Genomic DNA, 57,671 nt, shown 5'->3' on the forward strand with positions numbered 1-57,671 from the left:
CACCTATCAGTTCTTTAAGTTCTTCCAGACGGTGCAGAATTTCTGTGTGGTGGATCTCTCCAACTTCTATCTGGATATTGCTAAGGATCGTCTCTACATCAGTGATGCGGCATCTCTCCGAAGACGTAGCTGTCAAACGGTACTGGCAGTTGCCCTGGAGAATTTAGCCAAGTCCATTGCCCCTGTGCTGTGCCACATGGCAGAGGATATCTGGCAGTTTATGCCCTATGAGACCAGTACAAAGTCTGTATTTGAGGCGGGGTGGTTAAAGATTGATCCGCAGTGGAAAAAGCCTGAACTGGCGGATACCTGGAACCAGCTGAGGGAACTACGGGACGAGGTGAACAAGGTGCTGGAACAGGCGCGTTCTGCAAAAGATATTGGTTCGTCGTTGCAGGCGAAAGCGCTGATCTACATTGCTGATGATCAACTGAGAGAACAGTTAACGGCGATGAATCCCAGTGATGCGATCGCACCCAATTCTAGCCATGTGGATGAGGCTCGATATTTGTTCTTGGTGTCTCAGGTAGAGGTCTTAGACAGTGCTGATAGGCTGAAGGACATTAAGTATCGCAGTGAGTCGGATGCCTTTGGCATTGGCATTGTGGATGCCGATGGGAAAAAGTGCGATCGCTGTTGGAATTATTCCACCCATGTGGGCGAGTCGGCGGAGCATGAGACCATCTGCGAACGTTGCGTAGAGGCATTGGATGGCAAGTTCTAACCCTGAGCGATGATCAAGGTATAGTCCGGTTAGCTTGACTACAGATGCCGTATAGCAAATTTAGCTTACAGCAAGTACAGTAAGAGTTTGGCCTCAATGTTCATGAAGCCATGCGTTTCTTACCACAGTCGGAAAAAACAATCTATGGCTGTGTTACTAACGGTGAACTCTGGAAATTTCTCAAGCTTCAGGCGACTGATTTGACCATTGATTTAGAAGCCTACTGCCTGGAACCACTAGAACGTTTGCTAGGTATTCTGATCTATTTGGCCTGTGAGGGATAGGAACATCAATATCTCCTTACCAGACCTTAGCCATCGGTAACGTAAATCCAGGTAATTCTGGATCGCCACTGACCGCATCAGGGTTTTCAAGTATTTGAGGAGTTTGACCAGGTTGATAAATATGAACGGTACGGTGCTTGCGGTCAATCAACCAGCCCAGGGATACACCATTATCGATGTATTCCTGCATCTTACTTTGTAGACCACTCAAGGTATCGCTGGCTGACCGTAGCTCGATGACAAAGTCTGGCGCAATCGGGGCGAAGGAGGCTTTTTCGTCGTCGGTTAAGGTGTTCCAACGGTCGGCGTTGATCCAGGCGGCATCGGGTGAGCGGGTGGCTCCGTTGGGTAGGGTGAAGCCTGAACTGGAGTCAAAACCGAGGCCGGTGCCATCCTGCTCTGCCCATATGCCTAATCGAACGGCTAGGTTAAAGTTACGATTTCCCGTATCTGAAAAGGCGGGAGGCATAATCACGACATCCCCTGTGGCGGTGCGTTCGATGCGTAAGTCGCGGTTGGCTTGGCAAAAGGCGTAGAATTCTTCGCGGCTCATGGGGGCAACCGTAGGTAGTGATACGGTTAAGGGATGGGTTTCGGTTTGGATGAGTAGGGTGGTGGTCATGATTATGAGCCCTCATGCCAAGCAATTATGTTTAGATTTTAGCTTGCCAATAGGTTGGGGTTGTTGGTTGTTGGTTTTCAGTAGTTTCTCAATTTTTTAGATTATTGGGTGGATGGCTGGGCGATAGCATTGCGGAGGAGGGTAATCATTTCTGTACGTATTGGCCAGATTGTTGTGCGCCGTGGCATAGGACGGATCGAGGTCAAAAGGTATATCTCCCCTGTAGTGCTTTTAACCGTCCTTCCAGACCCGTTTGCACATTCACCATCGCCCCCAACAAATCCATCTGCGACCGCCGCAACATTGCCAGGACAAAGGTAAGCTGCTTATCTGGCAAGGGTCTTCGGGGTATCCAAACAATGTTTTAGAAACCGTTCACAAGTCTCTTTAATCACCCGATCTCGCTCGCTAGTTTCTCCATCTTTTCTCGGCACCGGAGCCCCAATTTTAGTGATGGGCTTCCCCTTTGCACACATCGCCGCCACCAGATCCATCACAAAGGGAATCCCTAAACTAAACTCTGCAATGGATTTCGCTTCACTTTCGGCTAAAGATGTCTTACGATATCACTCTTCGCCATCTGGCTCACCGCTGGCAGGCTGCACTTCTTCTTTGGTGACTTCCTGCACCTCGCTGACCTCAAAAATTAATCGAAACGGTCGGTTCATGCGATCAGCTACATATTGCTCAAGTAATCCCACCTGGGTAGGCGTTACCGGCTCTACGCTATACACCGTCAACCGCACCTCCGGTGGGCTGGGCAACCAATCAATATCAAGGTCGATCAGCTCTAACCGTTGAAACGTGACTGTGCCATTCACCAATGCATCGCGAACACTATCTTCGGCTCGGTTCTGGCGCACTAACTCCACCAAACTCAGGGCCAGTGGAATCACTAATGCCCCTGTGATGATTAACACATATCGCAACGACTTACGCGCTTTTTGAAACGGTGCATACCCCGTTAGCCAAAAGGCCAACATACAGGCCAGGGTAATACCGATCAGATTGGTCACATACAGTAAGGTCGCACCCTGACTCAGGGCCATTTTTCCCTGGGCTAACCCTAACCCAATCACACAGACTGGCGGCATTAAGGCCACTGCGATCGCAGTTCCCGCCAACGTACTCGATATCTTCGGCTGCACCTTGGCAAATCCGCTAATTCCACCTGCCGTAATTGCAATGCCCAGATCCAGTAGCGTTGGTTCTGATCGCGCCCACACTTCCGAACCATATTCCGAGAGACCTAGCATGAAGCCTAGAGCCGTGGAGAGTGCGATCGCAAGTATCGTACCCACTCCCAGCGCCTTGGCACCTTCCGTAATCAGCTCAATATCACCTTCCAAAAAACCAAAGGCCATGCCCCGAATCGGTAACATCAGCGGTGCCACCAGCATTGCCCCTATGATTACCGCCGCACTATTTGAAAGGAGACCCAGCGTCGCAATGATACAGGCACCAATGGTCATGACCACATAGTCACGATTTAGCTCTGAATCATCCATGAGGCTATCGCGCATGTGCTTTAGCGCCATGGGGGATACTCGTCGCCCACCAAAATAGCGATTCGTTACCGTTTTCAGCCCGTCTCGTACCATGGTTCGCTTCGGCGAAAACATCTATGCAACCGTGTTCAGACTATAGCAAGTTCCTTAGCAAGTTCCTTCAAGGTTCATCGTGACGATTACGTACTGTAGAAATTGCATACCCTAGAAAATCTGCCATCCGGCGCAGAAAAATACGCGATTAGACGTCATTAAGGTTATTTGTTTCTGAAAATGTCGATGGGATCAGAAGTCGACCGGTACCCTGATCAATGTGAGGCATTTGTTCTACTCACTTGTGGTATTCACGTAGGAAATTTTCATGGGTTTTCTAAAACGTATCTTTAAGCAGGACAAGCCTGCAGGCGCTAGTATTACCGCTGGTCGTCGCCCTGGTGCCAAAAAAGCTTCCACCCCTAAAAAGACTGCTGCTGCTCCCACTGCCGCTGCTGCCAATAACGCACCTTCATCTTCACCCGCAGCAGAGAACGAAATTCCACTGTGCAAAATTGGCCTCACAGGTGAATTTGATGAAAGTGGTCTAGCTAAGCGGGTCACCCTGGCCTTTGATGAAGATTCTCAGCTGGATGATGTCGAAACTCTATGGGTAGCGCAGCTCAGCAGCAAAGTAGTGCTCAAGGGCAAAGTTCCCAGCCAGGCTATCCTCGACAAAATGATTGCTGTTGCTAAAGACGTTGATGGTGCCACTGCCGTTGACACTAGCCAGGTAGACATTGGCTAATTTGAGCCTTTAAAAATTTTCAATTCAACAGAGAAGGGTGTGAACCTGGGTTCACACCCTTCTTTTCATTTTTATCTAGGTGTTAATCTTAAAAGCTTTAGTGAGCTCCAGATTTTTTGCTAAACAAAACCAGAACCGTTTTGACAATTAGCTTAATGTCATAGAAGAAGCTCCAGTTTTCCTGATAGCGCAGGTCTAACTTAATCACATCCTCAAACTTAGTGATGCTAGAGCGACCGTTAACCTGCCATTCTCCAGTCATTCCTGGCTTGACATTTAGACGTTGCCACTGGCCAACTTCATATTGCTCAATCTCATCAGGTGTGGGGGGTCTTGTACCCACAAGGCTCATATCCCCCTTGAGCACATTCCAAAATTGAGGAAACTCATCTAAGCTGGTTTTGCGAAGGAAACGCCCAATCTTAGTGATTCGGGGATCGTTTTCATTCTTAAATAGTGGGCCTTCCACCTGGTTAGAGACCTCGCTCTTACGAGATTCGGCATCCGTTACCATCGAGCGGAATTTCCAAATCTTAAACCGCTTACCTAGCCAAGAGCAGCGGGTCTGAGCAAAGAAAATAGGACCTCCATCATCCAGCTTAATAATGATTGCAACTGGTACACAAACCAGAGCAGTCAAGAATAATCCTACAAAGGCTCCTACGATGTCTAGCGTGCGTTTTGCTTTGGAATTTACTGAAGGATGAGTTTCAGGTAAAACCTGATCTTCAGGATTGGAATCTTCCTCAGCAGCAAGGGTAATGTCAAATACCTTATCTAGTTCAGTTAATGACAGCACCATCATGACCTGGGCGGGTACATTGACCAATCGCAACCTGGCACCTTTAGCCGCACATAGGCGATGGCAAATCACCAAAGCGCCAATGCCACTACTGTCAATAAATCGGGTTGCCGAAAAATCCAGTACCAACTCAGATAAATCAGGCTGCTCGGCAAAAAGCGTCTGACACTGCTGCTTAAATGCTGTTGCTTCAGCTACTGCCATACTGATGGGCAGCTGAATAGTTTGAAACTCCGATTGGACCAACGCTGACATAGGAGAGGATGTCTTAACACTATCGACCATAATCTAATAGCAATATTTACAACAGACTAGTAGAACAATCGGCAACCCTAGATTGCCCAAAAGTTCCATCAGACGGGTTATCTATATACTGTTCGCCTTGTTTAGCCTAACGAATAAACATCGAGTGATTACTCACGCAATTCGGCATTTACTCGGTAGCCACCCTCTGCTCTATCCAATTTTAAGTAGTAACAACAAAACCCGACTTGATAAAAGGTAGTGTCTACAAAATCAATATAAACTTGCCCTTAGATTCGGTAGTTTTCTTCACAATGGGAGTTACTTTTGCATCACAGTGGAGGACGTGTCATTACTCAGAACGTTAATAGGCCGATGTCGATACCTATCAATACATGGTGAATCGTTAACTTTCCAGATTAAATCTACTGCCATCTCTGCAATGTTCTTGTAAAGCAGGTATTCTTGATGCTAGATACAGAGGTATGATTGCTTTCTAGAGGCATGATTACGCCATATATAGCGTCGAGCTTGGAGTAATTCCATGGGCAATCGTAACCAACCCTCCCTACTGAATGACGAGGTTCAGCGGGCCGTTAGTCAGTCTCGATTCCAAAACTTACAGTCTCAAACTACCTTGAGCCATAGCGAGCTCGTTGCTTGGAAATGTAAAGTTGCTACATTTCAGACGTCCGTACAAGCGACACCCATAATGGAGCAAGCTTGTTTGTTTGAAGCAGCTCGTGATCCTGGCGAGGATATCGATCCGTTTACTTTACCTCAGCAAAATACGGAATTTTGGCGCTGGCAGTTTAGTGATGTGGGGGTGGCAGCCCTCTATTTTGTCATTGATTACAAAAGTGAGTTGCTGTTGTATGTGGGCGAAACCGTCAAATCAAATCAGCGTTGGAAAGGGGAACATGACTGTAAACGCTATTTAATGAACTATCGCCATGCGCATTATCATCATGGTCTTGACAGCCAGTTAGGTATAGCGTTTTGGCGTCATGCTCCTGCTGAACGCCGCCCTCGCCAGGCGATTGAATTAGCTCTCATATATAAGTGGCGCTCGCCATTTAATAAGGAAAATTGGAAATTTTGGGGAACTCCTTTTATTGGTGAAGGTGGCTAATCTTCAGGTAAGGGGGGAACTCCCTTTATCGGTGAGGGTGGCTAATCTTCAGGTAAGGGGGAGAGTTTTGACGGTCATGTTTTTAGTTGCGAACAATCTCAAGCCCAATATCAAATACTCGCCCGATGACATCTTCTATGGGGGGATCGGTAACGGTTAAATCATGGACTGGCAATTGGGCTAACACTTGGGATACGGTTTTGGTCAGGTCTTCTCTACGCACTAAAAGAACAACTTTGCAACCATCGATAGACTGAATTTCACCATAGGGTTCTAAAGAGGCAGCGGGAATTTCTTGGGCAAGCTCAGCAGTCACTTCACGATAGGGGGCAAACTGCTCAATCAGACTGTTCAAAGACCCATCATAAATGAGTTGTCCTTGATAGATGAGTAAGACGCGATCGCAAAGCGCCGTAATATCAGCCATATAATGACTCGTTAGAACAATGGTTGCCTGGTAACGCCGGTTATAAGCCTGCAAAAAATTTCGCACCGCCATTTGGGCATTGACATCCAGTCCCAATGTGGGCTCATCTAAAAACAACACCTGAGGATGATGTAATAGAGCTGCTAACATTTCAGCCTTCATCCGTTCTCCCAAAGATAACTTACGGACAGGCTGTGTAAGTTTATCGGTCAGGTCAAGCATCTTAGACAGTTCATGGATGCGATCGCGTAGCTCTTGGTGGGATAGCCCATAGATCGCCCCATTAATCCGCAGTGAATCTAGGGTCGGTAAATCCCAAATTAGTTGCTGCTTTTGTCCCATGACCAGAGTGATGTGCTCCAAAAAAGAACGCTGACGCTGAAAGGGGATCTGCCCAGCCACGCTTACCTGGCCAGACGATGGATAAATTAATCCGGTCAGCATTTTTAACGTTGTGGTTTTACCGGCTCCATTGGGTCCCAAAAAACCAACCACTTCCCCTGGTTCTATGGAGAACGATACATTATTGACAGCCTTGACCTGACGATATTGACGCTGGAAAAAGTGACGTAATGTTCCAGCTAGGCCAGGTTGCTTAATGGCCACTGGATAGACCTTGGTTAGGTTTTTCACTTCTATAGCAGGCATAGGTTCTGTAACATAGTTAGTAGCAGGTTAGTAGCAATGAGTCTCTAGCCAATGAATTCTGGTGTGGACTCTTTATATGATGCAGCTTATATGATGCAGCAACAATCTGATTTAAGCTGGCGTATTGCAGGCTGCTAAATATTTTCCGTCAGCATCGAAAGTCGATGTCGGTGTGAATACTAAGCACGACAACAGTCAACTGCATAGAAGAAAACCGATAAATCATCGGATAGAATACCTCAAAGCATTGAGCACCTCTTCTAACTTACGGTCAGGCGCAGTAGTGTCTATTTTTGATTTTTTTCAAACCCCCTAGTCACTGATAGGACAATTGAACTACAATACATTTGTCCTATACGATGTTGACCCATGGCTGTCCGCAAACCCCACGGAACTGTACTCAGCTTCATCGAAGCGTACTGGCGCAAACATCAGAACAGCCCTACGGTGAGAGAAATTACCACCGGTACAGCTCGCTCCCATGGCAGCATTCAAAACAGTCTGAAATGGTTAGAGCGAAACCAATATATTACTCGTCGCAAACGTACATCACGGGGTATTAAGGTCGTTAACTTCGAAGCCTACGACATTCCTCCCACTGAACTATCAGAGTTAGAAGGAATACCCATTCGCGGTGAAATTGCAGCCGGTTATTGCCACGAGCCTGCTACAGAAGACCATGGGTATCTCAACATTGAGTACAACGGGCGTAAGCCCAACGATTATGTCCTGAAAATTTCAGGAGATAGTATGGTGGGTGCCGGTATTCCTGATGGAGCCTATGTCGGCATTCGACCTGTAGCTGATGATTACCAACCTGGGCCTGGTGAGATTGTTGCAGTTTATGTGGAAGGCCAAGGTGCTACCCTAAAACATTTTTTTCAAAAAGAGTCAGTGGTTGTTTTAGAGGCTGCCAATCCTAAGTATGAGCCGCTGATCTTTGATCTGGATGATTGTGAGTTACGGGTGCAAGGGACTCACATTTTTACCCACTGGCAGTCAACAGCGCTTAGTTAAAAGACAGATAGGTTCACCCTAAACGCTGTCTCTTTTCTAGAACTGATCGATCAATTTTGTATCAGAAAGAACTTTGTATGCTGTAATTTTTTGAAGTTATCTACCGACAGGTGACTACTCTGTCCATAAGTTCATCCATGGGGTCCTTAATGGTGTAGATATGCATTGGTAATGCTGCAAGCCATGGCTGGAATGACCGTATAGGTGGGTTTTAACTGACTATCAGGTAGCCACAATAGACATGTTGCATTGTTATGAACTCCATAAGATGTGAGCAGGTTTAATCAAAAATTCTGGATTTGGTAAATTGCATGGGAATTCTATAGGTATAAGTTTCTTCGTCACTGATGCAGACTTCCCCCGGTCTGTATCCCTTTAGAACCATGCATCCAATCTTGAAAGACTGGTTACAGAACCTTGGCTGCCTTGTCCCCCTTGGATTTTTGGGCCTTTGCATGGCCTTCATTACGCATTGGGTATCTACAGAAACAGGCCCAGCCAGGATAGTGATTGTATGGCAAGCCAGAATTCTAGAAGGTCAGTATTTCGATAAGGTCACGATGGCGGCTTTCATTTTGCCCGCACTCATCGGCGCATGGCTAGTATATGTTAGCTTCCGTCGATTTTTGACAAGACTCGGCGTCTATGATCGGCCAACAAATGCAGGCTTTAAACGTCCCAATGAGAAAATATATCGCTGATTCGATTGCACACAATTGCTGATTTAGGAGATGTACCGATCTAGAGCTATGGCTATTTACCGGTGTTTCATACCTAAAGTCATCCTAAGGATCAGCAATGTCGACTGAACTAGTGGAGGGTGGCTACCCTACCTTTATCATTCTTAATATTATCCGTTAGCCAATGATGGGACCAAACAGGCTGAGTGAATAGCTTAGCCATGGTTGTACTGTCGACCGGCTTAGAGAAGAGATAACCCTGGCCTAATTGGCAGCCAAATGTTCTCAACTGCTGTAGCTGTAGATCTGTTTCAATGCCTTCGGCAACAATATCCATTCCTAGGGTATTTGCCAGGGTGACAATCGCTTGGAAGATACCGACATGTTTGGGATCTTGGCCCAGCTGATTCACAAAAGCTCGGTCGATTTTAAGGGTATCGACGGGAAACTGAGTGAGATAACTCAAAGAGGAATAGCCTGTACCAAAGTCATCGATGGCCAGTTGGATGTTTTGCGATCGCAATCTTTCCAGAATAGATGCAGCTGATTTACTACTCTCCATAATGGCACTTTCGGTAATCTCAAGTTGTAAGTTCTCAGGTTGCAGATCTGTGTCTGCTAACATCTGTTGAATGCGTTCTACCAGATCTGGTTGGGCGAACTGGCGTACCGAAAGGTTGACGCTTACCTTTAATTGCTCTAAAGACGGATGCTGCTGTTGCCACTGACGGAACTGTTCGCAAGCCTGACGCATCACAATTGCGCCTAAAGGAACAATTAATCCAGATGATTCAGCTGCTGGGATAAACTGGCTCGGTGGAATAAATCCCTGTTCAGGATGTTGCCAACGAACAAGCGCCTCCATGCCTCGGATTTCTCCAGTAGCAAGAGAGACAATGGGTTGATAATGAACAATAAACTCCTGGCGGTCAATAGCCTGTCTGAGATTACTCTCCAACTGCACCTTTTCCAATGCCTGATCGTGCATGTGGGCATTAAACACACAATACGCTGCTATATTCCCCTCCGTCCTCCCTGGCAAAGTTAAACCTAGAGAATAAGCCTGAGAACAGGCAATGCTAGCATCTCGCAGAATGTGATCCGCTCTAGAATACTGGGGTTGTCCTAGGGTTATCCCCCATTTTGTTTGCAAAAAGATCTGATGGTGCTCAATAATAAACACCTTTGATAACTCTCCCTGAGCTTGTTTAGCCATGGCTAAACAAGTTTTCTGAGCAATCTCTTGGTTAGCCGCAAGGCCCTGTAGCAACACCACAAATCGATCACTCCCAATTCTAGCGATTACTGCCTGATCAGAAAAACAATGGTTAAGACGATGTGCCACCTGTAACAGTAGATCGTCCCCTACCAAGTGGCCAAATGCATTGGTAATACGTTGAAAGCGTTCACACGTTAAGCTCAAAACAGCATAGGTTTCCGATAAAAAATGGGTTTGTTCCATCGCCTGTTCTAAAACTTTGACGAATCCAGGTAAATTGAAGCAATCCGTAAGCCGATCGTGGGTGGTTTGATAAATCAGCTTTTCTTGCACTCGCTGACGTTCGGCCATCTCTTCCTGGAGTTGCAGAGTGCGTTCCATAACCCGCTGCTCAAGTTGTTCATTGAGCACTTTTATCTCAGCCTGGGTCTGTTTAAGCGTTAAATGGGTAGAGATGCGGGCTAATACTTCCTCAAGTTGGAATGGTTTTGTGACATAGTCAACACCGCCAGATTCAAATGCTTTTACCTTATCGAGGGTCTCTCCCATAGCGCTGACAAAGATAACCGGAATCTCTTGAGTATTTTGACAACTTTTCAGTTGACGACAGATGGTATAGCCGTCCATATCTGGCATATTAATATCCAGCAAAATAAGATCAGGAGGGGCAGCTTCAATAGATTTCAGGGCCAATGCTCCACTAATAGCACAGCGAACCGTGTACCCTTGGCTAAGTAAAAGCTCGAACAATAGTTCAACATTTTGAAGAACATCATCAATCAACAGAATATTACCGGTCATATTTAGCTTTAAACATTACAAAAAGAGGAGCAATCAATCAAATCTTGATGTTTACAGCTTTTCAGTCACCCTTTTTAAGGTTTCTATCAGTTCTTGTAAGTGAATCGGTTTACTAATATAGCCATCCATGCCAGCGGCTAGAAATCGTTCTCGATCACCTTGCATGGCATTAGCTGTTAAGGCAATAATCTGTGGCCGTCGAATCAACGGCCATTGCTCACGAATTTTTGCTGTAGTAACTAATCCATCCATAGTGGGCATCTGCACATCCATAAAGATGACATCATAGGGATGTTGTTGCATTGCCTCAAGTACTTTACAACCATCGCTAACTATATCAGGTTGGTAACCTAACTTATTTAAGTATTGTTTGGCTAGCTGTTGATTTACCAGATTATCTTCTGCAACTAAAATCTTTAAAGGATGAGTTTGCCCAAAGGTAGGCTCTAATAATGTTGTTTTAGTTGGTTTAAAGTCTTCTTTAGGTTGTACCTTGCCAATCAGCACTTGGGTAAGCACATCGTACAAGCGAGATTGCCGAATTGGCTTATTGAGAAAAGCAGCAAAGTTAATGGCCTTAACCCTGTTTTCTGGAAGCTCTGGTCGGCCAATAGACGTCAACATAATTAATGGGACGGTTTGCCCATAGTCTCCCTGTAAACGAATATTATTGGCCACGGTTAAACCATCCATATTAGGCATTTGCATATCGAGGATAATGGCATCAAAATCAGACTGACAACTTAAAATACCTAATGCTTCATAGCCAGACTGTGCAGCGATTGGAACTATCCCCCAGGACTTAGTTTGTAAGGTTAAAATATCCCGATTAGTAGCATTATCATCCACAATGAGTACCCGCTTTCCCAATAGCTGATTATTTGGCTGTGGTGCTTGAGGCGTATCTTGTTCAGAGAATACTTGAACAGAAATCGAAAACGAAAAACATGAGCCCTCACCCACAACACTGGTTACGGACATCGCTCCCCCCATCAATTCACACAGTTTTTTACTAATCGCCAGTCCAAGACCAGTACCGCCATATTTACGAGTTGTAGACGAGTCTACTTGGCTAAAGGATTTAAAGAGACGATCCACTTTATTTGCAGGGATACCAATACCAGTATCTTGCACTAAAAAATGAATAGTTAGAAATTCGTCATTAGCTGATTGAGGATCAGATTCAGATGGCGTAGTGTGTACTTTAACAACAACCTCACCCTCATGGGTAAATTTGACAGCATTACCCACCAGATTAACTAAAATCTGCCGTAATCGAGTGACATCACCCACTAGGGTATTTGGCACATCTAAATCAACGACACAACAGAGCTCTAAATTTTTCTTTACAGCTTTGGGAGCCAATAGTTCTAGAGATTCTTCCACACAGGTGCGCAGATTGAAAGGTGCATGCTCTACATCAAGCTTGTTCGACTCAATTTTAGAGAAATCAAGAATATCGTTAATGAGTGTGAGTAGCGAACTACTACAGTTTTGAACTGTTTCAGCGAAATTACGTTGTTCAGAATCTAAATTGGTATCAAGTAGTAACTCAGTCATACCGATAATGCCATTCATCGGTGTACGAATTTCATGGCTTAATGTAGCCAAAAACTCACTCTTGGCTTTTTCTGCAGCCAGGGCCTCATCCCTGGCGATAGCAAGCTGTACCAAGTTTTCTTGTAGCTGATTCGTACGCTCTATTACACGTTGCTCGAGATTTTCATTGAGGGACTTGATTTCAGCGCGAGCTGATGTGAGAGCAAGATGATTTTTAACACGGGCTAGTACTTCTTCAATCTGAAAGGGCTTTGTTACATAATCCACACCCCCTACTTCAAAGGCCTTTACCTTATCTAAGGTTTCACCTAGAGCACTGATAAAAATAACTGGAATCTCTCGAAACCTTTCATCACACTGTAGCTGTCGGCAGACGGTGTAGCCGTCCATATCTGGCATATTGATATCCAACAAAATGAGATCAGGAGGTGCCGCCTCGATTGTCTTAAGGGCTAAGGGACCACTAATGGCACATCGTACCTTGTACTCCTGTTGGAGTAGAACCTCAAACAACAACTCTAAATTTTGAGGAGTATCATCAACCAACAGGATGTTAGTAGCCATATCTATCTATTTTGCTGTAAGAAATCAATTCATTTAACACGACAATTGATCAACCATGGTGAACTTCTAAAATGTCAGCTGTATAATCAGTAATCTTGTCAAATCTGAAACTATTCACCCAGGTTTGTAACTCATTTACTAATGCACCGTGGTCATCCACAACCTGCTGCAATAACTGGGACACAGCTTCACGATCAAGTTGTATAGAAGCTTCATGCAGTTTTATCAACCAATCTCGGGGCATTGCAGCTATTTGTTTATCAATGGGCTCATTAACTGCAACACTTGTAGAATTAACGTTCACAGATTCCTCTGATTTATCAGGCTCATCCCCTTCGTAGAGATAACGAACACCTAAATGCTGCTCAAGCTTTTCGAACAGGTTTTGTTCGCGAAAAGGCTTTCGCACATAGTCATCACAACCAGCCTCTAGAGCCATTGTGCGATGGTCCTCAAAGGCAAATGCTGTCAATGCAATAATAATTGTTGAATGTTTTTTCCCTGATGGTTGATTTTTTTCAAGGTCTCGAATATGGCGGGTGGCCTCAAGACCATCCATCACAGGCATTCGCATATCCATCCAAATCAAGTGAGGCTGCCACTCTTTCCAACATTCAACTCCTTCCATGCCATTGGTAGCGACCTGCACTTCAAAACCGACCAGTTCTAGCACTCTGGTTAACAATTGCTGATTTTCCTCAACGTCTTCCACAATTAAAAGACGGCAGGTGTCTTGATCTGGTGCTAGCCCGACAACATGCTTTACTTCTGCGGATGCTACCTTAACATCAATGGCTTCTACCATTTGCATTGGCACCGAAAATTGAAACGTTGACCCTTGCCCTAACTGGCTTGATACGGTTAGATCCCCTCCCATAAGGCGCACATAACGGCGACTAATGGCTAAACCTAAGCCAGTGCCTTGTTGACTATTGCGACCTACTTCTGTCTGCTCAAATGGCTCAAAGATTACGGTCAAATTTTCCTCCGAAATACCAAGTCCAGTGTCTTCAACTGCAAACTTAAATCGATAAGATTGAGCCTGTGAGGAATCTGGCAAAGTCTTAACTTGAAGTTTCACGCTCCCTTCTTTAGTGAATTTGACGGCATTACTCAACAAATTTAGTAACACCTGACGTAACTTGCGCTCATCCGCTTTAACGTACCGAGGAAGATCAGATGGATAATCAAAGACAAAATGTAAATTTTGGGCTTTAGCTCGTATACTGAGCATGTCGTGGAGCGTCTGCAAAAAGTGATGCAAATCAAACGCCACCGGCTCAATTAAAGTCTGTCCTGCTTCAATTTTTGCCATTTCCAGAACATCATTAATCAGCGAAAGTAAATGTTCGCCACTGCGGTTAATAGTGTCTAGTGTTCGTTTTTGATTAGGGGTTACATCTTTCTCTCGAGCCATCAGCTCACTAAAGCCTAAAATAGCATTTAGTGGTGTTCTCAACTCATGACTCATACTGGCCAAAAACTCACTTTTTGCTCTATTAGCTGCAATTGACTGATCTAAAGCTTCAGCCAACTTCACCCAATTTTCCTGTAGCTGATCCGCCATTCGATTCAGGGCATTGCCCACTTGGCCAATCTCATCTGGACAGCCAATTTCAATTCGTTGATCAAGGTTTCCCTCTTCAAACCCCTGGGCAAATTTCCTCAATGATGTCAAAGGCTTATAGACCTGACGATTAAATAGGGCAATCGTCAGCAGCGCTAGTAAGAAACTTACTAATAAGGCCCTTATAATACTTTCTAAGGCAGCTTTAACACTTTCTGAGCGCACTCGTTGGGTGGAGTACCCTAATCGAATCTGCCCCAAGGGCTTACCAAAAGACTCAATCGGTAATTGCACCTGATGCACATAGGGTAATTGATCAACCTTTACCAACAACCCTAATAAATCATCAGACTGAGTCTCAGACTCTGAAGCAACAAGTTTGATTAAAGGTTGTTCACGATTGAGATACTGGGTCAATAACTCCCCATCATGACTAATTATTACACTGTAAACAATGTCACTGTCTTCAGTTGCCTGTTGCATCATTGTTTCCAAGTATAGAAAGTCAAGGTCAAAAACTGCTTCTGGAGCAACACCACGCAAAAAGTCAGCTCTGCTTTCAACTTGAGTACGCAGATTAGTCATCTGCTGTGTTTGGTTACGAGAGATTTGTAATAGACTAAACACCAATTGCACTGCTAACACAAACGAGCTAGCAATTGTCAAATAGCGCAATGCCACACTATTCTGAAATTTAAGCACCAAAAACTTTCGAAGATTTTTCATGGCTTGCAGCTCTAAAACCAGTCCATAGGGATCTTAAAATTTCAGACAGCAGGTCTCTTAACAAAGGTATTCTTCCTTAATTTGCATCCCAGCTTTTTAGCTGTAGGGTTTCAATCAAGTTATCGAGACGGCTATAGTCGACAGCTGGCACAAATCCTTCTACTCGTAGAGATTCTAGGGCGGGATGATCGCTCGGTATACTTATGAGTGCTGACTGCACCTGTTCAACGAGTTGAGGGTCGGTATCTGGTAATTTAGCAATAGGCCATTCAGGATACAGGTCTGTGGTGTGGGAATAAAAGAAATCATCCTCTACCACGTCAATAATGCGGACTTCATCTTGGCTAGTTAGTAGGCCTTTTTTAACCATTTTCTCAAGCTGTCCTGTACGAATAAACCCTACATCGATGGTGTTATTCAGTAATGCCAAGACAATGTTATCTTGAGATTTATTTTCGACAAAACTACTGAAATCTTTGTAAGGGTCAAAGCCGTTTTGCAACAGGTGATAAATCTGAAAGGTACATCCTGCTGCTGCTGTTTGAAAATTAACACAGGCTGCTTTTCGGCCTTTCAGGTCTTGGATAGATGTAATATCACTATCAGCATTGACGACAATCAGACCGCTAAACTGAGCACCGGTTTTAGGGCGAGTGTGGGTCACCAAGAACTCAGTGTCATAAAGTCGCTGAATCTGTACGGCAGCCAAGGGATTATTCGTAGTGAAATCTAATGCTTCTTCTGCAACCTTAGTGAACTGACTTTCTTGAGATAAGATAACTAGCTCAACAGGTCGACCAATCTCAGTTGATAGATAATTGAGCAGGGGGCCGTAGCGCTCGTTTACAGAGACCGCACTGTCAATGGCTAATACTCCAAAGTATACGGGGTCTCCGGTTACAGGAGCAGCATTTTGTGTTGGTTGGGTATCCGTAATCTCCACATCTGTGGAATCAAGCACAGGCACACCGCAAGCTATTCCCAAGCTCAGTAAAACTAAAGGCACTACCTGCAAACGAATACACCTGGAGAGGGTAAAGCGCATGGGTTGGAAATGAATACGAACGACAGAGGTCGGCAACAAACTGAGTAATAAATCAAGCTGCCCTATTATTAATAGTGCCTCCGGCGTTTTGCAAACTAACAGGGAGGATGCGATTAAGGCCAGGACTTATTTTTGAACGGTAGTAGCACAGGTACAGACCCTAGGCGAGCAGGCCAGAGCCAGTTACAGAGGGGAACGAGGTAGAGATACACCGCAAACGGAATGAAGCCCGGACCAGCCATCAGTAATGTGGCGGGGACTAACCCCGCAATGTTCCAGGGAATCATGGGTGCCAGCACAACGGCTGTGTTCTCTAGATCAATGGCTACTTGCTGGGCGTTATGGCCCTGTTGTTTATATTGACGCGATACCAGCTGATGGGTAAGTAAAATAGTAATGGTTTGGGTGCAGCCAAAGGCTCCTGAAAGCAGGCTAATTAAGGTTGTGCCCGCAAAGAGAGTACGCTGTTGTTGCGCTATGCGTAACCAACGTCCTACACGGTCCAGGCTATGGGTATTGCTCAAGAGTCCTGATAGGGCGGTTGACAATAAAACAACAGCACAAACTTTTAGCATGGGCCATAAACCGCCGCCCAACAAAATAGTATCTAGTTCGGAACTAGATTCCAGTCGAAAACCCCATAGGGTAAAGCGGAGAATATCTGTAAGAGAATAGTGTTGCAGACCGATCGCTAAGATAACGGCCACGCCCCAACCTAGACTGATCGTAAGTTTTACATTCACGCGTATCGCTGCCAGTGCCAACACCAGTAACGCCGGAACAAATGTTACACCATGGAGATCAAACGTAGCTGCAATTTGTCGACTAATGTCGGACTGTTGAGAGATTTCTAATGGATAGAACCAGGAAAATATGCCATAGGTCAGTAACGTTAGTGATAGGGGCAGCAGAGACGTTAACAGCATTTGTTTCAGATTCTGGTAAATGCGTGTGTCAGTAACTGTTGCGATCAAATGGGCACTGGAGGAAAGCGGAGAACACCGATCACCCACATAAGCTCCGGCAATAATGGCCCCAGCCACCAAATTAAGCTGGGGCATACCGCTGCTGCGGGCCATGATCATCAAGGCTAAACCAATGGTGCCAGCAGCCCCAAAGGAGGTGCCAAGTAAGGTGGATACTAATGCGGTCAAGATAAAGGCCGACAGTACAAAGTAGTGGGGGGCAATCAGCTGGGTGCCGTAGTAAACAAGGGCTGGTACGGTACCCCCAGCGAGCCAACTACTCATGAGGGCACCAATGAGTAGCAAAATGCTAAACACAGGCCAGGACTGTCTAGCTCCTTGCCAACAGAAACGTAGGAGTGTCAGTAGCCCATAGCCGCGATGTAGGTGGATAAGGATGAATAGTGCGATCGCACCCGCCAATGGCCACACTAGCGCTATTCCCTGTAGTGCACTGATCAACAGCAATGCAAATGCAGCTAACAAGCCAAATACAATATCCATAGAGGCATCCAATATTGGTTGATTTACCCATCCCATCCATTATGCGTCTGACAGTTCTCAGCTTTGCCAGGCCCTAATGGATTTTTTGCGCAATCGGAGAATTTTTAGATAGATTTATTGCCTTAAATCAGCAACCGCTAAGCTTTTTCCCAGCCTATTCATAATTTCGTTGACTATAATGCCTCTGCTGGCAGCTTAGCCCGCCTAACAACATCAGTATTAAATACATGAGCCTGTCTGACATTGTCACCAATGCCTATGACTTAATCCTATGCATCATTGCCCTTTATAGCTTCCACAGGCTACTAATTATCTGGCGGTTCTACCATTATCGACATCAAGCATCGCAGCCGCAGCAGTATTACACCGACGCCACGCTACCAAAAGTCACCGTCCAACTGCCCATCTTTAATGAAATGTATGTGGTAGAGCGACTACTAAAAGCTGTTGGTGAGCTGAACTATCCGATCGACAAATTAGAAATCCAGGTGCTTGACGACTCAACGGATGAAACTCAAGAGGTCTGTCAGCAACAGATAGAGCAGCTCAGACAACAGAATCTGGATATTCATCATATCCATCGCCAGCAGCGGCAAGGCTTTAAAGCAGGAGCCCTAGCCCATGGTTTAAACCTGGCAAAGGGGGAACTTGTCGCCATTTTTGACGCTGACTTTGTTCCACCACCAGACACATTGCTCAAAATGGTGCACTATTTTTCAGCCCCCCAGGTGGGCATGGTGCAGGCTCGCTGGGGGCATCTAAACCGTGGCTATTCTCAGCTAACGGAATTACAGGCGCTGATGTTAGACGGACACTTTGTAGCCGAGCAAACCTCTCGCAGCCGCACAGGCTGTTTTTTTAACTTTAATGGCACCGCTGGCACTTGGCGGATCAATGCCATTAGAGATGCAGGCGGTTGGCAACATTCTACGGTTACCGAAGATTTAGATCTGTCTTATCGAGCTCAAATGCAAGGGTGGCGGTGTATCTACTTACCAGATATCAGGGTACCTGCAGAGTTACCCATGGAGATGAATTCATTTAAATCCCAGCAGTTTCGCTGGGCTAAGGGATCTAGCCAGGTGGCAAAGCTGCTATTGCCGTCTCTTTTACGGGCTGACTTCCCGGCCCATATTAAATGGGAGGCCTTCTTTCATTTGACCAACAACTTCAACTATCTGTTGATGTTGCTGATGCTTCTACTCTCTTTGCCATATCAGCTCTATGTTATGCCTTACCGTTGGCAGTATGCCATATTCTTCTACGTACCACTGTCTTTAGTAACCTGCATTAGCTTAGTCAGCTTTTATTTAATCTCCTTACAACAGCCCAGGAAAAAACTGTTTTCCTGGGATATATTACGGAACCTGTTTTTACTAATGGGCGTAGGCATTGGCCTTAGCATCAATCAGTCCCTGGCTGTGTGTGATGGTCTGTTGCGTAACAATAGGGATTTTATCCGCACACCCAAGCATGGTGTGATTGGCAAAAAGGAAAGCTGGATCGACAAGAAGTATCGAGCGGCTAAAAATTGGGTGCCCTATTTAGAGCTGGCGATGATCGTGTATTTGGTGCTGACGATTGCGATCGCATTCACCAATCACCACTACTTCTCACTTCCTTTCTTGGTGCTATTCCTGACAGGCTATGTCTACACATTCAGCCTGAGCGTGTTTCAAACTCGTTAGTCGCTAAGCTTAGTCACCGCCAGCCGTAGCCCTAACAAAATTAATAACGCTCCCGTTACCCGCTCTAACCAGTGAGATACATCCATTAACAGCTGTTTTACCCATCGCTGAGAAATTAATAATGCTAGTAAAGAGAACCAAACAAGGGATTGTAATGCCACGGTGCCACCATAAAGAGCCTGAGCTGCGAATGGTGTTTCTGGCTGCACAATTTGAGTGAATAGGGCTAAGAAAAACAGTGTAGCTTTGGGGTTTAGTAAATTGCCAAACAACCCCAATCGAAAAGCAGCAAATGCACTGACAATCCGTCGATTATCTTGTAGAGATTCGGTTCTGACAGGTTTGGCCTGTAGAGATTTGATGCCCAGGTAAATTAGATACCCAGCCCCCAGCAGCTTGAGCCCATTGAATAACAAAATGGATTGGGAAATCAGTGCGCCAATGCCAATTAAACAGTATGTGGCGTGAATGGTATTCCCCAAACCAATACCCACAGCCGTGTATACACCTGCCCGTCGCGAATAGGCTAGACTACTCCGCAATGTCAGCGCAAAATCGGGTCCAGGGGTGATAACAGCCACCAAACCCATAATAAATACCGTTAACCATCCAGCCCAAAATGTCATAAGTCTAGCCTAAATCTCATCAGATATAGCTTAGGCCAGAGCAACTGCGTTTGCAGAGTAAATCAACACCAACTGCCTAGTCAATAGATTGTATATCAAAGACCCCGAAGTCATTTAGGGCCTCGTACTGGGCATCTGATAAAAATATATATCCAGAGAGGGTATCGTATTGGTCTTTCAACTGATAGAACCTTCCCTCTAAATTTTCCCTAGCAGTAGTCGTTGCGACAAATAAAACGATGTCCGAAATTGACGCCCATTCATTATCTGCCTGGAAGGATTTGCTATAGCGATTACCATTCACATCAAATGAATACCGTTCAGTTTGAGACACCTCATCATAGACAAGCTCAAAATTAGAAGGCTGAAACGCTCCGCGTGAGATGTCTGCTAAGGCTAGCGTTAGTTCTTGATATAGCCCATCACCTTCACCCGACAGACTAAAAATGTTGTAAATCACATCATCAAACACACTGAGAATTTGACCACTGTGCGTAACATAGTTTTGAGCCAGACGGCCTTTACCAAGCGCGATTTGTTCATCATTCAAATGGCTTAGAACACCAGTTGTTTCTAGCGAGTCTACTATTTTGCCAACGACTTCACTACGTAAACCAGGTTGCTCACTGTATAAACTACTGTCGCTAAAGGCAATGTGGTTTCTGTCAAAGAAATTCGCTTTTTGGTCTTCGGTGAGAGCAATAAATCCTAGCCGATTGTCATTAGACTCAAGCGTTCTTACATCTGTAAATACCCTTGGGTCGAATGATGGACCAATCGTATAGAGGCGATAGGGAGAGTTTTGATCACGTAAAACCTGATTAAAGAAGGCAGACAATTCTTCAAAGTAGATATCATAGTCACCTTTTATCTCTTCGAGCAGAGCATACACACCAGCCTGTTGATAGGTACGATTGCTAAACTTAGCTGAGATCGCTAGCTCGCAGTGAAATCGGCAATCGTCGGCCCACAACGGTACCACGTCATCTAGTTCCTCTTTAATGTCTTCGCCGTCCACTGAAACCAAAGTCCCATGGGCAATAAAAGGGCCAGACCCACTAAAGTAGCTGGCTCCTTCAACTGCGTCTACTACTTGAAAGGTACCGAAATCGTTCTCTAGGATATCTACCCCGTTCAGCATTTGGGCAACATCCTCATAGACTCGCGGCAAATACAGCTGAGGATGGGCAGGGTATTCATCCATATTCAACAGAGTTGCTTGGTCGATATAGTTAAAGAACTCAATCTCACTAGTGATTTGTTCTGTTTCTAATGCAGCCAAAAGATTTGTTTGAGACTCAGGTAAAAGAATAGTTGCTTGCTGCAGTGAGTCTAATCGTTCATTGATGTAAGGTGGCCGAAGATTTTCTAGAGTAATTGTTAAGTCTAGAGCCCTCTCATACAGTTCAAATGTGGATAGAATTTCGTAGTTTGAGAGCTTATTTTGTAAATGATCATATACAGATCTATCTAGAATGCCGGTACTATCAAGTTCTGCCAAGCGCTGGCTAAGTTGTTCTTCTACGTCTCCAAGATTAGTTATCCCCACACCGTGATGCTCTCCAAAAGATTCAGTAAAAACTCCCTGAACACTCTCGACTATAAGTGCTTCAAAGTCTTCACCATTTAAGCCATGTGCCGCTTCAAGTTCTCGAAAAAAGACTTCCTTCTTTTCAGCGGACAACCCATCTGTTGTCGATACTCCATAAGTCTCTTCAAACTCAGTGATAAATTCCATCAAGAAACTTGGTAGACGAGATAGAATACTTGCTGCTAGCGCGGAATCCTCAGTTGAAAGCTCTACATCTACATACTGTTCAGGCAAATAGCTGCCACTATTTTCTTCTAATGCATGTCCAGCGACTGCTGCCAAGAGCCTGGATTTACGATCGGTCACTCCCTGCTCAATCTCAATCAGTAGCCATTGATGATATCGCTCTGAGATTAATTCTGCCTGATACAGATTATTCGTAATCTCTATCAGAGCATTGGGAGTATCTACAGCTAGTGAGCCACTATTTGCCAGCTGCTCACCGAAGATTTGAATATTAATATCCGACGGTTTATCCCAATTTTCTTCAGCCTCTGCAACACGAACAAATTCACCTTCATTGCTAAAAACCAGCATCAGATTGTCGGCACCCTGCTGGGGTGAAACTCTGTACTGAGCACTAGTAGCATGGTTGTACCATCCATGCAGATAATCTCGCTTTTCTAGCGGACGTCCCATGCCTTGTACTGAAAAGTTATAGCGTCTACCGCCTTCAACAACCCAGTTCAAATCATAAAAATCAAGCTGCCAAACAGTGATATCTCGACCAAAATTATGGTAATTCGAGCCTGTAGCATTGGGATAGGTAACTCGGCTCAGCTCAATATTGGAATTATTGATCACACTTGAACCTTTGGTTAGCTCTCCCAAAGCTAGTACTGACAAAGGTTCAGCAGCTGGCAAGCCACCCAGCAATCTCACCTCACTAAACCAGTCACCCACTTCACCGGGTTCAGCCGGGAGATCGTCTTCTCGATAGCCCAGCACTACCCATGTGCGAATATGATCAATACGATAGCATTCTCCAAGTTCACCAATGGAAAAGTCGTCACCATAAAAATTTTGATTATCAAAGCCTGCGGCCCAACGGACATTACTACGCCCTTCTCCAGCCTCATTGTTAATGTGCTTGAAAGGTAATCCTCGATCAAACAATAGCTCTGCACGGGCAGATTGAGCTATCGATAAGACAAGTAACACTATCACACTCGCAAGCTTCATAACTCTAGCTCTATTGAGAATCTACCCCAATAATGGCACATCTTCTTTGAGCTAGCGCTATCGGAAACTTCTAATATCCGCCCAAAATTCCCTTGCGTTTTGCCTGGCGCTCAGCCCAGCCAAACACCAGTAAACCAATCCCAAAATAGGCCGCACCATTAATTAGGGCAATACCAAGCAAAGATATATCCAATCCTTCTCCACGAGCCATCAGATCACGCAGTAACCCTGTGCTTGGCAACATCGGCAAGAAATTTGCAACTATCCGAGCACGACCGCTCCATTCTTCAGTGGGGGCTGCCAGGAGGAACAATAAAGCAAACTGAAAGATTGGCAAAATCTGTTGCACACGCTTAAAAACCAATGCGCAGGACCCCATAACAAAAGCAAGACCGTAGGCTGCCATCAACAGTGTGAGCAATGGAAAAACTAGTCCTAACGGAAACGATAGTTGGCTGCCGGTAATGCTCATCAGGATAAACAGGATGAGGACAATGATGGTCATTCGTAGGGCTAGACTTGCGATCGCACGTGCAAAAAAGATTGTCGGGGCCGCAAAGGGTGACAGAAAAATCTGCTCTAGAGTCCCGGTCTGAGCCTCAGCCTGAATATTAAACGCAATGTCATTGACGATATATAGCGCCAGCGTCCACAGCACATAGCCCACCACGACAGAATCTAGACGATCACCAAAGTTGATCGCCGGACCAGCCATGTATTGTGCACTCACAAACAGACCGTAAAAAACGGTGGTGATAATAATTATCCCGCCAATGATCTCACTGGGGTAACGAATGAATTGAATCCACGTTCTTTTCAGCTCGCCGATAAGTAGGTTAAACATGCAAAATCTAGATGGGACAGGTTGTCTATATTTTCCTGATAATCCCACTCGCCTCCATAATATGACGCAAAATCAATCATTGAAAGTGGCTACAAATTCAACATCTTCGTATAGAGATGCCATGGAAAACCTTATATCTACACTCATCAGTTTAACCTCATCATCCTTACCAAACGGATGCAACACCCATAATCCTGACTCATTTTTCCGAAACACTTCAACCTGTTTCTGGGCTTGACTTACCAAAACATACTCTCGCAATGTTTCCAGATGTCGGTAATGCTCAAATTTTTTACCCCGATCCTTAGCCTCAGTGCTCTCTGAAAGAACTTCAATAATTAGAGTTGGATATTTTTTAAAGTATTTAAACTCTCGATCACGCTGATCGCAGCTCACCATCACATCAGGATAATAATAGTGATTGACCGCATCGATCTGAACTTTCATATCAGATCCATAGGTACGACAGTTGCTACCTCGCAAAGCACTTCGCAGTAAGGACGTAATATTAATTCCAATGGTGACATGCTCATCGCTGGCACCCGCCATCGCATAAACATCACCATCATGGTATTCATGTTTAACCAGGCTTGATTTCTCTGCCTCAAGATAGTCTTCTGGTGACAAATAATTAGACTGCTTGATGGCTACCATGGCAATGTTGTCTCAGATAAAACCGCTCCATTGTGGCCTACGGGCAAACCAAGGGGCTAACCTTAATTTGAATCACAAGCCTGATGAAATTATAGCGATTACCGATTGAGTTCACAGTCTATTAAATCCTAACCCTTTCTCTGTTCAAAAAAACTAGCTAAACTACCGACCGGCAAACGAAAGGGAGCGTAAGCAATCATCCAACCATCTCTCATTAGGCTGTTGCGCATAACATCATTGTAGAAGTCTTTTACAGGCATATACTTATTTAAAGTCCTTATTTTGTAGGGTAAGTCGGTAATTCTGCGGGAGCGCTATCGCCAACCATCAGTAGCATTAAGACCGTGCAGCGTTTGGAATGCGTGATCATATCTGCACCATAGCACTGACATCAGGGTTAAACATGAATACTGGCGATCGCCTATGAAACCATTTTTGTTGCTCATTGGTTGTACCCTAAGCAGTTTGGTAGTTGTCCATGCTGCCTGTGCGGGTACCTTCCACCAGGGTTGGCCCTACAGCATTGATGCGGCTAATGACGGGGTTGGGGGTGATGGCTATGGCCGCTTAATTGATCACAGCAACAGCGCTCAAGATATACCCGAATCATCCCCAATGGTTAGCGTGCTCGTCATTGGTCTGTTAGCAACCCTTGTTCATCGCGATTATCGTTAGCATCACGAATCAACGACAGAAATACATCGGTCAAATCAGCCCGATCTTGCCGAATCTCTCTAATGGGTAAAGGCCGAAGAATATCTAGTAATTCATAGAGGGCCTCGCCTGGAAAATGCACCTGATTATCATGCACAGTACCGCCAAGGTGCACAATTTTCTGGGTGCGCCCAACATCAATGGGTTGGCCACAGTCAATACGATAGGTTGTTCCAGAAAATTGTTGAATTAGGGAGAGTGTGGGTTGCTCTGTAATAATTTGGCCTTGACGAATAATGGCAACCCGATGTGAAAGTTCCTCAGCCACATCTAACTGATGGGTAGTCAGTAAGATAGCGCAACCCGCTGCCGCAATGTCTCGCACTAGGGTTTTCACAGTTTCACTAGCTTCCACATCCAGTCCCAGTGTGGGTTCATCTAACAATAACAGTGTAGGCTGATGTACTAAGGCAACTGCGATCGCAAGTTTTTGTTGCATCCCTCGCGACAGTTTTTGCACAGGTGTTTTACGTTTTTCGATGAGACCAAACTGTTCCAACAGTTGTTCACCGCGCTGTCGTGCCAAACGCCGAGGTACCTGCCGTAAACCACCAAAGTACTCAATATTTTCTAAAGGTGTTAACCGCCAGTAAAGATTACGATTACCTTCTAAAACGGCCCCAACGTGTTTAAGTGCGGCTGACTGACGATGGGGATCTAAACCATCAATGCTGACCTGCCCAGCGTCAGGTCGCACCAGACCGCCAATCATCTTGATGGTCGTTGTTTTGCCAGCACCGTTGGGCCCTAAAAACGCCAGCACCTCACCGGCACAGATGCGCAGCGAGACATCCCGCACTGCCTCAAATCTTCGCTTACCGCGACCATAGGATTTCTTCAGGTGTTGAACATCTAGGGTTACGCGGCTATCTAACTCGAACTGAGGCCCCATTAAACCCATAGGCAAAGAAAGCGTCATTAAGCGTTACTCCATCCACTTGTTTGCCGTCAGCATTGCCAACCCATGAATATTTAAGATTTTTTAATCGACAACCTTATCGTAACGCGAACAGTACACCGTTGCAGCGCTTAGGAAATTAGGTCACACCTGCATTAGCCCATGCTGAACACTAATGAAAAAGCTCTGGCAGTAATACCAGAGCCCTAGAGGAGCATATCGATTCTCGATGAGCTTGACGTAATGAGCTGGGTAACAGCAACCGATTAGTTAGATCCAACCAGAAGAATAGGGGTCGCCTTCATAGGGCTGCACACCAATAGTTGGATAGGCATCATCATTTGGACCGAAAATACGAATAGCTGCGCCAAAAATATAGTCAAAACTAGTCGCTAACCAACGAAGAACATGCATGATTCCTAACCTCTCAATGAGTATTAACTGGGGTGGGAAATATGTAGATACCTCAAATCAAGTCATTAGCTTTTAGTTAATTCAGCAACCTGAAGTTTGGGGTATCACTAATTGTGGCTAAACAAGGAAACGAGAGTTGCAAAAGATCAGTTTTAAGGAATAGTAATCTAGAGCAATGGAACTCTTTTACTATAATTTCTTGACCATTTGAACTGTTTGTATTTTAGGGTTCCAGCTCCACGTTAAACAACGGTAAGCAAAGACTTGAAAGCATTGTTCATATTACTTATCAAGCATTGATAGCAAGTTCCATAGTCGGTATTGATAGAATTAACAGTTAGAAATCTTGGTGGTTACAACTCTTGAGAGCTATTTTGATGGATGCAATCTATCCTTTATGTTGATTATATTTTTATTTAATCTAAAGGATGCTATATCCTATGTTTTGCCCAAGCATTGTCGCTGTCTAAGGGCATAAACGATCTTTAAAAACTTAATATTTCTCAATTGATAGTTTTTTTAGTAACTACAGAATTTTTTAGAATCTTTGAGTAATAAGTAATCGATAATAAAGGCACGATTGTTTACCCCCACGCCGTCCGTGTATAGGAGAATAGTCGCTATGTTTCAACGAATTTTAGTAGCTTTAGAGGGCAGTACCAGTAGCCGTAACGTCCTGGAAGAAGCTATTGCTTTAGCCAAGGCCAACGCTCGACTAAACCTTGTTACGGTCATTCCACCTATGGATGTTGGCTATCCCGAACCTATCTATTTAAGTATGGAAGGCATGCAGGGTGTTTGGACCAGCGAGTTATATCAAAGTCATATAGTTAGCTGGCAACAGCGCAAACAGGAAATTGAACACTGGCTGCGATCGCAAACGGAGTTTGTCCATCGCCAGGGTCTGAAGGCAGAATACGATTGCCCGCTGGGTACCGCTGGTACGGCCCTATGCGAGGTCGCAACCCGTTGGCAGGCTGACCTGATTATCATGGGTCGCCGCGGTCGCACTGGCTTTAGTGAGTTGTTACTGGGTAGCGTCAGCAACTATGTTATGCACCATGCCCCTTGTTCAGTGCTAACGGTCCAAGGCATTGGTCAACAAGCTATGGGGCATAGTGCTAAGGGGACTCCAAGCATTGCCACGCCTAGTATTACACCAAAAAATACATAGGCATCGATGGGTAAAACGCCAGCAAGATATCTGAAAGGGGGGCTATTAAGAGAGGGCTATTAAGAGGGGGCGATCAAACGTGAGCGGCAAGGTTTATCTCTTGGGCGCAGGGCCAGGCAATATCGACTACCTGACTGTGCGGGGACAACAGGTACTGCGGCAAGCGGACTGTTTAATTTACGATGCCTTGGTGGATAGGCGACTCTTGTTGCAGCTATCTCCTGTATGCGAAACCATCCATGTGGGCAAACGCGGCGGTCAGCCTAGTACACCCCAGACTAAGATCAATCAGTTACTGGTCACCCACTGTCAACAGGGGAAACAGGTGGTGAGGCTCAAAAGTGGTGACCCGTTTATCTTTGGCCGTGCAGCTGCAGAAATTCAGGCCCTTAAAAGCGCCAGCTGCAATTTTGAGGTGATTCCTGGGGTATCATCGGCGCTAGCAGCTCCTCTGCTAAATGCCATTCCATTGACCGATCCAGCTCTCAGCCATGGGTTTGGTGTTTTTACCGCCCATGACCTGCAAGCCCTTGACTGGGCTAAGGTGGCCAATTTAGAAACCTTGGTTTTTCTAATGGGTGGGCGACATCTGGGGGAAATTTGCTATCAGCTGCAAATCCACGAACGCCATGGTGATACCCCCATCGCCATCATTCAATGGGCTAGTCAGCCGCAACAGCGATGTTGGCAGGGGACCTTGCTCAACATTACCCAGCTTACAAAGGGTGAACGGCTATCGCCCTGCATTATTGTCATCGGTGAGGTGGTACGCTTGCGAGAGTTTTTGCATCCGCCAATGACGACTAACAATCTATCCCAGGACAAGCTGTCCCTAGATGACAAGATAATTCTCGTGACTCGTGCTGTGGGACAATCCAGCGCGTTTACTCAAATGCTCAATCACCAAGGTGCCACGGTGATTGATATGCCTGCGTTAGAAATTCGACCACCATCCAACTGGACTGCATTAGATCAGGCATTGGGAAACTTACAGCGGTTTGACTGGCTAATTTTAACCTCTGCCAATGCTGTTAATTTCTTTTTAGATCGGTTGTTAGAGAACAAGTACGATCTGCGGCAATTGGCCCATCTGAAACTGGCCGTTGTGGGTAAAAAAACGGCCAAGATTTTGACTGAATGGGGGTTAAGATCTGATTTCATTCCAGCTAATTATGTGGCTGATGATCTGGTAGAGAGTTTTCCGGTGCCTGTAGATGGCTTAGAGATTCTGTTTCCAAGGGTAGAGACAGGGGGGCGAGATATTCTGGTTAAAGAATTCTCCAGTCAGGGGGCCATCGTCACAGAGGTGGCTGCCTATGAGTCGGGCTGTCCTGAAACAATGGCTGTTGAGGCCGTAACAGCTCTGCAGCAAGGTCTGGTTAATGCTGTCACGTTTGCCAGTTCTAAAACCGTGCGACATTTTAAACAGCTAATGATGGCTCAGTTTGGTGAGGGGTGGATAACATATATGGAAGGGGTTGCGATCGCATCTATTGGTCCCCAAACCACAAAAACTTGCCTGGAAGACCTGGGACGCGTAGATATTGAAGCCACGACTTACACCCTAGAGGGTCTGACCGATGCCCTAGTCGCCTGGGCTGATGCCCCATGAATGGATCGATAAACCAGCGCATCATTGGTCTGACCGGAGGCATCGCCACCGGTAAAACGACTGTTTCTGACTATCTTGCCACCACCCACCGCCTGCCTATTCTTGACGCCGATGTTTATGCCCGTGAAGCAGTGGCCATCGGCTCTCCCATCTTGTGTACCTTAGCCCAGCGCTATGGGAATGACCTTTTGCTCGCTGATGGTTCCCTCAATCGTCCACAGCTGGGCACCATTATTTTTAATCAGCCCGATGAGAAACAATGGGTTGAGCAGCAAATCCACCCCTTTGTCCGCCAGCGATTCAACCAGGTGCGTCGTGAGTATCCTGCTAATCAAACCCTGGTCTACGCTATTCCACTGTTATTTGAAGCTAAACTAACCCATCTAGTTAGCGAAGTCTGGGTAGTTGTTTGTAACCTTGAACAACAAAAACAGCGACTGATGTCCCGTAATTCACTTTCCCTAAGTGCAGCAACAGCACGCATTAACCATCAGCTTCCCCTCAGTGAGAAAGTCGCCCAGGCTGATTGGGTGCTCGATAATTCTAAGGATAGAAAATGTCTCTACCAGCAGGTTGATGTAGCGCTATTGTCTACCAAATCAACAAAACCGTAAATCAACCCTAAGAATCACAAACCAACGTCACAAATTTGCAGCACCTCATAACTGTTGCTCCACACTAGAAGTTCCCTACAACTGAACCGTGAGATGACTATGAGCGACTTTACCGATTTTCTTAAACATAAACAGGCCTACATTGCCATTGGCGAATTCCAACCCGGTCGTTTCTCTGAGGCCCGACAGCTTTATGAACAGGCTGTTGCCACCTATGGTAATGGTGATGGCTTTCAAGGAGCCTATCTTTTCCAAGAGCCAGGCACCGATAGAGGCATTGCCGTAATTTTGTGGGACAACGTCGAAGATATGGATGCCCATCAGAACCCTACCTATCAAAAAATTGTTAGGGAGCTATCCGGTCTATTTGCCGCACCACCAGACGTAAAGTTCTACGAAGTTTGCAGTGAAATTGGCTTAATGGGTCAGCTTGCCCATGCCGTTGTTGCTTAAACATAGACAACCCCAACAGGGCCCCGAAAGTTCATAATGCTAGATTGCCACTGGCGCATTTATCTGCAGTATTTGCTTAAGCCGAGCTAACTTGCGCACTACCTGTTTCAGATTATTCCAATCGCCAGTGGCCCGCAGTAAACGGGCAGCTGTTTCTAAGTCAGCAATTGCCTGCAACACCTTACCCTGTTTTTGATAAACCGCGCCCCGGTAGCAGTAGGGCAGTGCCAGCTTAGGCTGTCGCTCAATTGCTAAGCCAAATTTTCCCACCGCCTGGCGGAGCTCTCCCTGAAATTGGAAAATTCGCCCTTGATAAAAGTAAGGAATAGCACTCTGGGGGCAAAGCTCAGAAGCAGCGGCCAGGTCATCAAGGGCACCATCATAGTCCCGAATATCTATTCTCAGTACGCCTCGATTACAGCGAGCGGCAAACAATCCAGCGTTCAAGTGAATGGCATCGCCAAAGTCCTTAAGAGCTCTGGCATAGTCATTCATCTCCATCCAGGCAACACCACGACAATTATAGGCAGCTGCACTAGGGCTACTGGCAATCACGTGGGTAAAGTCGTCAATTGCTCCGGCAAAGTCACGCATATCGTAGCGAGTAATGCCGCGATTAAAGTAAGCACCGGTATCTTCAGCGTTAATGACAGGATTCTCAAAACGCTGAATCAGGGGCTGAATCACACCGAGATCAGTCGTGTGCAGTTTAAGCTTTACGGTGGGAAAGAGACTGGTTTGGGTAGATAGGGCCTGCATGCCAATCAGGGCAGAGGTGGAATCACACACCATAAAGTTCTCGGTGGTACCCAAAACCTTAAAAGAAAACAGATCTGGATAATCTTGCTTGAGGGGTAATAACTGATTAAGGGCATGTTTTAGCTGACGATGGCGAGCGTTACTTTCACTCCAACGTTGGCTAATGCTGCGTAGTAAGGGATGCTCACGATTCTCTCCTTGGTGGCACCAGCCAATATCCAAGCGACAGTTGCGATCGAGTACTTGACGTAGTTGCTGTAGCAGATCGGCATCAAGGTTAACACTGTCAGCCCAAGGCCAAACCAACACAACTCTTTTCTGAGCCTTGGCCAAAAGTTGTTCTAGGGCCCGTCGACTATTTGACTTACCTTCCACATTGTCAAAGTCGAATAGCCACTGACTCTCAGCCGCAGAGGACAGTGATGTTTGGAATGGCTCCAGGGTTTCAGCCACCGCCTGTAGCACCGTTTCGGTGATGGTGCTCATTTGCTGATCCGTAGCGTCTAAACGCTCTTGCAGTTGGGCAAAGACATCACCTGTTGGATTGTGCAAGGGACCTAATGTTTCAGCCACAGCCTCTAACACAGAGTTAGTTACTGTGCTCATTTCTTGCTCTAAGGAATCAACCCGCCGTTGTAATCGCGCTACCGGGACTGATGGCTCATTAGTAAAGCTGGGAGCTGCCTGCAGCATGGCTGATTTATCAGCCTGTATTTCCTGCAATCGAGCTGATAGTGCCAAAAACTCATCCCGAGAGACCATATCTGAAACCGTTTTAACCAGCTCCTGCACCTCGGCTTTGAGTAACGATTGGCGCTCATCAGTTGTGAGCTGTAGCACCTGCTGTTTCAAATATTGAAGCTTGTCATTTAGGCCAGAATAATTATTCTTTGTATCTGCCCCAAAGACTTCCAGATGAACTCGCAACTGCATCAACTCAGCCTTGAGCTTTGTCACCATCGACTCAGCTGTTTCAAGGCGGCTGGTGTCTGCAAGTTGCTGACAGCGAGACCTGACATCCTTGAGGTTAATCCCTAGCTTGGTGCAGTGATCCTTCAGTTTCCCAATGTCCTGGTGCAGCTCCTGTAAGTCTGGAACTTCTTGCTGTTCAATTTTTTCCAGCAACATGTTCCGCGTGTATTCAAATAACTGGGATAAACTCAGAATATCTTGCTGGTTCTGAGCAACGACTGACTGCCGCACGGCCTGAAGCTGTTCATGGGTGGGCACATCTTCCAGTTGCTCTTGCATATCGTGCAACCGGTTATCTAAGGTGCTGTTGACCGACAACATCACTGACTCGCTCTGGGAAAGCCTCGATTGTAGCTGTCTGCGGCTGATTAACCCTAAACCAGCTAGTAGTGACAAAGGGGCCGCAGCTAACAGTGCCTGTTGTGTAGCCATGGAGGCAACTGTTCCAGCACCAGAGCCTACGAGCAGTGCGTATTCAGTCCAATTAAACCAGCGATCTTTATTCACAGGGGTTGCCGAATGGGTTACGAAAAAAGCAGTCCGTCTAAGATGTTGGACTACTTATTACAGTATTCATCCTGGCCATAGACCCATCAGGAGATTAGTCAAGTCTTTAAGTGTCAACAAATGATGAAATCGTCTCAGTATTTACTCGGACACGAAAAAACATTTCAAGCTCAAGCTCTGATTTGTAAAGAGCTTGAGCAGAGATGTCTACGCTGACTTACAGAAAGCGAATAATAAATGGGTATTTAAAGGCACTATCAGGGTTACTGAAACTTCCCAAAATTGCGAGCACTGGCATAACCCACTGAAAAATTATTAGGGGAATGACAAGCAGCCAGCCAATCAGGATCCATACCAAAATACCTACGACAAAACTATAGATCCAGATATTCAGGTGGAAGTTCAAGGCTTCTTTAGAGTTTTCCTTCACAACTGGGTCATCAGAAACAATCCAAAGCGCAGCAGGAATGCCAGCTGAAAATATTAGCTGACTTAGAAAGATGGAGCCATGGGCCAGGGCTGACAAGACTTTGCGCTTATCGCTATCAAAGGTTGCATCCATGATGTTTACGTTTCTTTTTTGCTGTGACTTTATAGTAGTCGATAGTCTCAAGGTATCCGTTAGGGAAAACCGTAGTCGGTGACAGTCAATGAAGCGGACCCACTATCTCAGGGCAATTACACCTGATCAGACGGTAGGATTGCAACACATTTACATGCAGTTGCAATTATTTACAATAGGTAAGCCCTTCTAAGGTCGTGCTCCCGTTGCTACTGGCTGGTTGTCTAATCTTCTTTACGGGTGGGTAATGTCGACCCGCCCGTACACGGTCTATTGATAACGCACACCTAAATATTGGGACAATTTATCCAACAGCTCATCGCGGCGAAATGGCTTGCTGACAAAATCGTCGCAACCAGCCCCCAGGCTTTTTTCTCGATCTTGAGCCAGAGCACTGGCAGTCAGTGCCACAATAGTAGGCGAAGAGATATTGGCCTCTTGGCTTTTCTGCCGAATTTGGCGAGTGGCTTCGCAGCCATTCATCACGGGCATTTGCATATCCATCCAGATGAAGTGGGGGTGCCAACTTTCCCAGAGAGCAACGGCTTCTTGACCATTGGTGGCTTCACGGATCTGAAATCCTAACGATGTCAATAGTTTGTTGAGTAACTTACGACTAATCGGCTCATCATCAGCAATTAATATGCGTAAAGGTGCTTGATCCGCAGCCAGACTACTGACATGGTAGGCAGGGGGAGGTTGATGCTGAAGGGACGGTTCTAGGCTGGCTGGAATATCAAACTTAAATATTGTTCCTCGGTCTAAAACGGAACTAATGGTAATTTCTCCTCCCATTAAATTAACCAGCTGCTGGCTAATGGGTAAGCCCAATCCTACCCCGTCTAAAAAAGTTCGCCCTACTTTACCTTGGGTAAAAATCTCAAACAGAGTAGACACTTCCTCCTGAGCGATACCGGGACCAGTGTCTTCTACTGCAAAGTGCAACAGAAGTTGAGACTGTTTGCTCATGGTACCTGAAAGGCGCAGAATAACAGTGCCGGCCTCAGTAAATTTAATTGAGTTATCTAATAGGTTAATTAATACTTGTCGTAATTTGCCTTCATCCGCCGTCACAAACTGGGGCACATTGGGGGTTCGTTCAAAATAGAGTTTTAGCCCCTTAGCCATGGCCTTAGGCTCTAGCATGGCTTTGAGCATATCCAACAGACTGTGCAGGTCTACGCTGGTTTCATGTAATACAACCCGGTTAGCTTCAATTTTAGAAATCTCAAGAATATCGTTAATCAAATTGAGGAGATGCTCGCCGCTAAGATTAATAATGTCTAAAGACTTTTTTTGTTGTGTCGTTAATGATGGATCTTGTCCCATTAGCTGAGTAAAGCCTAAGATCGCGTTAAGCGGTGTCCGAAATTCATGGCTCATTTTGGCTAAAAACTGACTTTTGGCTTGGGATGCGGCTTCAGCTCGAATTTTGTCTTTCTCAAGTTTGAGATTTTGTTGGGCTAACTCGGTGCGATAGTGTTGCAATTTGAGGATTTCGTAGCCTGCGATCGCACTTGCAGACCCAATCAGCGCTAAAAATGGAGGCACCACCGGAATCCACCAGCCACCGAGAAATGTTAGATAGCTACTGACTGACAAAACACCCCCTGCCAATACTACAGCGGTGATCAAAATAGCCAGACGGGTAAACCTCCGGGTACTATCTCGTTTGGATTCCAATAGCCACTGGTATCCCAGGGCTCCCACCCCAGACCAGATCAAAATCCAGACTGCCTCTATGGGATCAGCCCATACCCGCAGCACTGCCCGGCCATCCAGGGCTGCACTCACTAGAGTGCTGGCCAGATTGGCATGGAGTACCATTCCTGCCGTCGCTTCTGGTGTATTGATCAGGCGACTGCTGTAGGGCGTATAAAACAAGTCATTGAGACTGGTGGCCATGCCGCCGACAAGTACGATGCGATCGCGAACCAAATCTGGCTCTAGACGATTATTCAGGGCCTCAGTTACAGATATCTGGGGAAATTGGTTTGCATGGCCGCGAAAATTAATCAGAATCTGATAACCACCAGCGTTAGTGCGAATGTAGCCACCAGCGTTACCGCGCAATGGCCTGAGGATCGCCTGTCCCAAACGATAAATTTTCTGGTCCGCATCCACCACTTCCTGGGGAACTCCCTGCATGGCTAAATAACGCACGGCCAGCTCTGCCCCCAGCCCCAGTCGGAGCTCATCGTCGGCATTGGCATGGGACAACAATCCTCGCCGAAACTTACCATCCGCATCCACCAGCAAGTCAGTCAGGGCCACCTGTCCCTGGCTCTCTAACTCAGCGGGGGGGGCCACTGTGCGGCCAATGGCTTTCTCGACACCAATCAGATTAGAGGTAGACGTCATCACCTCAACCCAGTCTTGATGCCCCGGCTCCACAGGTAGGTCGCGATATAGGTCTAAACCGATGACAGCAGGTTGATGTTGTCTGAGATTTTGAATCAGCTGGGCCAGTGTGGCGTCAGAGAGAGGCCACTGACCGAGACGACTGATATCAGACTCCTCAATGGTGACCAGCAGAATTCGTTCGTCAATGGGGTCTACTGGTCGTAGTTGAAAGTATTGGTCATAGATCGCCCACTCTAATAACTGTAGCGCGCCTGTAAAGCGTATGGCGATGACGACACCAGCCACAATTGGCGTTGTTAACAGTGCAGCAATCCATCGCATCTAAGTCATCTGAAAAGTACTGTGCATTCTCTTCTTTTTATCAGCGCGACTCTTGCATTATTGCAGAGCAGGGTAGCTGATGTGTTTTCATACAGGCAAGGAGGCAAATTAGCGAATGTATCGTGGTCACTCAAGCGCAAATTGTAGGGTAAACAATGAGAAACAAGAAAACCCATGACTCAAGTCTCTACCAGTTCCATGGCCTAACTGATGGGAGACTTATCTGAGTTTTTATAGGGTAATGCAATGCTAGTTAAGAAATGGGGTGTTTGCGATCGCACCTAAATCTTCAGACCGGAGCAACTCAATCCAATTCTCATTGAGAGCATTGCTCTCAGGCTGGCGTTCCTTCAGCAGTGCCAGGCTTAACAACATATCATGCCAAACACCAGCCCGTCCGTAAATAACCGCCTGGGACAACAAGGGCTGCTGGGGGGGCAAGTCATTATCAGACAGGTCAATGCGACGAATCTGACCACTGGTGATGGGCAGATCTGTTTGCGTGGGCTGGCAGAGCAGTGCCAGGGACCAATGATACGTTTGCCCCACGACCAATTCAGGACTATCCATCGGTAAAGAAATCCTAAGAATCCCCCCGGTTTGAGGAATCTGTAGACGGCTTTGATATACGCCGTTTTGCTCGTCATCTCTCAACGTTAAATGGGCCTGAGTGGCCATTGTGGGAGGCACATAAACCATCAGGGTGGGGTGGGAAGACGTCGTCAACCCTACCCCAGACTGGGGCACCAGTGCTGTCATCGGAAACGCATAGGATTCATCCTGCATACATTTTATGTCTGCAGGGCGAGAGGCTCCACCGCGAGAATTATCTACCTTTTCATCAGTAGGCGGTTCAAACATAATTAGGGGAGTGGCGGTTGCCGGACGCGACGCCCTCATGGGACCAGGGGATGGCGCAGGACTAACCTGGGCTATCGTATTAATTACTGACCCAAAATTAATCACTGACCCAAACGACAAAATTCCTAGTAGAGCCAGACACAAGCGGTTATGTAGAGAACGTTTCATAGGTATCTGATATCAATGGAAAATGAAAAAGATTTGGCTGTACTGATTCTTGGGAGGATTCAATCTGAAAAATCAAGGATTTTGGATAATCCTGCTAGATCGATTTACCCTCTAAATCATCAACAGCAAAGATTTTAAGTAAAGGAGATTTTAAACAGGTATCTGAATGAAGCCGTTTGCACCATGTGCCTAATCAGTTATCCCTCCCTATGAGAGATATGGCATGGCCTGAGATGCCTCCTTATTTAATTTTTTTGTTTCATTCCTCCAGGTTTAGCATCACTTCATAAACCACCTCCCACTACAACCAATTACCCACTAAAACAAACGGAGCCCAGTAGAAGGGCTGCTGATACTGGGGGTGTTTTAACAAGCTTAACTGTGCCGCTCTTAGGGCCGCCGCTTTACTCATGTCTGGGTTTTCTGCCAGCTGGCGATAAAATTCCACCATCAGGGTGGCCGTGGATTCATCTTTCACTTGCCAAAGTGTTGCCAGGGTACTGCGGGCACCAGACCGCAGGGCAATGCCAGCTAACCCTAGGGCAGCTCGTTTATCTCCCGTAGCCGTTTGACAGGCACTGAGTACCAAGAGTTCTAATGCTTGGTCCGGGTCTCGTTTTCTGGGCTGTAGTAAGGCCTCCAAATCTTGAACATTGATCCGACCATCCCATGTCACCAGAAACGTTTCCTCTGCCTTGGAGCTAAACTGGCCATGGGTCGCTAAATGCACCACTGAAAAGGGTATATCGTTGAGGGCGCGTTGGAGTCGATCGGTGGTAAAGCTTTGATTGAGTAGCGTGGTGGTGGGCAGTGTAGAGCCAATTTGATTGACTTCTGTGTTAACACCGGGCAACGCGGAGAACCCTTGTTGAGAAATACTCAATCCCCCCGTCAGCACATCCAGCCGCCCCGGATCGAGGGACTGGGGTTCAAGCAGCTGTAGCCCTGGGCTGAGGGCAATGCCATAGCGCTCAATGAGGTAGCGTTTACCATCATGCAGTGCCGCCATGGGCAAATTTCGTAACGTGCCGTCCAGCACAAACACCAGTGTTTGGGTATCCCCTAAGAAGTACTCAGCCGGGCGGATCAGCCAGTCATAGAGCTGCTGTGACACCTGTAGGCGATCGGCTTCGAAAAAGTGAGGATTTAAGTAAAGTTGTAGCTGGGCAATGGCGGTTTCAATATCGGCCTGGGGCAGACGCGTTTCATAGTAAAACAGGGGTAGGTCGGGGCGGGAAACAATCACCGCCAGACGATCGGACAAGATAATTGGATAAATGACAGCCGCTGTCGCATCAACGGTGTCAATGAGTTGAGATTTTGCTTGTAAACAAGCATGACGAAAAAAGTTATCCAGTTCCGCCAGCTGTAGAGATTCAATCAACTGCCTAGCCTGTTGTAGCTGAGCCTGCTGAGGGTCTTGCTCTAGGAGGAGTGAGACAAGTTCTCGATACACTGGCTCAACGGTTTCAAGAAAGGAAAACTGTAGCTCAGGATTGAGGGCCACTAGCTCCTGTCTTAAGGACTGGAGGGATTTAACCGCATTACTGTAGGATGAGATCGCAGCTTTAGTCGCTCCCTGATGTTTCAAAATGCGGCCCAACTGCCACTGCCAGGTGGTTTTCAAATCAGGTGCATTCAGACCTTCTGCCAACTGCATTGCCCGTTGTGTCAACTGTTGAGCGTCTTGCCATTGCCCAGCGGCCTCATAGAGGTGGCCCAGCTGTCCCAAGGCAAAGGCTTCGGCCCGCGTATCCGATAGCATCTGGGCAGATTGCACCGCATTGGCCAACAATTGGGCCATGGTTGCCCTCTGACCAGATAATTGTTGGCCGATGGGCGATTGGGCTGCCCGAATCCAGCTGGCAACAAAGTTGACCTGGGCATAAATGGTGTCCCGACCCGGTGGTAGGGCCGTTAATGGGTCAGGCAACGTAGATAACAGAGACTGTGCTGACGACCACTGCCCTGTTTTGACCAACAGTTGCAGCTGATGAAGCTGGGCCTCAATGCGAGACATCGGCTGACTGGCCCTATTCGCCGCTTGCCGATAGTGGGATAGGGCAGTTTCATAGTCACCCTGGGCAGCCAGGGTATTACCTATATTAACTAAAGTGGCACTGGCTTCATCCGCAAAGACTGGCGTGGTGGCCACCAGTGTCTGGGTAATTTCCAGACTTTCGGTGAGTAGGGATTGCGATCGCTCTAAATCTCCCACCGCCTGTAGGGCTGTGCCTAAAAGTTTGAGGCTAGTCGCTTTTACCGTTGGCTCTGAGAGGGTCTTTACTGTTGCCAGAGATTGTTCTAATAATTGCTGAGACTGTTGATAATATCCCAGAGTTTGTAGTGCCTTCGCTTGATTGAGCTGGGCCCCTAGTTGACCAGTGGTATCGCCTACCGAAGCATAGGTAGCTGCCGCTTGCTTCCAGGTTTCGATTCCTTGCTCAGGCTGTCCTAAAACCAGTTGCAATTGTCCATGCAGGTTTAAGCTGGCGGCCAACAGTGTTGCATCCCGTTGGGAGGTCTCCGCCAATAGGGTCTGACTCTTATGATTGGTTTGCTGAGCCAATGCCCACTGGCCCAAATTAAAATAAGCCAGCGCCAGATAGTGTAGTGCCCTGGCCTGGTGTAGTTGCTGGCCCTGGCGTTCATAGTCCTTGGCCGCTTGCTGCCAAACATCTGCGGCTGATACTAACTGACCCGCTGCAAATAAGGCACTGCCCTGACTGAGGGCACTGATGTTGGGATCCTCAAGATTGGGATCCTCAAGATTGGGACCCGCAAGGTTGATGCCCTCAGCTAATGGTTCCCCTACAGTAGTCTTTGCCTGATGAATGGGGCTGGGGAGATAAAGCTCTCCCCTTGCTATCACGGGCGTCCCCCACATCCATAGCCAGCAGCTGACTATGGCCAACATCATTAGCCAGCTACGTCGCCAAAACCGTCTGTTACATATCTGCACAAGTCGCATCGCCGTTTAGCCTCTGTGACATTTCTAGGCAACGATGTCTAATAAGGTCATTCAACCTGTCTCCGTAGAAATCGGGATATCCATCAGATAATTGGGGTGATAAATACATTTCTTAACCACCCAGGTCGCAAGGGGATATCCACTCAAGCCAAGTTCCCTTGATTAGACCAGAACGCTAGAATCTACCAGGATTCTAAGCCCTGACCAGTTAATTCTATGGGGTAGCTAACGCCTTGTTCTATCCAGGTGCTCCTTTAAAGACCGACTTAACCCTATAGTGAATGATCCGTAAATTAAAACCCATGATTCAACAATTCTCCCGATCGTTCTAGCTGTGTTTTGTAAGCTATGGCAAGAAGACAAAGTTGTTTGTCTTTGGGCAAGCCAATCATGTTATGAACGCTCATAGAAGCAAGGCTCCCTATCATGTCTCGACTGGTAATGCCCCGACGAGTAATACCCCGATTAGACTGGTCTACTAAGCTGACGGGTTACAGCTGGGTGATGGCAACGCTGCTGAGTGCGTTGGCACCCCCAGGGATTGTCCCAGCAGTCCAGGCCCAGACCCAGGACCCGATTGTGCCTGACAACACGACTAGCTCGGTGGTGCCCAAGGGCTGTACTACATGCCCGATTACGGGCGGTATCCTCAGCGACGATAGTCAAACTCTTTTCCACAGTTTTCAACAGTTTTCAGTACCTACTGGCGGGGCGGCTCTTTTCTTGAATGATCCGTCCCTGAGCACGATCATCACGCGGGTGACAGGGGGGCAACGCTCGGATATTGACGGTGCGATCGCGGCCCAGGGCAACGCTGATTTGTTTTTACTTAACCCCAACGGCGTCATCTTTGGTCCCAATGCCGTGCTCCAGGTGCCGGGTTCTTTTATTGCCAGCAGCGCTGACAGTGTTGTCTTTGCCAATGGCGATGTTTTTAGCGCTGCTACAGCCAATGCTCCACCGTTATTAACCGTGAGTACCCCTGTGGGGTTGCAGCTAGGAACAACGCCAGGAGATATCCTTGTGGAAGGTTCAGGTGACTTTCCACCCACACGGCCCGGTTTATTTGTGTCCCCTGGTCATACCCTGGCTTTATTGGGAGGTGATGTCAGGGTAGTCGGTGGCACTGTGTCGGCACCATCGGGACGGTTAGAAATTGGCAGTGCGGCCCAGGGGACAGTCAGACTAAGGCCTGTTACCAACGGTTTTGATCTGCAATACAACACCGTCTCAAGATTTGGCGCAATTGACCTGAGTCAGGGAGCCTTACTTAACACCAGTGGCCCTGGGGCCGGAGACATTGACCTACGGGGACAAACAGTTCTTGTGGAAGACGGTTCCCAGGTATTAGCGGTAACCCAGGGGCCATTATCAGGGGGAGATTTAAGGATAAGGGCCACTGATTCGGTCACCGTGCAAGGAGAGTCGGCCAATGGTCAGATTATCAGCCGTTTGAGTACGGATACCATTGGTGATGGCATGGGCGGCGACCTGATTGTGGATACACGGCAGCTTCAGGTTCGCGATCGCGGCTTGCTATCGGCCTCCACGGCAGGGAATGGAGCTGGAGGTAATCTGATCCTGCGGGCTAGCGACTCGATTGAACTTAGCGGGACTGGGTTTCAGTCACTACAAACCCTGATTATCGGTGCCCTTCAAGGCACATTAGATATTTCTGCTGCTGAAAGTGGACTATTAGCCGGCAGTGATGGAGCCGGAGCAGCGGGTCAACTAAGGATTGATACGCCCCAGTTACGCCTGCAGGACGGAGCATTAATCTCAACCACGACTAGTGGCAATGGTGCGGGTGGCGATGCGTTTATCAAGACTACTGAGTCAGTTGAAATCATCGGTTCAATTATCTTAACGGGCACTCTCCAAGGCACCACCCAGGATGCCGGTGATTTAACTCTCGATACTCAGCGTCTGGTATTGCGCGATGGCGGACTATTACAAACAATCACCTTTGGCGCAGGAGATGGCGGTGAATTGATCGTCAATGCCACTGAGTCAGTTGAATTGCTAGATACCCCAGTAGGAGCCGTTGCGCCTACGGGCATTTTTGCCAACAGCATTTTTGGTACCGGCTCGGGGGGGAATATTACGGTCAATACTCAGGAATTCACTATGACAGGGGGCGCTCAGGTGAGTAATCAAACGGGGGCTTTTTTGGGGAACGCAGTGATTCCATTGGGCGGTCCTGCTGGAGATGTCATTCTCAATGTCGGCGGCACCACTGAAATCATTGGCTTATCCCCAAATGGTCGCTTTGGCAGTGGTCCGGGTACATCTAGCTTTAGCGGGGCTCCTGCCGGTGATGTAATACTCAACACCGGTAATCTCTTTATTCGAGATGGGGCCAATATTTCGACCACTACCTTCAGCGATGGGCCAGGGGGCACACTCACCGTCAATGTGGCCGATGTGTTAGAAATCAGCGGCACTGGTACAAGACAACCCTTAGGGGTAATTGTCGAATTGCCCAGTAGCCTGGTCTCCTCGTCTGGGCGGGCTGATTTTCCGGGGCTGGTGGGCAATGGGGCAGCGGGAGAGCTACAGGTCACTGCAGGTGAGCTGATTATTAGAGATGGGGGTGCGATCGCAATCAATAGTCAAGGGCCTGGGGATGCGGGCACATTAAATGCCACCGCCCACCTGATTCGGCTAGAAAATGGCGGCACCATTAACGCCGCTACCACCACAGGTGCTGGCGGCAACATTGAACTACAAACGCCCATTTTGTTACTAAGGCAGGGCAGTAACATTAACACCGATGCTGGTAATGCCGATGGTGGCAACATTGACATTGATACTGTTTTTCTCATCGCCCTTGAAAACAGCGATATTACAGCCAATGCTCAACGAGGCAGAGGGGGAAGAGTTAGCATCACCGCCCAAAATATTCTCGGCACCGCCTTTAGAGAAAACCTCACACCTGCAAGTGACATTACAGCCACATCAGCATTGGGACCTGAGTTTAGCGGTGTGGTCGACCTCAACACACCTGAGCTAGAACCCGACAGCGGCCTGGTGGAGTTACCTGCCACCATTAACGATCCGACGAATCAAATTGTTGCAGGTTGCGCCGCTGATAGTAACAATAGTTTTGTTATTGGTGGCCAAAATGGACTACCGACAAATCCTACCCAGCGACTACAAACATCAGGTGGCTGGCAAGATTTGCGTTTTTTAAATGATGTTGATGCGGCAACAACATCAGCACCTGAAAGCGAGACTGTGATCATCGAGGGACCAACAATCTCAAATTCTCAACCTATGCTTGAGGCTAGCTACGCCCAGGTTAACGACAACGGTCAAATTGTTTTAGCCGCTAAAACCCATGACCCATCTCGGTTTAATTCTCAGCATGACCCATCGGGTGAATGTGCTGCCCATCGTTACAATTCCCCCTAGGCCCTGGCTCAATAAGCGACATTGATGGTCTCCTTGCTTAAACTGTGTCTGGATCAACCCCCATCGCTCTAAGACGTTCTGCTAATTGTTCTGCCCGTTTTTCTGCTTGCTCGGTATCTGTTAGCAGCCAGTTACCGTCTACATCGCACCACCGTAGCCATGGGCCAGGCAACCCTTCAAAGTAGCCTTCCCATAGGCCCAATCCGATTTTTAGGTCGTCTAGCCAAATCATAGGGGTGCCATCCTGGATGGATTGCTCTTCATAACGGCGACCAACGAGCTTAAAATAGCGCAAGCGCTGGGTATAACGGCTATAGACCAGATAATGGGGAACTCGTAGATATTTTTCATAAACGTCGACCTTGCTAGGAGGACGTTCGGCACCATTGGCCGGAGGGTGGGCATTGCTCACTCTGCTTTCGGGAATTTTATTATCGTCATCAGGAATCTGATCGCTATCTTTGAAAAATCGACCCAGGTCTTCCTGTTCTGTGCGGGGGGATAAAAATCCTACAACGATGGTGGGGGCTTGGCCTTCTTGCCAGACGACGTAGCTACGGCGTAGGTCATGGCCATCGTAGAGGCGAGGGACGTCGAGTGCTAAGAACCAGTCAGGGCGTTTGTGCCAGAGGGGGTGCTGAACATCGTAATAAAGGTTAAGGTCAGAGCCGGTAAAGCGGTTGTCGGCGGCGTAATCTTGTAGGCGCAGAGTACGGCTCAGCAGTTGGGGTTGTAGGTCATGAAATTCGTCTGGCAAACCAGGTTCCTCTGGAAATTCGCTGGGTAGGTCATACATAGTAGGCAGTGTCTCGCGCGGGGAGCGAGGCTGCTCGGTTTGAGGGACGGAATAGCCAGTGGTGAAGGGCATGAGGTGGCACAATCAGCTAAACAGCATTAGCAGGCTAGTGCTATTGTACAGAATAAAAATTACTGGAACTGTTACTGCGGCCCCTAACTCAGCTACTAATATAGCCAAGGACGTTGTTCGAGTTAGTGGTGTTTAAGAAGATCCTTTAAGGAGGGCATATCAAGCCCGGATGCTTACCATTAATAAAAATACTTATAAACCCTGTGATTTAGGCGCTGTAATTATGGGCAACCAAGAGGAGTTGATATTAATTCAAGTAGCTAATGACATCACTAAAATTCTAATTTTGAAGTTCTTAAAACGCTGATTATATCATTCCAAGATATGCGGATATTTCTTGATGAATAATAGCCAAAAAGTCAATTAGCTTTCTGGGGAGATTGTTGTCAAAACAAACAATAAAAATATTAGAAACAACCTCTAGGATTTGTACACTAAGCGTTTTGAGGATCTGTTCGAGGGAAAACTAAGCTGATCTTAATATCGTCAATATCCTTGGGCTCAAAGACTTTACGGGATCTTCTGAATGCAGCTTTCTGATGTCTACGTCTTATAGAAATAATACGCGCCTTAGACTTAACTGAAGAGGTCTCATCCTCTTTTGAGTTTGGCTGTTGATCATCAGCGTCGCTAGGGCGTTTCAGATCACTACTCTCGCTCATGAAGATATCCTTTTACGTACGCCTATAAGGTGGACAAGAGTAAGGCACGGTCACCAATATAACACTGCTTTGTAACAGGGGGAAATAATTCTAAAGGCTCATACCTACTCTTAATTCCCAAAGTGTTGCAACGAATGATCCATAAAAATCCATAAGGTCATCTGCAATATCCTTCAAGTCTGATTCATCTATTTCCTCAAGGCTTGACAAAGTATCAATGCACACTACACCACCAGGTTGCCCATCATCTGCCAACATGAAAGGAAACGTAATAAATGCTCTGGCATGACGCCCTAAACTTTCAATGGTTTGCCGAGGAAGATCGAAATCTTGGAGCCCCTCAATATACTCTTCTGGGTTCTGTTTATAATCAGCCAGACGATGAGTAACTATAGGCTTCAGAGGTAAAGACTTAAAACATCGACCTGGTGGCCCTTGTCCCTGTCCTTCTAGGCGATATTTAGTACTACTAGGTTTCTTATGTAAACCATTGAAATCATCTGGATCCAAACGCTTTAGATAACGATATTTGGTGGAGCGCAGAGCATTCTTATCCTGAAAATCAGGAACCCAAATTGATATTCTTGGACGTACCGTCTCCCAAGTAAGTTTAGGGTTATTCGACTGAAGTAGCTCAAGAAAAACATCATCAATTTCTGACAAAACCTCTTCTAGCTGTTGCCGAACAATGTCAATAACTCTAAGTGCTCTAGGTAGCTTGGGAGGGCGTTGCAGATTTCTGTTGCGCCTATATACAAAGATCTTTTGGGGTACATATGGTTTAGCAAAAACTTCAAAAGGGTTTTCTGGATCTTTAGGCCTTAAGGAAGCATATACCCTTGGACCTTGCTGATTTGCCCAGGATCTAACGAACTCTTCTGCAAGGATAATATGATCAGCGTCAGCAATACGAGCTAGACGGGCACACTCATTAAGTTCTACACCAATTAAGTGGTTATCATCTTCCCCAGCTCTTGTAATACTTTCAGACCATCCTTGGTGAAGAGCAATTTTAAGATCAGTCGGAGGTCGTTGATTTTGCATATGTTCTATCAGTTCACAAGCAAAATCAATCAAACGCTGGTGCTCTACAGCAGGCCAAACAGCAATAAACCTATCCAGTGCTCCATCAGTTTCAGCAGAATAGTTTCGCGCTAGCAACGGATGTTGAATCACAAAATCCCAAAGCACCTTTAGCACATGACGCTGATCTACTCCCCTCAGATTAGAGAAATCTACAACATTACCAACCAACATCAATCCAAATCGTGCATTACTTATGGAGGCAATACTGTTTTCTCTTGGGGACTTTGCAATAAAGATGTTATACCCTTGTTCAACAGGGTATAACCTAGGGGTCATTTGGGGATGATAGGCTCGAATTTTTTGCTCAATATAGCGATGTAGTTCATCGACGGAGATACGTCCATCTCTATCAAAATCGGCATCTCCAGACTCTATACCCTCAACAAAGTATCTTGTATAGACAGATAGACCAATTGACTTATCTTCAAAAGAAGATTCTATGGATGAGGATGAAGTAAGAATGGCTCGTCCTTTGCCTCCAAGGCTTGGGATACAGTCAATTGTAGAGTCAGCTTCCCCTTTGGGAATATAATCATTAGCGAAAGCACCACTAAAACAGCAGTCTAAGATAATAACCTGGTACTTAGAACGGCTACTATCCATTTGAGATTGAACATAAGTAGCCTTTACAGCCGTTGGGTCAATAATCACCCCCTTACCATTTTTCTCAACTTGAGGAGTTGCTAAAAATAGCTTTTCTTCTTGATTCTTGACGCCATGACCAGAAAAATACATTAAAACAACGTCATCTGGCCTCTTGTCCGCAAAGAGATTGTAGATCCCCCGTTCTAGCACCTGTCGTTCTGGATTTGCTAATACAGTGACTGAATCAAAGTTGCAGAGTTCTTCGTTTTCTAGAACTTCCTTAACACGCTGAATATCGTTTATGACACTAGGGAGTGCAGGAAAAGCATCATTCTCGTAGGTACCTACGCCAACAAGCAATGCATATTTAGCCATAGTTAGATCACCCGTTGATAAAGCGTTCTACTTCTGGCATCACCTGCTGTAGGTCCTCAGGCGTTCGAATTTTTATTTTTAGTTCTCTACCATTGCCTTTAGCTTCAACTTCTATTGAAGAACCAAAGAGGTTTTGACCTAAAACCCCCACCATTTTTTTCAAAGCATCTAAATTTAGGAGGGCTTTAAGTTTACCTAATACAAAACCGCCAATCCCTTTAGCACCAGGCAATGCTTCAGAGACAGGGAGTAGCATTACATCTTGTAGCTCTTCCAATTCGGCCAGTTGATTTCTTAGTGTGCGAACAGATACTTGAATTTCTTCATCAGAAAGCTCAGGATTTTCAAGAGTAACGATAACTTCAATAGATGAACCAGCCATAGAAATTCACTGACAATTGATTCTGTAGCCCCAAATGTATAGGAGAATACATGAAGATCGGGTATCTAAGTATCTTATCAGGTGAACAGTAGGATTAACGAACGTTTGTGTGATTTTTAGGCACCTTCAAATGTGTTTTTTTAGGGTATTTAACATCCCTTGGTTCCGGGATCAGGCATAAATTCACTTTTGTTTAGCTAAAGTACGGAAAGCCTATTCAAATTATGCGTAATTTACTGAGTTTGTAGTTTCCCAAAAGATTTTTTTAACTAATTGCTTATGTGATGACTCTTTGAAACTGAATTTAAGCTTTTTGGAAGATATCAAGATTCAACAGAATGAAAGGCTACATTGCTTGAGCACATTTTGATCACCTTTTAGAGTTCTGATCGATATTGTCATATGGCCGAATTGTCTATTAAACAAAAGTCTTTATTTATAGAGAAGATATTCCCGGTGAAGCTGCTGGATCAGCAGGTGTACTACGAGCAGAGAAAACCCGTTGGTACAGGGAAACAAACTTTACCCCCTAAAGCCAAAGTCCTTCTCCCAGCAGCACCCCACCGTGAATCGGTCCTCATCACCCTCATCGGCTCAAACATTACCATGGACCTGATCATCAAACACCTCCATAAGCTTGGTTTTGCTGATCCCAATGCCTGGAGCAAAGAGCAAACCGAACCGAAAAGCGGTCAGCCCATGCGAGTCCTGAAAAAATGGATGCGCGTATGAGTCAAACCTGTCTTCAAGTGTTTACTAGAAGCTTCGCTATAGTTAAAGTGCTTTCTGTATTTCAGAGCCTTAGGTTAAAAGGTAAATTCAATGGCTAAACCACCAATCCTAGATCCTGAGCGTTCATATACCTTTCGGTCATATTTTGAAATGACCTATGATCCAGAGGATATCCTGGCTGAGTTTGGCTATCGCCTACAAAGGGCACGAATTACTTTACCTCAGGGAAAACGCACCTTTCCTCAGCTTGCTGAATTAGAACAGCGCATTGAACGTACATTGCCAGTAGTGAGTTTGACTAGCGAAACTGCTCGTCGGGAGACCTTGGTAGCTCCTATCCTGATAGAAATAGCTGCTTTCTGCAATTGTCAGCTCAAAATTGAATATCCCCTCAATGTTAGTCAATGGCTTAAAGGTAATCTGGATTATCTCCTACGATCTGATCACGAGTTTTTAATTATTGAGGCAAAAAACGACGATCTGTCGCGAGGCTTTACACAGTTAGCCGTAGAACTCATTGCCCTGGCAAAACAACAAGAATCCTTAGACCCCTTATTTGGTGCCGTAACCATTGGTGAAGTGTGGCGATTTGGTCAGCTCGATCCGCAGAAACAACAAATCACTCAAGACTTAGAACTGTTTAAACTACCAGGAGATTTAGACAGTTTAGTCTCCGTACTCATTGGCATTATGGAAGAACAAACTGCTTTTGCAGTGTAGTCTCTAAACACTCAACAACTGACAAAGTTTATACAGCAGTGGTGTCAACAATAGCGCTGGTAAAAATGAGGCCACTCGGATAGTCGCCACTTTTAACAAATTCAAACCTAACCCTAGAATAATGACCCCACCCACACCGGTCACCAACAACACACTGGGGGAAGATGCCGGATCACCAATCCCACTGGCCAACAATCCAGCCAACAAAGACATACCACCCTGATAGACCACCACGGGCAGCACCGAAAACCCAACACCCGCACCATAACTACCGGTCAACGCGATCGACACCAGGCCATCCATAGTGCCCTTGATAATTAAAATTGTGCCATCACCGCTAAGACCGTTGTTGAGACTGCCCAAAATTGCCATGGGGCCAATGCAAAACAACAAACTCGCAGCAACAAACCCTTCAGTAAACTGACCGCCGCCGCCAAATCTGGCTTTTAAAGCATCCCCAATAGCGATGAGTCGTCGTTCTATCTGCCACCACTCGCCCAGCAGACCACCGACAACCAAGGCCACCAAACCAACAATCACACCAGCAATGTTGCCAGCATCTACCTCAGTCAATGGCTGAGCCATTTGCATTCCGATAAATAGAGTGATCAGCCCCACCGCCTGGGTAATCACATCCTGCATCGCCCGAGGTAATCGTCCCCTTACAATTAGCCCACTCGTGGTACCCAATAGCACCAGCACCACGTTAATCCAGGTCCCACTTGTCTTTGCCCACAGGCTCAGCATTATTTTCTTATCTTCTATAGCATCCTGAGGGCATCATCGTCCCCTTGGACACCCTACAATCTTAAGCCCACCTTTTGTCGTCAATACTCTACTTGCGCATCAGGATCAACCAGGCATTTCTTCATGTAGGGTCGTTCCATGGAACGACCCTACATCAGATATTGGATTGCACTTTAGGGCCACCAGATTCACAATAAATAATGAAATTGACCATTTTCTTGAATAATCTATGGTTTCCGTCAGTCTGCTCAAAGCTACCAGCTACGATATCGACACCCTAGAGCAGCAGCTTCGTGACCTGCTGGCTCCTTTAGGTGGCATGGCAGCCTATGTCAAACCAGGCCAGCGAGTTCTTTTAAAACCTAATTTACTCACAGGCGCACGTCCTACCAAGGAATGCACTACGCGGGCAGAGTTGGTTTATTGTGTGGCTAAACTGGTTCAAGAAGTTGGCGGCCAACCGTTTTTGGGTGATAGCCCAGCCTTTGGTAGCGCCTACGGTGTTGCTAAGGCCAATGGTCTACTGCAGTGGGCAAAGAAACTTGACCTACCCATTGTGGAACTCCACGGTAAACGCTATCAGTTTCAGCAAGAGGGTAATTTTGATAACCTGCTGCTCTCGAAAGAAGCAATGGAAGCCGATGTGGTGATCAATTTACCTAAGGTTAAATCCCACGTTCAGCTCACGCTAACATTGGGTGTCAAAAATCTCTTCGGCTGCGTGCCAGGAAAAATGAAAGCCTGGTGGCATATGGAATCAGGTAAGGACTGTCAGAAATTTGCTCAAATGTTGGTGGAAACTGCCCAAGCTATTGATCCAGACCTGACAATTTTAGATGGCATCATTGGTCATGAAGGTAACGGACCTAGCGGCGGTGAACCACGACGCCTTGGGGTATTAGGTGCATCACAGAATGTCTATGCTCTAGATCGGGCCATGGTAGATGTTCTTCAGATCAAGCCATCTCAAGTGCCAACCGTTGCAGCCTCTCAACGCCTTGGACTATGCCCCACTAACATTGATTTTGTTCTACAGTCACCGGCTGAGTTGTACATCGATAACTGGCAACTACCCGAGAAGCTAATGCCCATTGATTTCGGCATGCCACGGGTGATGAAATCTACCTTTAAGCACCTGTATATTCGATTTATCAAGGAACCGATCGCTGCCTATGCCCAGCGCTAGGTGGCATCAACCGCATGTTCCTATACACCCAAAGGTCGAGCTTGATAGATTAGCCCGACCTTTGGGTATAGAATTGATTCGCCACCGGGCGCTATCAGCAGGGATGTTGTATCCAGCCTTTACTAGAAACCAGCGGTAGTTCTCCTCATCGCTTTGGCCATGGACTTAAACGACGACATGCTGGGGCCTGGGCGACGACGACTTGCCTTAGCAACGGGGGTTGTGTAATCAAATGTGGGAGCTGGCTCTGGTTCAGGTGCTGGCGGTTGATTAGCTGAAGCTGCCAGTGCTGTACGAATTAGTTCTATAGGATCTGAAATAGAGGCAGTTGGAGTGGCCACTGGGGCAGCTGTTTCGGATGCTTTGTTATCAGTATTCTTGACCTTTTTAGCCGCAGGAGCTTTGGCTGTCGCTGCAGCGGGCTTTGGCGCTGGTGCAGCAGCAGGTGCTGGCGTAGCAGTGGGCTCAGAAATAGCCGCGATTTCTTCTTCGGGTAATTCTAAATAGTATCCAGACTTTTTACCTAAAAGTTTGTCCAGCACTCTAACTAAGCTCCTAATCAAACAGCAATGTTGTTGCTAATTTAAGGAAATATTTTTAGCTGCGTTGCCAAGAATTCCAAGAATTATTTAGCAACTTACAGATTAAGTTATTCCAAAAAACAGCAACGTTCAGCAATAAATACGCCGAATCCCATCGGCAATCATAACCTTGCAACGAAGTCGCTGCGAGGTAAAACCATTATCAAATCTGACGCCTGTGGGAAGCAAGGAAGCATCAGACCTGTTTACAATAGTTAATAACTTACTTATTTAAGCGATTATTTAAGCGATATCGTTTCCTCAATCTGGCCCAAGCATGGCCATTAAAAATGACTTCTCGGAACTTTTCCAAGAAGTCATTTGTGAAATGAACTGAGACTAGGGCAGCTTAATCGGCACCTTGGGTAAGTAGCTCACGCTTCTCCTTAGGTGCGATAACGACCTTACCTTTCTCATCCACATCGACGACGGCTGTATCTCCATCCTGTAGACGGCTGGATAGAATCTCCTCTGCTAAGGTGTCCTCTAGCAGACGCATGATGGCGCGACGCAACGGTCGAGCACCGTAGCTGGGGTTGTAGCCCTCTTCCACCAAACGCTCTTTGAACTTGTCCGTTACCTCTAGGGTGATTCCCTGTTCGGTTAACCGACCAAAGACTTCTTTGAGCAGAATATCGGAGATTTCTTTAACCTCAGGCTTAGTAAGCTGACGGAAGACGATGATTTCGTCCAAACGGTTCAAGAACTCAGGACGGAAGTACTGCTTCAGCTCTTCATTAACTAGAGAACGAATGCGGTTGTACTGAGACTCAGCTGCATCTTCCTCTAGCTCAAAGCCAAGGCCACCGCCACCTTTCTCAATAACCTTAGAACCGATGTTGGAGGTCAAAATCAACAAGGTGTTCTTGAAGTCAACTGTACGGCCTTTGGCATCGGTGAGACGGCCATCTTCCAAAATCTGCAACAGCATGTTGAAGACATCAGGGTGGGCCTTTTCAATCTCATCAAAGAGAACGACTGTATAAGGGCGACGACGTACAGCCTCAGTCAGCTGACCGCCTTCGCTATAGCCGACATAGCCCGGAGGAGAACCAATCAGCTTAGAAACTGTGTGGCGTTCCATAAACTCGGACATGTCAAGGCGAATCATCGCTTCTTCTGAGCCGAAGAAGTAAGCGGCCAATGCCTTGGTTAACTCGGTCTTACCAACACCGGTAGGACCAGAGAAGACAAAGCTCGCAATGGGTCGGTTGGGATTCTTTAAACCCACACGGGCTCGACGAATTGCCCGAGAAATTGCTTTCACAGCTTCATCTTGGCCGATAACGCGCTGATGCAGCGTATCTTCCATGTGAAGCAGCTTCTCAGACTCAGTTTCAGTCAGTTTATTAACCGGTACGCCAGTCCAAGATGCCACGATGTGGGCAATGTCCTCTTCGGTAACCTCAGGAGAATCAGAACTACCAGCTTCATCAGTGCGCTTACTTTGAGCGATCGCACGAATTTCAGCCTTAATTTCCATTTCGCGATCGCGAAGCTCACCCGCTTTGTCAAAATCCTGAGAACGTACCGCATTGTCCTTATCTTTTAGAACGCTACGTAGTTCCCGATCCAATTCTTTAGCAGCCGGGGGAAGCTGGGAATTAATCAGTCGTACCCGAGAGCCTGCCTCGTCAATTAGGTCAATGGCTTTATCGGGAAGGAAACGGTCAGAGATATAACGATCCGCCAGCTTGGCCGCAGCTTCCAAGGACTCATCAAGAATCTTGAGCTTATGATGCTGTTCGTAGCGATCGCGTAGACCGTGCAGAATTTCGATGGTTTCCTCAACGCTGGGCTCACCCACCATCACAGGCTGAAAACGACGCTCTAGGGCAGCATCTCGCTCAATGTGCTTACGATACTCATCCAGGGTGGTGGCACCGATGCACTGTAACTCACCCCGAGCCAGGGCAGGTTTGAGGATGTTAGCAGCATCAATAGCGCCCTCAGCAGCACCCGCACCGATCAGGGTATGAACCTCATCGATTACTAGGATGACATTCGCAGCTGAGCGAATTTCATCCATGATTTTTTTCAGGCGCTCTTCAAATTCACCGCGATACTTGGTTCCTGCCACTAACAGACCAATATCCAGGGTGACAACCCGCTTTTCTTCAAGGATATCGGGGACATCACCGTTGGCAATGCGTTGGGCCAAACCCTCGGCAATTGCAGTTTTACCCACACCTGGCTCACCAATGAGGACAGGGTTATTTTTGGTACGACGGCCTAGAATCTGAATAACACGTTCAATTTCTTTTTGACGGCCAACCACAGGGTCAAGCTTGCCCTCTGAGGCCATCTGAGTCAGGTTAGAACCAAATTCATCCAGGGTGGGCGTCTTCGTTCGACCTTGACTACCACCAGTGGAGACCTCAGCGGTCTCACCTAACATACGAATCACCTGGGTACGAACCTTAGACAGGTCGACACCAAGGTTTTCTAGTACACGGGCAGCCACGCCTTCGCCTTCGCGAATTAGGCCAAGGAGCAGATGCTCAGTGCCAATATAATTATGGCCTAGCTGACGGGCCTCTTCCAGGGACAGCTCTAACACCCGCTTAGCACGTGGTGTGAAGGGAATTTCTACGGCGACGAACCCGGAACCGCGACCGATAATCTTTTCGACCTCGATCCGAGCATCTTTGAGATTTACCCCCATGGACTTCAGAACTTTGGCGGCCACACCGGTACCTTCACCGATGAGACCGAGGAGGATTTGCTCAGTTCCCACAAAGTTATGGCCCAGTCGGCGAGCCTCTTCCTGGGCGAGCATGATCACCTTAATGGCTTTTTCTGTAAAGCGTTCAAACATGGCGGCTTTTCATCACCTGGCTTGTGCGGAGTTGCCATGATTCTAGCACAGCCATTTTTGCTGAAACTGTGCCGGTATTCACGACTTGCAATGGATCTAGCGCTAAAAAAAGACTCACTTAAACAATTTTTGGGTAGATCTGGGAGTGAAGTCAGGCGGCATTGTCCTTGGTCGCGCTCGTTACATCGTGTACCACCGATTACTGACATCCTTAACCAAGATTTAAGCCTGACAGGGCCTTTGTTTAGGGGGCAAACGCCTTGAATTTAGAGATTTTACTCCACAGATTTTCCGTGACATTACGCACATAAATATTTAATACGTATTAATTAGTGATTGTTACATGGGTGCCATTGGTATTGATGCTGACGAAATGTTTCTGTGCATTCAAGTTCTAAATGCTTTAGCTGTTGTAGAAACTCAGGGTTTTGCAAATGGCTGCGCCATAAAATGAGGGCATTTTCGCCGTCCTGGTAATATCGCTTACGTTGTCCGGCTGTGCGAAAGCCAAATTTTTGATACAGACTCAGGGCTTTTTGATTAGACGCTCGCACTTCTAACGTGGCATGGGTGAGTTCGCGTTGACGTGCCAGCTGTAGCAGCTGAATGAGCAAGAGCTGTCCTAAGTATTGGCGGTGATAATCGGGATGAATGGCTAATGTAGTGATATGGGCTTCATCTAGAATGGCCCATAGACAGCCTAGACCAATTACATCTTGATTGGCCAAAAGTACAAGTAGATCGCTATTGGGACTGTCAATTTCGCGTCGGTAGCCAGCTTCAGTCCACAGCCCCCCCAGGCAAACCTGATCGAGCCGCAATACAGCAGGCAGCAACTCATCGGTCAAAACTTGGTAGGTCAGTGTTGTCATCACGCGTATGAAAAGGTCCAGGTAAATAGATACTTTCTCAGAAGAAGCCAGAGGGTGATCGGTGACGAATTGTACACTGGAAGCTTGCATTGGGTGATTTCACCCGCTGACAACCTCTGACAATAGCTATGGTTTCCACACTTCCTTCTGCAAATCAAACCACTCGTTCTAGCCTTGACTACCTGGAGACTAACGGGTCTGACTCACCCAATCAGCGGCTTTTACCCCTCAGTGTTCAGGTAAATGAACAGGATCATCTGCAAGTTGGCGGGTGTGATGTCGTCGATCTAGTTAAGGAGTTTGGCTCTCCGTTATACATTCTTGATGAAGTGACGCTGCGAACGGCATGTCAGCAGTATCGTCAGGCATTTGACCAATACTATCCGGGAGAGGCTCTAGTGATGTACGCCTCAAAGGCATGGAACTGTTTGGCGGTGTGTGCGATCGCAACCCAAGAGGGCCTAGCCGTGGATGTGGTATCAGGGGGGGAACTCCTAACGGCACTAACGGCTGGCGTTAATCCAGATAAGCTTTACTTTCACGGTAACAACAAATCCCACGGTGAGCTGCAACGAGGCATTGACGCAGGCTGCCGCATTGTTGTCGATAACTGGCATGAGCTTAAAACCCTCAGCGCGCTAGCCAGTCCGCAAACCCCCGCAACTATTCTGCTACGAATCACACCAGGCATTGAATGCCACACCCACGACTATATTCGCACCGGACACATCGATAGCAAGTTTGGCTTTGATCCCGATCAATTAGAAGAAGTCTTTACCTTCGTAGCTCAGCAGTCATCATTAGTTTGTGTTGGTCTGCATGCCCATATCGGCTCTCAAATTTTTGAGCTACAGCCCCATGAAGATTTATCTGCTGTCCTTGTAACTTGGATGGAAGCAGCAAAACGCCATGGTTTACCCATTAGCGAACTCGATGTGGGGGGTGGCCTTGGCATTCGCTACACCGAAACCGACGATCCACCCAGCATTACTGATTGGGCACAGGTCGTTTGCGAAAACATGGTCAAAGCTTGCCAAGAGGCCAATGTGGCTTTACCCAAATTAATCTGCGAGCCAGGACGTTCTCTCATTGGCACAGCTTGTATCACCGCTTATACCATCGGCGGCCAGAAGACTGTCCCCGGTATTCGTGCCTATGCTGCGGTAGATGGCGGTATGTCTGACAATCCTCGTCCGATTACTTATCAGTCGCTTTACCGAGTGTTAGCAGCTAACAAAATGTCAGCCCCCCTCAGTGAAACCGTTACCTTGGCAGGTAAACACTGCGAATCGGGAGATGTGCTGATTCACGATGCCCAGCTGCCTGTTTTAGTGGCGGGCGACATCGTCGCTATTCCCGCCACTGGAGCTTACAACTACAGCATGGCCTCCAACTACAATCGCGTTCCTCGACCGGCAGCCGTATTGGTGAAAAACGGTGAGGCCTCATTAATAGTAGAGCGAGAAACCGATGCAGACTTAATCCGCTACGACCGTCTCCCCAGCTATTTAAGGAGCTGAGCTTGGCTATCTGGCGGTCAATGGAGCTGTTGCCTAGAATAGAAGCCAAGATACATGCTGCGGGCCATCTTGGGTAGTCTTTACAGTAGCCGCCGCTTTAGCAATGAATCGTCCACAGTTATTAACGCTATCTGTGGCGTCTTATCCTGTAAATCCTGATTTTTGAACTGGGTGCATCCTGAGATCTGCCGTGGCATCTCGTAAATGCAATTAGAGGAAGCGTTGGTTACCTTGGCAGGCCAACAACCAGGGTCCTTCTCAAAGCGATATGCAGGATACGTAGCCCCCGCTACCGTGATTAGAAGAACGGTTTGAATGCTAAAGCCGAGCGTCTAACGCAATGTCTAACGCACTATTTAGATCCTTATATTGAAAACCCAGGTTGGGGCTGACATTTGCTAGGTCTGTTCATCCATATCATCGATATTGCCCTTGTTCTCGTTCTCATCTACCTAATGTTGGTGGTTATTGGCGAGCGCCGTAACCTATGGATGATTCGAGGACTTATTGTGCTGATGCTGGCAGCCGTTCTTAGCCATGCGCTAAAGCTATCGCTGCTTGGTTTTGTGCTGACTAATTTATCCTTTGGGGCCGCTGTGGCCATGGCCCTGATGCTACAAGCAGAAATTCGTCGATTTTTAGAACTTTTGGGACGGGGCGAACTTATTCAGCTGTTTTCTCCCACCAGTCGCCCCACATCCAGACCAGATGGTGTGATTGATGAACTGGTGGATGCCGTTCGGGAACTCTCTCAAAAACGTACGGGAGCGCTAATGATTTTAGAACTTGGCCCCCCCATTGATGAAAATGATTTCTCGGTTCCTGGAGTACGGCTGAACGCCGATCTATCCAAGGAACTGATTCAGACTATTTTCCAAACCAGTACCTTGCTCCATGACGGTGCCATTCTCATCCGTGCGTCTCGGATTGTAGCCGCCGGGGTCATTCTGCCCATTTCAGAAAGAATTGCCTCAAGACAGTTGGGGACTCGCCACAGGGCAGCCATGGGGATTACTGAACGCATTGAAAATTGCCTGTGTATAGTCGTTTCTGAAGAAACGGGTTCTATTTCCATTGCCCAACGGGGTCGCCTGAATCGCCCCCTGACTAGCAACCGATTGAGGGAGCTACTACAGGAACAATTCACACCGCTGGTGGAAAGCGACACTGTTGCCCCCGAATTGCTCAATCTCGGTCGTCGGTTGACCGGGCTATGGAAATGGGCTGGGCAATTGCTGGATAGACGTTAGATATCTGGATGTCTAGAGTTTTCCAAGTTTATTTTAGATCTCTGCTCAGGCCGTTACAAATGGGGCAGATTAAGTAAAAAAGCTAACAAACACGCCTCATCTTAA

47 protein-coding genes and 1 pseudogene (1 of these 48 cut by a window edge) are annotated in these 57,671 nt (G+C 46.7%); 18 read left to right on the forward strand and 30 right to left on the reverse strand.

The genetic code is table 11. From position 1 onward, the window contains the following. Positions 1–724: the end of an isoleucine--tRNA ligase gene (ileS, locus tag QGP82_RS31400; protein WP_499062083.1), read on the forward strand. 2,120 nt of this gene lie to the left of the window's left edge; the window shows 724 of its 2,844 coding nt (coding positions 2,121–2,844); the start codon falls outside the window, past its left edge; the stop codon is at positions 722–724. Between the two features lie 110 nt (positions 725–834). Beyond that, positions 835–1,008 carry a hypothetical protein gene (locus tag QGP82_RS31405; protein WP_490792972.1) on the forward strand — a complete coding sequence of 58 codons (174 nt, stop codon included), beginning with the start codon at positions 835–837 and terminating at the stop codon, positions 1,006–1,008. A 16-nt stretch (positions 1,009–1,024) separates the two neighbouring features. Here the strand turns inward: QGP82_RS31405 and QGP82_RS31410 are convergent, their stop codons facing one another. From QGP82_RS31410 to QGP82_RS31420, 3 genes are all read right to left on the reverse strand, one after another. Further along, complete coding sequence (locus QGP82_RS31410) at positions 1,025–1,630, reverse strand: Uma2 family endonuclease (RefSeq protein WP_499061985.1); 606 nt, start codon at positions 1,628–1,630, stop codon at positions 1,025–1,027. A 202-nt stretch (positions 1,631–1,832) separates the two neighbouring features. Beyond that, complete coding sequence (locus QGP82_RS31415) at positions 1,833–1,967, reverse strand: hypothetical protein (RefSeq protein ID WP_499061986.1); 135 nt, start codon at positions 1,965–1,967, stop codon at positions 1,833–1,835. Between the two features lie 229 nt (positions 1,968–2,196). Beyond that, complete coding sequence (locus QGP82_RS31420; protein WP_163669668.1) at positions 2,197–3,231, reverse strand: TIGR00341 family protein; 1,035 nt, start codon at positions 3,229–3,231, stop codon at positions 2,197–2,199. 268 nt (positions 3,232–3,499) lie between these two features. Here QGP82_RS31420 and QGP82_RS31425 point away from each other — a divergent pair, with 268 nt between their 5' ends. Then, positions 3,500–3,919 carry a phospholipid-binding protein gene (locus QGP82_RS31425; RefSeq protein WP_499061987.1) on the forward strand — a complete coding sequence of 140 codons (420 nt, stop codon included), beginning with the start codon at positions 3,500–3,502 and terminating at the stop codon, positions 3,917–3,919. Between the two features lie 97 nt (positions 3,920–4,016). On the opposite strand, the gene QGP82_RS31430 is transcribed toward QGP82_RS31425, so the two are convergent. Beyond that, positions 4,017–4,976, reverse strand: coding sequence for a sugar transferase (locus QGP82_RS31430; protein ID WP_499061989.1), 960 nt, complete (start codon positions 4,974–4,976; stop codon positions 4,017–4,019). Between the two features lie 532 nt (positions 4,977–5,508). On the opposite strand from QGP82_RS31430, the gene QGP82_RS31435 reads away from it, so the two are divergent. Continuing rightward, a complete protein-coding gene (locus tag QGP82_RS31435) occupies positions 5,509–6,096 on the forward strand; it encodes a GIY-YIG nuclease family protein (RefSeq protein WP_499061990.1) in 588 nt (195 codons plus the stop codon). An 82-nt stretch (positions 6,097–6,178) separates the two neighbouring features. On the opposite strand, the gene QGP82_RS31440 is transcribed toward QGP82_RS31435, so the two are convergent. Continuing rightward, positions 6,179–7,171, reverse strand: coding sequence for an ABC transporter ATP-binding protein (locus QGP82_RS31440; RefSeq protein ID WP_163703235.1), 993 nt, complete (start codon positions 7,169–7,171; stop codon positions 6,179–6,181). Between the two features lie 369 nt (positions 7,172–7,540). On the opposite strand from QGP82_RS31440, the gene QGP82_RS31445 reads away from it, so the two are divergent. Both QGP82_RS31445 and QGP82_RS31450 read left to right on the forward strand, forming a co-directional pair. After that, positions 7,541–8,188 (forward strand): LexA family protein, encoded by a 648-nt coding sequence (locus QGP82_RS31445; RefSeq protein ID WP_163669684.1) that lies wholly within the window; start codon positions 7,541–7,543, stop codon positions 8,186–8,188. 455 nt (positions 8,189–8,643) lie between these two features. Continuing rightward, positions 8,644–8,889, forward strand: coding sequence for a hypothetical protein (locus QGP82_RS31450; RefSeq protein WP_163669686.1), 246 nt, complete (start codon positions 8,644–8,646; stop codon positions 8,887–8,889). 109 nt (positions 8,890–8,998) lie between these two features. Here the strand turns inward: QGP82_RS31450 and QGP82_RS31455 are convergent, their stop codons facing one another. From QGP82_RS31455 to QGP82_RS31480, 6 genes and pseudogenes are all read right to left on the reverse strand, one after another. Continuing rightward, positions 8,999–9,856: a putative bifunctional diguanylate cyclase/phosphodiesterase gene (locus QGP82_RS31455; protein WP_499062084.1), complete on the reverse strand. Its 858-nt coding sequence runs from the start codon at positions 9,854–9,856 to the stop codon at positions 8,999–9,001. A gap of 132 nt (positions 9,857–9,988) precedes the next feature. Next, positions 9,989–10,888: pseudogene (locus tag QGP82_RS31460) on the reverse strand (response regulator); the annotation flags it as partial. Positions 10,889–10,939: 51 nt separating this feature from the next. Then, the gene (locus QGP82_RS31465; protein WP_499061992.1) at positions 10,940–13,012 is read right to left on the reverse strand and encodes a response regulator; all 2,073 of its coding nucleotides are present in this window, start codon (positions 13,010–13,012) and stop codon (positions 10,940–10,942) included. 49 nt (positions 13,013–13,061) lie between these two features. After that, positions 13,062–15,305: an ATP-binding protein gene (locus QGP82_RS31470; RefSeq protein WP_499061993.1), complete on the reverse strand. Its 2,244-nt coding sequence runs from the start codon at positions 15,303–15,305 to the stop codon at positions 13,062–13,064. A 76-nt stretch (positions 15,306–15,381) separates the two neighbouring features. Then, a complete protein-coding gene (locus tag QGP82_RS31475) occupies positions 15,382–16,350 on the reverse strand; it encodes a phosphate/phosphite/phosphonate ABC transporter substrate-binding protein (RefSeq protein ID WP_499061994.1) in 969 nt (322 codons plus the stop codon). Between the two features lie 113 nt (positions 16,351–16,463). Beyond that, positions 16,464–17,819: a Na+/H+ antiporter NhaC family protein gene (locus tag QGP82_RS31480; protein WP_499061995.1), complete on the reverse strand. Its 1,356-nt coding sequence runs from the start codon at positions 17,817–17,819 to the stop codon at positions 16,464–16,466. Between the two features lie 227 nt (positions 17,820–18,046). Here QGP82_RS31480 and QGP82_RS31485 point away from each other — a divergent pair, with 227 nt between their 5' ends. Beyond that, complete coding sequence (locus QGP82_RS31485; RefSeq protein WP_499061996.1) at positions 18,047–19,507, forward strand: glycosyltransferase; 1,461 nt, start codon at positions 18,047–18,049, stop codon at positions 19,505–19,507. On the opposite strand, the gene QGP82_RS31490 is transcribed toward QGP82_RS31485, so the two are convergent. From QGP82_RS31490 to QGP82_RS31510, 5 genes are all read right to left on the reverse strand, one after another. After that, positions 19,504–20,133 carry a LysE family transporter gene (locus QGP82_RS31490; RefSeq protein ID WP_163669705.1) on the reverse strand — a complete coding sequence of 210 codons (630 nt, stop codon included), beginning with the start codon at positions 20,131–20,133 and terminating at the stop codon, positions 19,504–19,506. The two genes, QGP82_RS31485 and QGP82_RS31490, sit on opposite strands and share 4 nt — an antisense overlap. A 76-nt stretch (positions 20,134–20,209) precedes the next feature. Then, entirely contained in the window at positions 20,210–22,906 is a 2,697-nt protein-coding gene (locus tag QGP82_RS31495) for a hypothetical protein (protein ID WP_499061997.1), read from the reverse strand. Positions 22,907–22,976: 70 nt separating this feature from the next. Continuing rightward, positions 22,977–23,750 (reverse strand): ABC transporter permease, encoded by a 774-nt coding sequence (locus QGP82_RS31500; RefSeq protein ID WP_163697995.1) that lies wholly within the window; start codon positions 23,748–23,750, stop codon positions 22,977–22,979. A gap of 72 nt (positions 23,751–23,822) precedes the next feature. Beyond that, positions 23,823–24,404 carry a Uma2 family endonuclease gene (locus QGP82_RS31505; RefSeq protein WP_499061998.1) on the reverse strand — a complete coding sequence of 194 codons (582 nt, stop codon included), beginning with the start codon at positions 24,402–24,404 and terminating at the stop codon, positions 23,823–23,825. A 128-nt stretch (positions 24,405–24,532) separates the two neighbouring features. Continuing rightward, on the reverse strand, positions 24,533–24,664 hold the full coding sequence (locus QGP82_RS31510) for an element excision factor XisH family protein (protein WP_499061999.1): 132 nt from the start codon (positions 24,662–24,664) through the stop codon (positions 24,533–24,535). A gap of 163 nt (positions 24,665–24,827) precedes the next feature. Here QGP82_RS31510 and QGP82_RS31515 point away from each other — a divergent pair, with 163 nt between their 5' ends. Then, positions 24,828–25,079 (forward strand): hypothetical protein, encoded by a 252-nt coding sequence (locus tag QGP82_RS31515; protein ID WP_499062000.1) that lies wholly within the window; start codon positions 24,828–24,830, stop codon positions 25,077–25,079. Here the strand turns inward: QGP82_RS31515 and QGP82_RS31520 are convergent. Continuing rightward, positions 25,036–26,037, reverse strand: coding sequence for an ABC transporter ATP-binding protein (locus QGP82_RS31520; RefSeq protein WP_499062001.1), 1,002 nt, complete (start codon positions 26,035–26,037; stop codon positions 25,036–25,038). The genes QGP82_RS31515 and QGP82_RS31520 overlap by 44 nt on opposite strands. Positions 26,038–26,286: 249 nt before the next feature. Further along, on the reverse strand, positions 26,287–26,430 hold the full coding sequence (locus tag QGP82_RS31525) for a hypothetical protein (protein ID WP_163669737.1): 144 nt from the start codon (positions 26,428–26,430) through the stop codon (positions 26,287–26,289). Between the two features lie 622 nt (positions 26,431–27,052). Here QGP82_RS31525 and QGP82_RS31530 point away from each other — a divergent pair. From QGP82_RS31530 to QGP82_RS31545, 4 genes are all read left to right on the forward strand, one after another. Then, positions 27,053–27,604, forward strand: a complete 552-nt coding sequence (locus QGP82_RS31530) for a universal stress protein (RefSeq protein ID WP_499062002.1) — start codon at positions 27,053–27,055, stop codon at positions 27,602–27,604. Between the two features lie 79 nt (positions 27,605–27,683). Beyond that, positions 27,684–29,216 (forward strand): uroporphyrinogen-III C-methyltransferase, encoded by a 1,533-nt coding sequence (gene cobA / locus QGP82_RS31535; protein WP_499062003.1) that lies wholly within the window; start codon positions 27,684–27,686, stop codon positions 29,214–29,216. 8 nt (positions 29,217–29,224) lie between these two features. Next, positions 29,225–29,830: a dephospho-CoA kinase gene (gene coaE / locus QGP82_RS31540; protein ID WP_163671821.1), complete on the forward strand. Its 606-nt coding sequence runs from the start codon at positions 29,225–29,227 to the stop codon at positions 29,828–29,830. A gap of 99 nt (positions 29,831–29,929) precedes the next feature. After that, the gene (locus QGP82_RS31545) at positions 29,930–30,283 is read left to right on the forward strand and encodes a putative quinol monooxygenase (RefSeq protein ID WP_163669743.1); all 354 of its coding nucleotides are present in this window, start codon (positions 29,930–29,932) and stop codon (positions 30,281–30,283) included. 39 nt (positions 30,284–30,322) lie between these two features. Here QGP82_RS31545 and QGP82_RS31550 read toward each other — a convergent pair whose 3' ends face one another. The 5 genes from QGP82_RS31550 to QGP82_RS31570 all read right to left on the reverse strand — a co-directional run bounded on the left by QGP82_RS31550 (position 30,323) and on the right by QGP82_RS31570 (position 39,768). Then, the gene (locus QGP82_RS31550) at positions 30,323–32,521 is read right to left on the reverse strand and encodes a hypothetical protein (RefSeq protein ID WP_499062005.1); all 2,199 of its coding nucleotides are present in this window, start codon (positions 32,519–32,521) and stop codon (positions 30,323–30,325) included. 217 nt (positions 32,522–32,738) lie between these two features. Beyond that, positions 32,739–33,083: a DUF4870 domain-containing protein gene (locus QGP82_RS31555; RefSeq protein WP_163669746.1), complete on the reverse strand. Its 345-nt coding sequence runs from the start codon at positions 33,081–33,083 to the stop codon at positions 32,739–32,741. A 270-nt stretch (positions 33,084–33,353) separates the two neighbouring features. Next, on the reverse strand, positions 33,354–35,768 hold the full coding sequence (locus QGP82_RS31560) for a CHASE2 domain-containing protein (protein WP_499062006.1): 2,415 nt from the start codon (positions 35,766–35,768) through the stop codon (positions 33,354–33,356). 249 nt (positions 35,769–36,017) lie between these two features. Further along, entirely contained in the window at positions 36,018–36,797 is a 780-nt protein-coding gene (locus tag QGP82_RS31565) for a DUF928 domain-containing protein (RefSeq protein ID WP_499062007.1), read from the reverse strand. A 301-nt stretch (positions 36,798–37,098) separates the two neighbouring features. After that, positions 37,099–39,768, reverse strand: a complete 2,670-nt coding sequence (locus tag QGP82_RS31570; RefSeq protein ID WP_499062009.1) for a CHAT domain-containing protein — start codon at positions 39,766–39,768, stop codon at positions 37,099–37,101. 426 nt (positions 39,769–40,194) lie between these two features. On the opposite strand from QGP82_RS31570, the gene QGP82_RS31575 reads away from it, so the two are divergent. Further along, complete coding sequence (locus QGP82_RS31575; RefSeq protein ID WP_499062010.1) at positions 40,195–43,182, forward strand: two-partner secretion domain-containing protein; 2,988 nt, start codon at positions 40,195–40,197, stop codon at positions 43,180–43,182. 37 nt (positions 43,183–43,219) lie between these two features. Here the strand turns inward: QGP82_RS31575 and QGP82_RS31580 are convergent, their stop codons facing one another. The 3 genes from QGP82_RS31580 to QGP82_RS31590 all read right to left on the reverse strand — a co-directional run bounded on the left by QGP82_RS31580 (position 43,220) and on the right by QGP82_RS31590 (position 47,140). Further along, on the reverse strand, positions 43,220–44,050 hold the full coding sequence (locus QGP82_RS31580) for a Uma2 family endonuclease (protein ID WP_499062011.1): 831 nt from the start codon (positions 44,048–44,050) through the stop codon (positions 43,220–43,222). A 752-nt stretch (positions 44,051–44,802) separates the two neighbouring features. Next, a complete protein-coding gene (locus QGP82_RS31585) occupies positions 44,803–46,758 on the reverse strand; it encodes a caspase family protein (protein WP_499062012.1) in 1,956 nt (651 codons plus the stop codon). 7 nt (positions 46,759–46,765) lie between these two features. Further along, the gene (locus QGP82_RS31590; RefSeq protein WP_163698830.1) at positions 46,766–47,140 is read right to left on the reverse strand and encodes a hypothetical protein; all 375 of its coding nucleotides are present in this window, start codon (positions 47,138–47,140) and stop codon (positions 46,766–46,768) included. Positions 47,141–47,542: 402 nt separating this feature from the next. Between QGP82_RS31590 and QGP82_RS31595 the strand changes: the two genes are divergently transcribed. Next, entirely contained in the window at positions 47,543–47,872 is a 330-nt protein-coding gene (locus tag QGP82_RS31595) for a hypothetical protein (protein WP_163696629.1), read from the forward strand. Between the two features lie 90 nt (positions 47,873–47,962). Further along, positions 47,963–48,592, forward strand: coding sequence for a hypothetical protein (locus QGP82_RS31600; protein ID WP_163669767.1), 630 nt, complete (start codon positions 47,963–47,965; stop codon positions 48,590–48,592). A gap of 3 nt (positions 48,593–48,595) precedes the next feature. On the opposite strand, the gene QGP82_RS31605 is transcribed toward QGP82_RS31600, so the two are convergent. Beyond that, positions 48,596–49,339, reverse strand: coding sequence for a DUF554 domain-containing protein (locus QGP82_RS31605; protein ID WP_163669769.1), 744 nt, complete (start codon positions 49,337–49,339; stop codon positions 48,596–48,598). 229 nt (positions 49,340–49,568) lie between these two features. Here QGP82_RS31605 and QGP82_RS31610 point away from each other — a divergent pair, with 229 nt between their 5' ends. Further along, a complete protein-coding gene (locus QGP82_RS31610) occupies positions 49,569–50,525 on the forward strand; it encodes an Npun_F2552 family protein (RefSeq protein ID WP_499062013.1) in 957 nt (318 codons plus the stop codon). A 122-nt stretch (positions 50,526–50,647) separates the two neighbouring features. Here QGP82_RS31610 and QGP82_RS31615 read toward each other — a convergent pair whose 3' ends face one another. The 3 genes from QGP82_RS31615 to rimI form a co-directional block, all read right to left on the reverse strand. Further along, positions 50,648–51,067 (reverse strand): hypothetical protein, encoded by a 420-nt coding sequence (locus tag QGP82_RS31615; RefSeq protein WP_163669773.1) that lies wholly within the window; start codon positions 51,065–51,067, stop codon positions 50,648–50,650. A gap of 388 nt (positions 51,068–51,455) precedes the next feature. Further along, complete coding sequence (locus tag QGP82_RS31620) at positions 51,456–53,924, reverse strand: ATP-dependent Clp protease ATP-binding subunit (protein ID WP_163669775.1); 2,469 nt, start codon at positions 53,922–53,924, stop codon at positions 51,456–51,458. Positions 53,925–54,253: 329 nt separating this feature from the next. Next, a complete protein-coding gene (gene rimI / locus QGP82_RS31625; protein ID WP_250565158.1) occupies positions 54,254–54,796 on the reverse strand; it encodes a ribosomal protein S18-alanine N-acetyltransferase in 543 nt (180 codons plus the stop codon). A 128-nt stretch (positions 54,797–54,924) separates the two neighbouring features. Here rimI and lysA point away from each other — a divergent pair, with 128 nt between their 5' ends. Together lysA and cdaA are read left to right on the forward strand one after the other, a co-directional pair. Beyond that, positions 54,925–56,316: a diaminopimelate decarboxylase gene (gene lysA, locus QGP82_RS31630; protein WP_163669792.1), complete on the forward strand. Its 1,392-nt coding sequence runs from the start codon at positions 54,925–54,927 to the stop codon at positions 56,314–56,316. Between the two features lie 395 nt (positions 56,317–56,711). Then, entirely contained in the window at positions 56,712–57,566 is an 855-nt protein-coding gene (gene cdaA / locus QGP82_RS31635) for a diadenylate cyclase CdaA (protein ID WP_006518533.1), read from the forward strand. Positions 57,567–57,671 lie beyond the last annotated feature (105 nt).

Origin of the sequence: Leptothoe sp. LEGE 181152, assembly GCF_032906605.1 — a bacterium.
GTDB lineage: Bacteria > Cyanobacteriota > Cyanobacteriia > Phormidesmidales > Phormidesmidaceae > Leptothoe > Leptothoe turfae.

Coding starts and splice junctions, on each gene's coding strand:
- QGP82_RS31500 (WP_163697995.1), bottom strand. CDS start 23,750: ATGTTTAACCTACTTATCGGCGAGCTGAAAAGAACGTGGATTCAATTC.
- QGP82_RS31410 (WP_499061985.1), bottom strand. CDS start 1,630: ATGACCACCACCCTACTCATCCAAACCGAAACCCATCCCTTAACCGTA.
- QGP82_RS31445 (WP_163669684.1), top strand. CDS start 7,541: ATGGCTGTCCGCAAACCCCACGGAACTGTACTCAGCTTCATCGAAGCG.
- QGP82_RS31530 (WP_499062002.1), top strand. CDS start 27,053: ATGTTTCAACGAATTTTAGTAGCTTTAGAGGGCAGTACCAGTAGCCGT.
- QGP82_RS31610 (WP_499062013.1), top strand. CDS start 49,569: ATGGTTTCCGTCAGTCTGCTCAAAGCTACCAGCTACGATATCGACACC.
- QGP82_RS31520 (WP_499062001.1), bottom strand. CDS start 26,037: ATGACGCTTTCTTTGCCTATGGGTTTAATGGGGCCTCAGTTCGAGTTA.
- QGP82_RS31490 (WP_163669705.1), bottom strand. CDS start 20,133: ATGACATTTTGGGCTGGATGGTTAACGGTATTTATTATGGGTTTGGTG.
- lysA (WP_163669792.1), top strand. CDS start 54,925: ATGGTTTCCACACTTCCTTCTGCAAATCAAACCACTCGTTCTAGCCTT.
- QGP82_RS31585 (WP_499062012.1), bottom strand. CDS start 46,758: ATGGCTAAATATGCATTGCTTGTTGGCGTAGGTACCTACGAGAATGAT.
- QGP82_RS31575 (WP_499062010.1), top strand. CDS start 40,195: ATGTCTCGACTGGTAATGCCCCGACGAGTAATACCCCGATTAGACTGG.
- QGP82_RS31405 (WP_490792972.1), top strand. CDS start 835: ATGCGTTTCTTACCACAGTCGGAAAAAACAATCTATGGCTGTGTTACT.
- QGP82_RS31430 (WP_499061989.1), bottom strand. CDS start 4,976: ATGTCAGCGTTGGTCCAATCGGAGTTTCAAACTATTCAGCTGCCCATC.
- QGP82_RS31505 (WP_499061998.1), bottom strand. CDS start 24,404: ATGGTAGCCATCAAGCAGTCTAATTATTTGTCACCAGAAGACTATCTT.
- QGP82_RS31480 (WP_499061995.1), bottom strand. CDS start 17,819: ATGGATATTGTATTTGGCTTGTTAGCTGCATTTGCATTGCTGTTGATC.
- QGP82_RS31605 (WP_163669769.1), bottom strand. CDS start 49,339: ATGCTGAGCCTGTGGGCAAAGACAAGTGGGACCTGGATTAACGTGGTG.
- QGP82_RS31465 (WP_499061992.1), bottom strand. CDS start 13,012: ATGGCTACTAACATCCTGTTGGTTGATGATACTCCTCAAAATTTAGAG.
- QGP82_RS31435 (WP_499061990.1), top strand. CDS start 5,509: ATGGGCAATCGTAACCAACCCTCCCTACTGAATGACGAGGTTCAGCGG.
- QGP82_RS31565 (WP_499062007.1), bottom strand. CDS start 36,797: ATGAAACGTTCTCTACATAACCGCTTGTGTCTGGCTCTACTAGGAATT.
- QGP82_RS31450 (WP_163669686.1), top strand. CDS start 8,644: ATGGCCTTCATTACGCATTGGGTATCTACAGAAACAGGCCCAGCCAGG.
- QGP82_RS31455 (WP_499062084.1), bottom strand. CDS start 9,856: ATGCACGATCAGGCATTGGAAAAGGTGCAGTTGGAGAGTAATCTCAGA.
- QGP82_RS31600 (WP_163669767.1), top strand. CDS start 47,963: ATGGCTAAACCACCAATCCTAGATCCTGAGCGTTCATATACCTTTCGG.
- QGP82_RS31545 (WP_163669743.1), top strand. CDS start 29,930: ATGAGCGACTTTACCGATTTTCTTAAACATAAACAGGCCTACATTGCC.
- QGP82_RS31485 (WP_499061996.1), top strand. CDS start 18,047: ATGAGCCTGTCTGACATTGTCACCAATGCCTATGACTTAATCCTATGC.
- QGP82_RS31570 (WP_499062009.1), bottom strand. CDS start 39,768: ATGCGACTTGTGCAGATATGTAACAGACGGTTTTGGCGACGTAGCTGG.
- QGP82_RS31440 (WP_163703235.1), bottom strand. CDS start 7,171: ATGCCTGCTATAGAAGTGAAAAACCTAACCAAGGTCTATCCAGTGGCC.
- QGP82_RS31580 (WP_499062011.1), bottom strand. CDS start 44,050: ATGCCCTTCACCACTGGCTATTCCGTCCCTCAAACCGAGCAGCCTCGC.
- QGP82_RS31620 (WP_163669775.1), bottom strand. CDS start 53,924: ATGTTTGAACGCTTTACAGAAAAAGCCATTAAGGTGATCATGCTCGCC.
- QGP82_RS31560 (WP_499062006.1), bottom strand. CDS start 35,768: ATGCGATGGATTGCTGCACTGTTAACAACGCCAATTGTGGCTGGTGTC.
- rimI (WP_250565158.1), bottom strand. CDS start 54,796: ATGACAACACTGACCTACCAAGTTTTGACCGATGAGTTGCTGCCTGCT.
- QGP82_RS31495 (WP_499061997.1), bottom strand. CDS start 22,906: ATGAAGCTTGCGAGTGTGATAGTGTTACTTGTCTTATCGATAGCTCAA.
- QGP82_RS31595 (WP_163696629.1), top strand. CDS start 47,543: ATGGCCGAATTGTCTATTAAACAAAAGTCTTTATTTATAGAGAAGATA.
- QGP82_RS31515 (WP_499062000.1), top strand. CDS start 24,828: ATGAAACCATTTTTGTTGCTCATTGGTTGTACCCTAAGCAGTTTGGTA.
- QGP82_RS31425 (WP_499061987.1), top strand. CDS start 3,500: ATGGGTTTTCTAAAACGTATCTTTAAGCAGGACAAGCCTGCAGGCGCT.
- QGP82_RS31525 (WP_163669737.1), bottom strand. CDS start 26,430: ATGCATGTTCTTCGTTGGTTAGCGACTAGTTTTGACTATATTTTTGGC.
- QGP82_RS31510 (WP_499061999.1), bottom strand. CDS start 24,664: ATGCCTGTAAAAGACTTCTACAATGATGTTATGCGCAACAGCCTAATG.
- QGP82_RS31420 (WP_163669668.1), bottom strand. CDS start 3,231: ATGGTACGAGACGGGCTGAAAACGGTAACGAATCGCTATTTTGGTGGG.
- QGP82_RS31590 (WP_163698830.1), bottom strand. CDS start 47,140: ATGGCTGGTTCATCTATTGAAGTTATCGTTACTCTTGAAAATCCTGAG.
- QGP82_RS31555 (WP_163669746.1), bottom strand. CDS start 33,083: ATGGATGCAACCTTTGATAGCGATAAGCGCAAAGTCTTGTCAGCCCTG.
- QGP82_RS31470 (WP_499061993.1), bottom strand. CDS start 15,305: ATGAAAAATCTTCGAAAGTTTTTGGTGCTTAAATTTCAGAATAGTGTG.
- QGP82_RS31475 (WP_499061994.1), bottom strand. CDS start 16,350: ATGCGCTTTACCCTCTCCAGGTGTATTCGTTTGCAGGTAGTGCCTTTA.